Origin of the sequence: Nitrosomonas sp. Nm166 (assembly GCF_900112825.1) — a bacterium.
Taxonomy (GTDB): Bacteria; Pseudomonadota; Gammaproteobacteria; order Burkholderiales; family Nitrosomonadaceae; genus Nitrosomonas.
In genome coordinates, this window is sequence record NZ_FONE01000001.1 from 115344 (window position 1) to 158062 (window position 42719).

Sequence of the window (42719 nt, forward strand, 5' to 3'; positions counted from 1 at the left end):
CTTTCAGCGTCTCGATCGCGCGCTCGATCAGTTCGGAACGATTGTAGACGGGCTGAATCGTAACACCTTCCGGCAAACCGGATGAAATCTCGCTGATTTTTGTTTCCAGATTATGGATGGCATCCAGGGCATTCTGGCCATGCCGCGCCACCGCAATGCCCGAAACGACTTCGCCTTCCCCATCCAGTTCGGCAATGCCGCGACGTTCGTCGGGAATCAGCTCGACGCGAGCAACATCACGCAATAATACCGGCATGCCTACATGCGCCTTGACGACGAGATTTTCCAGGTCGTCAATGCCGCGCAGGTAGCCCCTGCCGCGCACCACGTATTCGGTCTCTGCCATTTCAATGACGCGCCCGCCGACATCGCGGTTGCTGGCAGTGATCACGTCGGATACCGTCTTGAGCGGTATGCCGTAGGCCTGCAGACGTCGCGGATCCACCGTGACCTGATAGGTTTTCACAAATCCGCCTACGCTGGCTATTTCCGAAATGCCATGCGCCGCGATGAGCTGATAACGCAAGAACCAGTCCTGAATAGTGCGCAACTCATCCAGTGTACGATCTTTGGCAGCGACAACATATTGGTAAACCCATCCCACACCACTGGCATCCGGGCCGAGCGCAGGCCTGACATTAGCCGGCAGCCGGTTCGCTGCAAAGCTGAGGTATTCCAGTACCCGTGAGCGCGCCCAATAAATATCCGTGCCATCTTCGAAGATGACATACACAAACGATACGCCAAAATTGGAAATACCGCGCACGACTTTGGATTTCGGCACGCTCATCATGGCGGTGGTGAGCGGATAGGTCACCTGGTCTTCGACCACCTGCGGTGCCTGGCCAGGATATTCCGTATAAATGATGACCTGCACATCGGACAAATCGGGAATTGCATCAACCGGCGTCTTCCATACCGCATAGATGCCCCAGGCCACGATGAAAAATGTCCCAAGCAGCACCAGAAAAACATGCCGTACTGACCATTCAATGATGTACTTGAGCATGTCAGTGTCCTCGGTGGCTGCGGTCGGCAGGACTGGCATCCGCTGGCTGGATATGCACAATCACGAACTCACCCGCAGATTCTTCGGTGATCTCGAAATTGATCTGCTGACCCGGTTTCAACGATTGCAGTAATGCCGGTTCCAGCAAACGAAAATCCATCACCATGGCAGGCCATTGCAGGCTGGCAATGGGACTATGAGCAAGCGTGACTGTGGCGTGCGCAAAATCGATGGCTTTAATGGTTCCCTCGCCACGATGCCTCATAGGGGAAGATTTTTCAGCCTGCAAACCCGGTTCAGTTTTCTGCTCATGGGCTGTTGAATCTTGGGTGCTTTGCTCAAAACTACTCAATGCGCTCTTAAAGTTGCTTTCCGCATCGATCAGAAAATTCGCTTTGACGACAACCGCTTCCCCCGCCTTCAGCCCGCCTAGCACTTCCGCATAGCCATCGGCATGCATACCCAGCTTGACCGTACGCGGCTCAAAGCGGCCTGCGCCAAGATCCACCAATACTACCCGGCGGATACCGGTATCCAGCACGGCGGAATCAGGTATGGTCAGCACTTTATCTTTGCTGGGAATCGATGCAAATTCCACCCGTGCATACATGGCAGGTTTCAGCAGACCATCTGGATTGGGAAGTACAATACGCACGATGGCGGTGCGCGTCTCCGGCGTTATGGTGGGATAAATGAAAGCGACTTCACCGTTGAAGATTTTGTCGGGATAGGCATCGACCCTGATTGTGGTTTTCTGGCCGGGTTGGATCAAGCCAAGATCCTGTTCAAATACATCAGCCAGCACCCATACACTGGACAAATCAGCGATCTGATAGAGCGTCTCTCCAGGCATAAAACGCTTTCCTTCAATGGAGGGCTTTTCCAGTACTACGCCTTTAGTCCTGGACCGAAAAATAAAGCTCTGGCTGACCTTGCCTTCCTGCCGCAGGCGCTGTAATTCAGTCTCCGATATGTCCCAGTTACGCAATCTCTGTAAAGCGCTTTCGGCTAGCCGCGCCATGCTCGCGCTTACCTCAAGGCCACCTTCGTTTCCGTGATGCAATTCCCCATGATGCACTCCTCTCCTAGCGATCAGGTACTCGTGCTGTGCTGTAATCAGTTCGGGACTGTACACTTCCATCAGGGCTTCGCCTTTTTTGACAGATTGGCCGGTTGAATTGACATATAACCGCTGTATCCACCCTTCAAATTTGGGAGTTACGGAATACAGTTGACGCTCATTGACCTGAACGGTTGCCACCGCTCTGACAGTGCGGATAAGCTCGCGTAACGTTGCAACTTCAGTTCGCACCCCCAGCTTCTGAATCTTTTCACTGCTGATCTTTACCACAGGGCTATCCGATGGCGGTTCTTCACCCTCATAAACTGGCAAGTAGTCCATTCCCATTGAATCTTTTTTCGGCACGGGGGAAGTATCCGGCAGACCCATTGGATTGCGGTAATAGAGAATTTTTTTATTCGAAGAGAGTGCTTCGGATAATTTATCTTTTGTAATTGCTGAAGATTGCATGCCCCACCAGTATCCTGCAGCAACAGCCGCTGCAATTACAGCAACTGCAACGATCAATTTGACGGTTGATTTCATTGAAACTCCATTAGTATGGGTATGAAACAGAAATTAGTGAGGCGCCTTGCCGGTAAGCAGATCGATTTCCGCCAGCGCTTTATTGTAATTAGCCATGGCTGTCACTAGACTGATTTCATAATTGAATACCGTCATCTGATTGTCGAGCAAGGTCAGAAAATCGATCTGGTTAACTCTGTAGGCACCCAGCGCTGATTCGACCGTAAGCCTGGCCTGCGGGAGTATAGTTGTTTGATATAACCGGGCTGACTTGTGGTTTTGCTCAGTAACGGCCACCTGTTGACGCAGTTGTGCGGCTAGTTCATTGCGCTGTGCCTGGTGCAGATTCAAGGCCTGTTCGCGCATTGCCTGAGATTCCATGATCCGCGGTTCGATTTTATTGCCACGCCATACGGGCAGGTTGATCGCTATAGTCATACTGACCATGTCGTCGCGGCGGGTACCGTCCAGCATGTTGTCGCGCTGACCATATGAAAAACGCACATCTAGATCCGGATAATAAGCGCGGCGAGCCAGATCGATGGATTTCTCACTACGTGTAATCAGACTTTGTAATGCCAGCAATTGCGGGCGCTGCGCAAAGGCGGCTTCACGTAAAGATTCCAGATTTAATAATTGTTCGTGGATGTGAGGTGGTGCAGGTATCAACGCAGCGGCACTGGCATGACGCCCCAAGGCGCGAATAAGCTCTGCTTCGATCACCGGCCGTTCGCGTGCAAGTCTGAGCAGTTCGTCCTGCATTCTGGATACCTGCGTTTGTGCCTTCAGTGCATCGGCCTGGCTTCCCAATCCCACTTTATAGTGCTCTTCGGCGAGATGGAGAAATCCTTCCAGGATCAGCTTGTTCTTCTCAACCAGCTTGGCCATTTCGAGAGTCAAACCCAGGTCGAAATAGGCAAACTTAAGATCACGTATCACCCGGTTCACGGTTTCCTGATAACCATGTTCAATCGCCTCCGCATCTTTGGTGGCGACGTCCTTGCGCAAACCGCGCTTGCCTGGAAAAGGCAGGCGCTGCGACAGGCCGATCATTTTCATGGTCATATCTTCACGATTAAATGGCGACGATGCCAATGGCGCGTTAATGACACCCGCCTCAAGTATGGGATCATCCAAAGCTTCTGCGGGTGATATTCTTTGCTGAGCTGCCTCACGTTCCTGGTGCGCCGCCTGGATTTCCGGATTATTTTGCAAAGCTTCAGTAATCAGAGTAGCCAGTGGTGTAAAACTCTCGGTATTTTCAGTGATAGTGTTTTTCTGGAATATCGCTGGATGAGAATAGTTTGAAACATCTGCTTGCGAATTGACTGGGTTCATGGCACCTGAAACCAACACCGCGATGAATCCACTTTTAGTCAGTGAGAATACTTTACCAGAGCCTTTTGAAAGTAAGGCGATCATTTTGCTTTCCCTAAAAATAGCATAATAATTAGTAAACTTCGATCTTATGAAAAATCGTAGTGAATGATTTGAGGGTGGGGAATGGGTATACCCATTCCCCGGCACAATGTGAAAATGCTTCCTATGTGCCCGTGTTGTGACGTTCGACTAGCTCATGACACCAGCATATTTGCGGCAAGCCTCGGCACAACGGCGGCAGGCTTCGGCACATCGATTGCAAGACTCCATGTCATGTGATTCGCATTCCTTTGCGCACCAGTCGCAGATTTCAGCGCATAGCTTGCAGATCTGCTGTGCGAATGGACTGTTACGAGAGATTGCGTCTGCGGCTAACCGACAAATTGCTGCGCAGTCGATACAACAGGCAGGACAATCATTGGGGCTGGCTTTGCCCACCATATCAGCGCAACAGTTGCCACATTCGGTTGCACAGTCGTTGCAGGCGGCGATGCAATCCTTGGCGTTCTGATCTAGATGATTACTCATGTTGTTTCTCCTTGGTTGAAAATCGGGCGATGGACGCGCCCGCAACGCCTTCCCTGTCAAAAGACTAAATACTGATGACAGGAAATCCTGCCGTCGATAAGTGCCTCAATATCCTAAATCTAGGGCTGAAGCTGTAAACACCTATCGAAGATCAAATCCTAGTCCGGTCTCAATATGCAGGCTCATTTACTAGGCCTGATATGAGTGATAACGTAGTCACCATTCGACTCAATAAATGTAAAAGTCACGGCATCACCCACCATGATTCCTTGCATAAGCGCACTATCCTTAAATTTGAAATCCATAGTCATAGCGGGCCATTTGAGAGAAGTAATTGGACCATGGGAAAGTTTTACTATGCCCTTGTCCAAATCAATTCCCTTCACGGTTGCTGTTCCCTCATGAGACACAGCGGCAGCACTGGCAGGCTGCATGACAATCAATCCAATCAATACCAACACAACACAAATATTTATAAAAACAAACGTCACCTTTCTATTCATGATCTATTTCCTTATTAAGTAGGTATAGCTGATCGAATGCTTCATTAATAAAACATTACTTAGCCTCGGCAGCCATTTTCCGATGGGATTCGGCCATCTCCATATTCTTTTCTGCAGCTTGCCCATAAAAATGGATTAAGGCCCGGCACATTGCATCCATATCTAGACCGCGTTTACCATAGTACTGTCGATGCGCCTCATATTCTTCGTACATTTTTTGGTGCTCTTGCAATTTTGCCTGCATTTCTTTAGCTGCATTTTCGTAATACTTAGCCAATGCTTCATGGTCAGCACGTGTTTTAGCAGTCTGAACAGCTTGCGCCATATCCATCGGATGAAGGCTCATTTGCGCACATGACACTAATAAACCCGAGATAATTAAAGCTACGATTTTAATTTTCATAATGTCTCCGTAATAAAAATATCCAATCTGCTATTAACAGCGGAGCATAGAATTTGCGCTTTTGCACACTTATTTCACTGATTAAGCGCTTCTAGGCCCAAACCAGACAGCTTTTCAACTTCTTGCATAATGAGCAGAGCTCGTAATTGCAAAACATTGCACGCACCTGCTAAGACGCGGAAAAGCTACTGGGTGTAATAGAGTTCTTGCCTGAGGTTACAGGCGGAATTTAAAAGGAGACAGTCAGCGGAGGACGTTGAGGTTGCGCGGGTATAAATGAAATGAAGCCTGAATTGAAAACAGCAATGTCGGAAAAAATGTTAGCAAGTAATGGTGGGAAGTAATCTGACATCAAGATATTACTATTTGCGCTACAGGAAGTATCGCCACACGGTTGAGGAGACATTGCTTGATCATCTGCCATTTTGTTATCTATCTGTTTGTGGCAATTATCGTGGTGATGATTCTCGCCGCTAATCATGGCTAAATCATAATTCATGTTTTCCACAGTACACACAGATAAAACAGCGGCCGTGACGCCCTGAACGGGTAGCCACAGCATAAAAAAGATCAATATCCACTTGCTCGTGTCCATTCTCATTTTTTTATTATAAACAATTTCTAGTCTTGTATTAGATAAAGTTTTCCCTTTCACTAACGAATAAATCACATTGCATCACAGCGATTATTTAATCTCTGCGGGTTCAATTCCTCGCCCCCTGGGACAAAAGCTGTTTGAAAATCAGCAGATTGAAGAGCGCAGTTAATACCCCGCTGCTTGCGGCGGGACGCTTTATTATATCGCAGAAGATATTATCCGCCCGAGTGGCCGAGAGTAACTTCAGGCAAAGTTATTCTGCTCACACTTTAAATGAACGAGTCTGCTGGGTGACAATAGGTTCTTGGGATCAGCGACACTTGTTCTGGTATTTTCTTTGCTGGACAGCGTCAATATTTACGCACAAGATGCTCAATTACCGGGTGTCGTTATTACACAGCACCGGCTGGAAAACCAGATGAGCCAGCGGGATTCCAGGCTGATACGATATTGCAAGGAGATCGCTTGTGTCGGAAACGTGAAACTAATCAGCCCGTGGTTTACCGGTGGTGACCACATAACGCGGATTTCTGCCTTTTTCAATATGCTCGATTTTAATGATGATGCGCCGTAGCCGTTAACAGGCAGATGGTAGGGCATTTAGCAGCGCCATCCTTCAAGACTGCGATACAAGATCAGGAGGCTATCGCATATCTCAGCCACAAGCGGATTAGGTTAGGGCGTACCAGGCAAAAAAAACGGGATCGCACCGCTTTAAAGCTTTTTTGCACAACGGAAGTAACGCAAAACTCTACCCTTCCCGATAAAGCTGTAAAGGCGTTGGGCTGCTAAATGTGGCGTTTAGGACCCAGTCGATGTGCCGGTACAACTGACTATCATCGAGCGAAAATCGTCCATGAATCCCATCTTCTCAGACATATCCGGGACACTCTTCCCACCCGTAATAAATTTATTATGATCCCGAAAATTTCGGTTGTCGAAAATGGTAAGGTCGGTTTTTGGCCCCGTCTGCAGACTACGTACCTTATTTTCCCAATCGAAGCCAAAAGGCCCCACCATCCGGCCGAGGCTAATCGGGCCCATCAACATCAGGCTGTCGCCTTCATAATTTTTCTTATCGTAGAGTTTTACCCAGCACCCTTTTTTTTCCGCATCTGTGGAAACCTCGACGGGAACCATCATCAATATCGGCATTGGGATGGTTATCTTGCCATCCTTGCTCCCCGTTTGAGGCGCGCTTTTATTATCATCTGAACGAGGGGGTTCGTTCATTATCGGCCTGTCGGACGTGTCTTGGCTATTGGCGCCAGTCGCCGTACCCAGTCCAAGCACGATGGTAGCTGCGACCAGAAAATTACGCGTGTTCATCGTCATATTATTCATATTTACCTCCAAGAATTGAAAATAGCAGTAAGGCCGTTACCATAAGGCTACTTGGCTACTTCTTGTATTGATCGATTCAAGGTTGGGCAGCCCAAGCAGCCTACCGTGTTAACTTTGTGAAAATCGATTTCGTCGAGGATAGCGCCCCGAAGATCCGCACCCTGCATCGTTGCATTGTCTAGCTTCACTCCCTTCATGTTTGCCCCGCGAAAATCGGCGTTTGTCATCACAGTACCTGAAAGGTCAGCTCTTTGAAGCTGGGCATCACGAAACCGAGTCATGGTAAGATTAGCGCCGCTTAAATCTGCGCCTTGAAGTTGTGCGCCGGTGAGATCCGCCCGCGTCAAGTCAGTGCTCTTAAGGCGGGCACCATGCAAATGCGCCTGATTGAGCTTAGCGTCAACCATGGTGGTATTTTTTAAATCGGCCTCATCCAGCATCGCGCCCTTGAGATCAGCCCTATTGAGGTTGGCAAGGTGCATGTTGGCATTCAGCAGTTTGGCCCCCTGCAGATTGGCCCCGCTTAGGTCCGACTGGAGAAAAACGGCCCTCGCGAGGTCAGCCCCTTGCAGGTTTGCGCCCTGCAGATTCATCTCTACGCAAAGCGTGCCTGACCGGATCGCGCAGCCGTTTATCTCTTTCGCCATCGCGCTATTCACGGCGAACAAAGCAACGAGCAAAATAATTTGTCTATTCATTGTTTTTGTTTTCCTAATGGTGACTAAAAAATAAGCATAAGAAACTTTCTGATGTTATTCAGTACGATATTTAACATTAGTTAGGAGCGGAATGGCGCCCCCATCCTCATAAATTGTATAGTCCCGCAATGTGCTGGTGTAATTATGAACAGCTACGGAAGGAGGAATTATGGGATCAGTACTGCATGGAAGCACCCGCACGACATAGGTAACCCGTCGAGCGATACAACCTAGCCAATAAAACCTGAAAGCATTGGCTGAACGCCACGGGGTTAACGTGAAGGGTGATTAAATGGAAGAAACGCGATTTTACCCATGATGTGCCGACATATGAGTCCGAAGGAGTCGCGCTCAACCGTCCTTGCGAAGGAAAAGAGGCTGTCATTGTCGCCTTCCGCCGATATACGCTTTTTGTTCTTGGATGATTGCCTGTATGCTTTGCAGCCGGCTATTGTCGGCCTGATGCGATCGAACCTGCATCGCTGCTTGCAACGGCATGGCATATCTCGTTTGCCGGAGATTGGAGGCGACAAACCTGCGAAGAAGAAATTTAAAAATATCCCATTGGTAACAAACTTATGGACATCGCGGAAGTTCAAACGAAGGAAGGTAAGCTATCTGTTCGCCGCCATTGACCGCACATCAAAGTACGTCCAAAAGCTGCATGAGCGCTCCGCAAAATTGATCGGCAGATTTCATAGGCAACCTGCTTAAAGCCGTCCCTTACAGAATTCATACTGTCCTGACCGACAACGGTATCCAGCTCGCCATTGCATCTGCGACAAATACGCCTTCATGCATATTTTTGATCGCGTCTGCGGTGAATGGTATCGAACATCGACTGACAAAGTAAAACATCCCCTTGGACCAATGGACAGGTAGAGCGCATGAGCAGAACCATTAAGGAGGCCACAGTCAAGTGCTAACCCTATAGTTCACATGATCAACTGAAAGCCCATATGCACAGTTTGCCTCAGGCTCATAACTTCGCACGCCGTCTCAAAACTCTCAATCGGCCTTAATGCCCTATGAATACATCTGCAAGATATGGACAAAAAAACCTGAACGCTTTAACGTTGATTCTTTCCAGCACACCGTGGGACTAAACACATAACGCTTGCGGAGCAGCCGTCTGGAGGCAAACTTGGCTGTGAGCTTTTGTACTTTTTTATCTCACTGATCGTGCAATTTACTAATATTTGTCAGGTTACTCAACAAAAAAGCACATCAGCAAGCTGATGTGCTTTTTCTTTTCTTAATTACTCCTTAAGAATGATATTACAGCAACGGAATAATCAATAATGCTACGATGTTAATAATTTTGATTAATGGATTAATCGCTGGGCCCGCGGTGTCCTTGTAAGGATCACCTACCGTATCGCCTGTCACCGAGGCCTTATGAGCTTCACTGCCCTTACCACCAAAATAACCATCCTCGATATGTTTCTTCGCATTATCCCAGGCACCACCGCCGGTTGTCATGGAAATGGCGACAAATAAACCGGTTACAATGGATCCCATCAGTACGCCACCTAATGCCTGCGGTCCAAGGATGATTCCCACTAACACAGGAATCAGCACAGGTAATAATGAAGGATTCATCATTTCCTTTATCGCTGCTTTGGTTAGCATATCCACTGCACGAGAATAATCGGGCTTGCCTGTGCCTTCCATAATGCCAGGGATTTCTTTGAACTGACGGCGCACCTCAATAACTACCGATCCTGCGGCACGTCCTACAGCTTCCATCGACATGGCACCAAACAAGTAAGGGATCATACCGCCAATGAAGAGACCAATAATGACCATGTGATTGGAAAGATCAAAAGTCAGTACATGCCCTGCATGATCCAATGCATGAGTATAGTCAGCAAACAGCACCAGTGCAGCCAAACCTGCGGAACCGATTGCGTAGCCTTTGGTGACAGCCTTAGTGGTATTGCCCACGGCGTCCAAAGGATCTGTAATGGCGCGCACTGAATCTGGCATTTCTGACATTTCAGCGATACCGCCGGCATTATCAGTAATCGGACCATAAGCGTCCAGAGCCACAATAATACCGGTCATGGACAGCATCGCAGTGGCGGCAATCGCAATACCGTACAAACCTGCTAATGCATAGGCCAATATGATACTGATACAAACAGCCAGCACAGGCGCGCCAGTTGCACGCATGGAAACCCCTAAGCCAGCAATAATATTGGTTGCGTGCCCGGTCGTCGAGGACTCAGCAATATGCTGAACGGGGGGATAATCTGTTGATGTATAGTACTCCGTAATGACTACCATCAGTCCTGTGAGCACCAAGCCAATCGTTGCGGCCAGGAATATGCGCATTACCAGCATTCCACCAGCGACTTCAGTACCATCAATCGTCAGAGACATATCGCCCATGAACCAGACAGTCACTGGGAGATAAGCAAATAGAGCAATACCACCGGCTACGGCCAGCCCGCGATAGAGCGCGTTCATAATGGTACCGCCCTCGCGCATCTTGACGTAATAGCAACCAATAATCGACGCGATGATGGAAACTGCACCTAACATGAGTGGATAAATCACCGCACTCATCGTATTCGTTGCAAATAATAGTGCGCCCAAGATCATGGTGGCAATAATCGTCACCGCATAGGTTTCAAACAGATCGGCGGCCATCCCCGCGCAGTCGCCTACATTATCACCGACATTATCAGCAATCACCGCAGGATTGCGTGGATCATCTTCTGGAATACCTGCTTCTACTTTTCCAACCAGGTCAGCCCCTACGTCCGCGCCTTTGGTAAAAATACCGCCGCCCAGACGGGCAAAAATAGAAATCAGCGATCCGCCGAATGCAAAGCCAATTAGAGGCTTAATCACATCGCTGACTGCCTGATTGGGATCTGCACCGTCAAATAACATGGCGCAATATCCGGCAACACCCAGCAAACCTAAGCCGACTACCAGCATTCCGGTAACAGCACCGCCACGGAAAGCAATGGCAAGCGCTTCATTCAATCCGACACTTGCAGCCTGCGCAGTGCGTACATTCGACTGAACTGAAACATTCATACCAAGAAAACCAGCCGCACCTGAAAGGATAGCACCCAAAGCAAAACCAATGGCTGTATCCAAACTAAGTGCTAGTGCAAGGGCAATAAATAAGACAAAGCCCACGACACCAATAGTCATGTACTGACGTTTCAGGTACGCCGATGCACCCTCCTGTATAGCAGTAGCAATTTCTTGCATACGCTGGTTGCCAGTCGATTGAACATAGATGCCCCTAATCCATATACCGCTGAATATCAGGGCTAAAATCGCACTACCTATCGCGATAATTAAACCATTAGCCATAAAGAACTCCAATTAAAGTCAGACCATACAAAATCATATGCAGAATCTTGGCCTATAAAATTCCACAAAATTAAACACTTGTTTAAAACCCGGGTACAATCAGGACGACGTATTTTATATGGGCACTTCTAAAAATCCAAATTTCGTTACATTGCCTTGTCATTTACAAAAAGATTTCCTAACCTGCTGCAGTACTACCATTTTTGTTTGTATCTTGCTTTGTTTAAAATTCTGACTTTTTAGAGGCATCCTTGTTACTTAAGGGCATCAAATTTAATAGAATTTGGGATTGCAATGGATTTAATCAGCATCATTCAATTTCATTACAACACCATAAGCTGCAATCCCTTACCTTTTAGATCTTGAATTCACTCAGCTTTTTCTCAACTGCAACATTTTCTAGCCGAACATAATCAGGCAAGCCATTTTTATACGGCGGATAATCTTCACCTTCAATCAGAGGCGCCAAATATTCACGGCAGGCCTGGCTGATGCCAAATCCATCTTCACTGACAAACTCAGCCGGCATCATTTTTTCAACATTAGCGACATTGGCGAGTTGCGCCATACCCACCGTCCAGCGATACGGTGTATTGGATTCTCGAACAATCGTCGGCATCACTGAGTTATGCCCTGCTATCGCATATTCCACCGCCGCCTTGCCCATCGCATACGCCTGCTCTACGTCGGTCTTGGAAGCAATATGACGCGCCGCACGCTGCAGATAATCGGCAACACCCCAGTGGTATTTCAGTCCCAGTCCCTCTTTGATGATATTCGCCACCACAGGTGCAGCGCCACCCAGTTGTGCATGGCCGAACGCATCGCGTAGTCCCTGATCGGAAAGGAAATTGCCGTCCTCTCCTTTAACGCCTTCTGATACCACGACCGAGCAATAACCGTATTCCTTGACGCAACGGTCCACTTTGGCGAGGAATTTTTCTTTGTTGAAGGTCACTTCCGGAAACAGGATAACAACCGGGATCTCGCAATCAGGACTCGAAGCCAGCCCACCCGCAGCAGCGATCCAGCCTGCATGCCGGCCCATTACTTCCAGTATGAAAACCTTGGTTGAGGTCTTGGCCATACTGGCCACATCAAAACTTGCTTCGCGTGTGGACACCGCAATATATTTCGCAACTGAACCAAAACCAGGGCAGCAGTCAGTAATGGGCAAGTCGTTATCGACCGTTTTAGGAACATGAATCGCTTGAATGGGATAATCCAGTGTATCCGCTAATTGCGAAACCTTAAGGCAGGTATCAGCAGAATCACCGCCGCCATTGTAAAAGAAATAGCCAATATTATGAGCTTTAAATACTTCGATCAGACGTTCATATTCACGGCGATTTTGCTCCAAACTCTTCAATTTGTAGCGACAGGAACCAAACGCACCGGATGGGGTGTAGCGCAGTGCAGCAATTGCTGCTGCTGAATCAGCATTGGTGTCAATCAGATCTTCAGTTAATGCACCGATGATCCCATTACGACCCGCATACACATTACCGATTTTATCGGCATGCTGGCGTGCTGTTTCTAAAACACCCGCAGCGGAAGCGTTAATAACAGCTGTAACGCCACCGGATTGGGCATAAAATGCATTTTTTGCCATTTTTTTCTCCTGATTGATCAAATCATAAGCCAAGCTAAGCTAGCTGATTTCCATTTATCTGAACGTACAAAAACCTAAGGCGCGATTCATCGCGATCTAAAGTTAGAATTCCGTTATATGAATCTAAAGACGAAGCTGGTTAAATTTATTTTAATGCTGCAAAAATCCGGTCGCGAATTTCTTCAACCGTACCTATTCCAGCTATTTTGGTATAGCGAGGCGCGTCTTCCCCGCCATTTGCCGACCATTTTGAATAATAGTCAATTAAAGGCTCAGTTTGCTCATGATAAACTTCTAACCGCTTTCTGACCGTTTCTTCCTTATCATCATCGCGCTGTATGAGCGGTTCACCGGTGACATCATCCCGGCCATGCATTTTGGGTGGGTTAAAATCCACATGATAAGTGCGTCCCGATGCTGGATGAACCCTACGGCCTGACATACGCATGATAATTTCATCATCCGCAACATCAATTTCAACCACAAAATCAATCGGTACGCCCGCTCCTTTCAACGCATCGGCTTGCGGAATCGTGCGCGGAAAACCGTCAAACAGGAAGCCGTTAGCACAATCGGGCTGCGCAATGCGTTCTTTAACTAAGTTAATGATAATGTCGTCAGAGACCAGCCCACCGGTATCCATTATTTTTTTTGCCATAACGCCCAACTCAGTGCCCGCTTTAACAGCACTTCGCAACATATCGCCGGTAGAAATTTGTGGAATAGCAAAATGTTCCTTAATATAATTGGCCTGAGTACCCTTCCCCGCACCAGGGCCTCCTAATAAAATGACTCGGATGGTTATTCTCCCTCTATTAGCAATTAAAATTTACTGAATGCAGCGACGAACCGATATCTGCCACTTCAACGACATCACGCGATTATATCTCAGACAAGCCAGATACTCGAGTTTTTTACTACAGTAATTTTGATGAATTAAATAAGCTTCCTCATAAGTTGCGTTAATACAATGCAGGTTATGCGATAATTATCAATTCTTAAGAGGAAAAATCATGGATGAAAACAGAAGCAAGGCGCTTGACGTTGCGCTAGCCCAAATCGAGAAACAGTTTGGTAAAGGTTCAATCATGCGGTTGGGCGCTAACGATGTCGCCTATGACATACAGGTTGTTTCTACCGGCTCGTTGGGACTTGATATCGCGCTGGGTGTAGGGGGGTTACCGCGTGGTCGGATCATCGAAATTTATGGGCCTGAATCTTCAGGAAAAACCACACTGACATTACAAGTCATCGCTGAAATGCAAAAATTGGGCGGAACAGCGGCCTTTATTGATGCGGAACATGCATTGGATCCACAATATGCACAAAAAATAGGCGTCAATGTTCAGGAGTTACTGATATCTCAACCGGATAATGGTGAACAGGCACTAGAAATCGCCGATATGCTGGTACGTTCCGGTTCGGTTGACATTATTGTGGTGGATTCCGTAGCTGCACTCACGCCACGCGCAGAAATCGAGGGCGATATGGGCGATCCACAAATGGGATTGCAAGCACGATTGATGTCGCAGGCGTTGCGCAAGCTGACCGCCAACATCAAACGCAGCAACACCATGGTCATTTTCATTAATCAAATTCGCATGAAAATTGGCGTGATGTTTGGCAACCCTGAAACAACAACGGGCGGTAACGCATTAAAATTTTATGCCTCAGTGCGTCTGGATATTCGCCGCACCGGATCGATTAAAAAAGGGGAAGAAACGATCGGCAATGAAACCCGGGTGAAAGTGGTTAAAAATAAAGTAGCCCCACCATTCAAGCAAGCAGACTTTGATATTCTTTACGGTGAGGGTATTTCGCGTGAAAGTGAAATCATCGAGCTTGGTGTATTGCATAAGCTCATCGATAAATCCGGCGCCTGGTATGCCTACAAAGGCCAAAAGATCGGCCAGGGCAAGGACAATGTGCGCGAATACCTGAAAGAGCATAGGGAGATTGCTCAGGAAATTGAACAAAAAATTCGCTCCATCGTAGGTATAGGTGCCGTCGATCAAATCCAGTCTGAAAAAGAAAATATCGAAAAAGAGCAATAAGCGTGGTAAATAGCCGATCATTTCTAGAAATGCGCGCCTTACGTTATTTGGCGCAACGCGAATATTCTCGGCTGGAATTGGAACAGAAGCTTTTCACTCATGCATGTTTATCTCCTCCGGAAGCTTTGTCGGACGTTCTGGATAAACTGGAACAAAAGGGTTTTTTATCTGCTGACCGAGTTGTTGAGCAGGTAATACGCACACGCAGACCTCGCTTTGGTAGCCAGCGTATTGTTTATGAGCTGAAAGAAAAAGGCATTGATGAACAGTTAATTCACGAAGCACTGCCGGCTTTGAAAGAAACCGAGTTGGAGGTAGCCTTTAAAATCTGGCAAAAGAAATTTGGTCAACCGCCCAGCACGAGAGAAGAGCGTGGCAAACAAATGCGGTTCATGATGAGCAGAGGTTTTTCCATGGAAATCATCCAACAGGTTTTATCACAAGCTGACGAGGAAAATAGATGACAAAACTGCCAAAACTGCTTGTGCAGACCATACTCATACTGGCAATCGTATTGACCGGTCATCATGTCAGCGCCGAGGAGGTCGTACCCATCAGCGAAATCAATACATCACCCGCCAATTTTGATGGCAAAGAAGTTAAGCTGAGAGGCGTTGCAAGGAGCCCTACGCGCCTACCGCTAATCAATCTAAAATCCTACATATTAGAGGATAAGAGCGGCGAAATTATGGTCTTGACCGAGGCGGATTTACCCAAGATGAATGAGGAAATCACTATCCGGGCCAGAGTTAAAAGTCTGGCAATTGTCAAAGGCGAGGCATTGGGTTTAACAGTCACTGAATTGGAACGATACGAGCAGCAACTAAGCATATGAAAAGCAGCGAAATAAGACAAAAATTTCTTGAATTCTTTGAATCGCATGGTCACACCATTGTTGCGTCCAGTCCTCTTGTGCCGGGCAACGATCCTACTTTATTGTTCACCAACGCCGGAATGGTGCAATTTAAAGACGTATTTCTGGGTCAGGACAAACGGCCCTACATGCGTGCAGTAAGCGCGCAGCGATGCGTGCGTGCCGGCGGCAAGCACAATGATCTGGAGAATGTCGGTTACACGGCACGACATCATACGTTCTTTGAAATGCTGGGAAATTTCAGCTTTGGCGACTACTTCAAACGCAATGCCATTTTGTTTGCCTGGGATTTTCTGACTAACACCCTGAAAATCCCGCGCGACAAATTATGGGTTACCGTCTATGCGGAAGATTACGAAGCGGCAGATATTTGGTTGAATGAAGTCGGTATCGAGGCAGCTCGAGTCGTACGGATCGCCACCATGGATAATTTCTGGCAAATGGGTGATACCGGTCCATGTGGCCCTTGTTCCGAGATTTTTTACGATCACGGGCCGGAAATCGAAGGCGGTCCGCCCGGTTCTGCTAATGCCGATGGTGACCGTTATATTGAAATCTGGAATCTGGTGTTTATGCAGTATAACCGGGATAGTACCGGTACCCTTCATCCCCTGCCCAGGCCATCTGTGGATACCGGCATGGGGTTGGAGCGGATTTCCGCAGTGATGCAGCAAGTCCACAGCAATTACGACATCGATCTATTCCAGAGCCTGATTCAGGTAGCTGCACGCGTGACCAACACCAAAGACTTAGCGGATAACTCCTTAAAAGTAATTGCCGATCATATTCGCGCCTGTTCCTTTCTGATTACCGATGGCGTCATTCCGAGCAGTGAAGGGCGTGGTTACGTGTTACGGCGCATCATCCGCCGTGCCATTCGTCATGGTTATCAGCTGGGGCAAAAACAACCTTTCTTTTATCGATTGGTAGAAGACTTATGCCAAGTGATGGGGCAAGCCTATCCAGAATTAGTCGAAGCCAAGGTCTGTGTCGCAGGCGTCTTGCTGCAAGAAGAAGAACGTTTTGCTGAGACACTGGAAAACGGCATGCAAATTCTGGAAGCCGCACTCAGTCAGAAAATCAAGGTACTGGATGGTGAAACCGCATTCCGGCTCTACGATACTTTTGGCTTTCCGATTGATTTGACCGCCGACATTGCCCGAGAGCACGGTATTACCATTGACCATGCCGGCTTTGAGCAAGCGATGGCGCGCCAGCGTGAGCAGGCACGTGCTGCCAATAAATTCACCATGCAGGAGGGTATTGAATACCGTGGCAACCCAACTACCTTCTATGGCTACGAAGCGCTGCAGCGTGAGGGGCAGGTATTAGCCATTTATAAACAGGGTAGTCCGGTTGATTTTATCGAAGCCGGTGATGAAGCGGTCATTGTTCTGGACCAAACCCCTTTTTATGCCGAATCAGGTGGACAGGTTGGTGATTGTGGCGAGTTACTGGCGGCTAATGGCACCTTTGCAGTCTCCGATACCCAAAAAATACAAGCCGATGTATTTGGTCATAAAGGCTTATTGCGCAGCGGCCGGCTAGTAATCAAGGATAATGTGCTGGCCAAAGTCAATCTGCTCACCCGCACCAGCACTGCGAATAATCATTCTGCGACGCATCTGTTGCATGCTGCGCTGCGTAAGGTGCTGGGCCATCATGTAGTGCAAAGAGGTTCGCTGGTGGATGCCAATCGCACGCGCTTTGACTTTTCCCATACTGGGCCGCTTACCACCGATGAGATCCGCGAAATCGAGCGTCTGGTCAACGAGCAAATCAGGCATAACTGGGCGGTTGAATCGTCAACCATGAAATATGATGATGCGATCAAGCGCGGTGCCATGGCGCTGTTTGGTGAAAAATATTCTGATATGGTGCGCGTCATCGGCATGGGTGAATTCTCCATGGAATTATGCGGCGGCACGCACGTATCGCAAATCGGGCAGATCGGTTTTTTCAAGATTGTAGCGGAATCAGGTGTGGCCGCAGGTATCCGACGGATCGAAGCGGTTACCGGGAAGGCCGCAGTGGAATATGTGCAACAACGCGAAGCGCAACTACAGGAAATCGCTCATACCTTAAAGACTAATCCGCAGGAAGTTACGCAAAAAATTGCCCAGATCATTGAAAATGTGCGGCAAACAGAAAAAGAACTGGCGCGTTTAAAAACCAAACTTACCACCTCTCAAGGTATTGACTTGGCGGCACAAGCGCAGCAAATCAACGGCATCAAGGTTTTGGCTGCCCATCTGGAAAATGCTGATGCAAAAACTTTGCGTGAAACGTTAGATCAGCTCAAAGACAAACTGAAAACCTGTACCATCGTATTAAGCGCGGTTGAGAATGGAAAAATAACGCTGATTGCCGGTGTCAGCGCTAATCTGACCAATCAGATCAAGGCTGGCGAACTGGTCAATTTTGTCGCCCAGCAAGTCGGCGGCAAAGGCGGCGGCCGGCCGGACATGGCGCAGGCAGGCGGCACACAACCGGAACATTTACCAGCAGCGCTTGCAAGCGTGACGACTTGGGTGGAAAAGAAAATAATTTCTTGATTAACAGATAGATTGATCTCATTATGATCATTTCTATCGCCACGCCTGCACCTATGCTACGGCTCCAGATACTTTCCGCATTGAGTGCCCTATCACATCAGGTTGTTTTACGAAATGAATGCCAGCATCATTCAACAGGTGGTGGTGTAAAAACCTCATTGACCTGACTAAAAGAGCCGCCCGGCGTTGGGCCGCCGCTGATCACATACAGGCGTCCATTGACGACGGCTGAACCAAGCCCGTGGCGTGCAGTCGGCATCGGAGCCATGGTGCGCCATTGATCGGTCGCCGGGTTATAGGCTTCGTTAGTGGCAAATGTACCTTCTCCCGATTCGCCACCGATCACATAAATCCAATCATTGATCACCCCAGCGGTTATACCGCTTCTGGGAGTTGGGAGATTTGCACGTGATCGCCATTGATTGGCTTGTGGATCGTATTCCTCAACGGTTCCCATATTACGCCGATAATCCAGTTCAGGCCGGCCGCCGATGGCATAGATCCGGTTTCCAGCCGCTACCACTGCCAGATGGTCTCGCGCGGTAGGCATGGCTGCGCCGGATGACCAGGTATTAGTTTGTGGGTCAAAGATTTCTACTGCACCAGAATTGTATTTGCCATCATAGCCACCTATCGCATACAAGCGGTTCTGATAAACAGCAACGCCAAGCGCGCCGCGGGCAGTCGGCATCGGTGCGAGCTCACGCCATTCCTTTGTGGCGGGATTGTACTGATACACAGTAGGAACCGCCTCCCAGACCGACATTAAAGATTTGGTGAATCCACCGATCACATACAATAGTCCATTTAGAGAAGCGATCCCTGCATGATGCCGACCTTCCGGCAAAGGTGTGGTAACTGACCAAGAATCAGAAGTAGTGTCGTACACTTCTACTTCATTACTGATGGCAAATTTCAGGACGTTTTGTAAATTCGGTTTATTAAATCCGCCTACCACATAAATTTTATTCTCAACCGCCGCTGCAACCACCTCTGTCCGTTGTGTAGGTGCTGAAGCCGCCGTTGCCCATGTGCCTTTGGAAGTATCAGCCAGAACCAGATTGATATGGATTGAAGTGAAAAAAAGAATGCCTGCGATCATACAAAGTCTTGAGATCAACATGGAAAAGTTCCTCCAGAAAGTGATTAATCTTAGCAGATCAACAACCCGATGAATTTCCCAGCATCGCTGAGAGTTCACCGCTCTTTTCTTTGAGCCAGAAATGATCCTTGTTTTTGAACAAACTGGAAAGCTGCCTTAAATCGGTTTACTATTTTGTGGCAGGAGCCTACTGACCCAAACTGTTACGCAAAATTCAGGATACTCCTAAATTTCTTAATCAATCAACCCTGACTGGTCAAATAAAATGAACATACTCATTACCGGGGCAACAGGATTCATTGGTCGGCATCTCGTACAACGCTTGAAACAAGATCATCATACGATCAAAGTGCTGAGTCGGGATGGTGTTCGCGCTAGCCAAAAGCTGGGCGTGCCAGCCTATAGCTGGAACTATGCCACAGAAGAAGTGCCTGCTGGAGCATTGGAGAATATTCAGATGATCATCCATTTGATGGGTGAAAATCTCGCTAATGGTCGCTGGACAAATCAGCGCAAACGCGAGATTTATGAATCGCGCATTATCAGTGCCCGTAAGCTTGTAGCAGCAGCACCTCCCAGTCTGGAATGTTTTCTCTGCGCTTCAGCGATTGGTATTTATCCAGGCCAGGGGGGTGATATTTATGATGAATCCTACGCAGTACCCGAGCATGGAAATTTCATGCAGGCCATCTGCCGCGACTGGGAAAAAGAAGCCGCCAACATCGAGAGCAGAGGGGTGCGCCGGGTAAGCATCCGTACCGGGATTGTGTTGGGGGATGGCGGTATGCTGGCAAAGCTTTTGCCAATATTCAAGCTGGGACTAGGCGGCCCAGTCGGTGATGGACGTCAATGGTTGCCGTGGATTCATATTCACGATCTAGTCTCAGTCTACACAACTGCCGCCTTGGATACCCGTTATCAGGGTCCGGTAAATGCAGTTTCACCCAACCCGATACGATACCGGGACTTTGCAACTGCTCTCGGTAAAGTGCTGCATCGACCAGCCTTCTTCACTGCGCCGGCTTTTATGCTGAAGCTGGCGTTAGGAGAAGCTGCTGCCTTGGCTTTGAACAGCTATCACATCGTACCGACAAAATTAATGCAAACGTATGGCTTTGAATTCAAATTTACCCACCTTCCAGCCGCGCTTGAGAATTTATTCGAGTAAGGCTGAATCCGCTCCCTTTAGCTTTGATTCTGCTGGCTTGCATTCCATTTGCTCTGGCTCCTGCAAATCCTCATCCCAGGTAACCGAATGATAATCAAAACCATTTCGAGTGGTCGGTTTAATAATATCAAAGAAAGGTGATATATCGAAATCGCGGGGTGTGAACAAGTTATGCTGACGGATATGATAGATTTCCGCATAGCAGTCAGCATGCATCGGATCACCTGACTTAACTCGGCGAATCTCAGGCAATACGGGATAAGGTATCGATTGGAATGCTTGTGCAATCAAGGTAGAACAGATTGCCCGAGTCGGATCTCCGCTACCAAGGGCTAGCAGGCGCCTGCGGAATCTGGTTGGAACAGGTATAGTAGGAAGAGGAAGAAGATAGCGCATGAGATCAAAAACATTTTTAAGATCATATTGTTGTCCGATGCGTGCAATCACAAAATCCACTACCCGCTTGCGATCTTCATCGTTTAAACCAACAGGACGGCAAATACGGGTGTGCATTTGCGCATAGTGCGCAAGCGCCACAGCGCGCACCCCCTCCTCCAAATCAGCCTCAACCAGCATCGGGTGGGGTTGCCAAGGCGGTGTGTGGGAAGAAAGCGCATTGCCAACGTACAATGCGGCGTGTGACCACGTTGATTGAGTAAGATATCGAATGGCAACACTGACACGAGTATTTCCTTCAACCAGGAGAACATCTGCGGGCTGCAAATTAGCTAAAAGCTGTTCTTGGCTGACCATTGCGATCTGCGTACTTTGTCGCACTGGTTTAGTCAAAAACCGTGCTAACCCGCGACCTACAAGCTCAGCGAGCTGACCCATGAATCCTCCGAAAACAATTCAATACAGAAATTATTCGCAAAAAGAAGCAGTTATTCTTCCACAGGTTTTTGTTCCAGGCTTTTAATTTTTTCAAAAAGTGCCTGCCTTTCGCTTTCTAATTCCTTATAGCGTGTATAAAGACGATCCAGGTCTGCAGTATATTTTTCCATGCGCTCCTCTTTCTCCTTTCTACGTCGGAGGAGGTCTTCATAGTTTGGGACGGGAATGCTTCTTCCCGTCAGATTGAACGGTACGTTTTCAGGCACTTGTATTATTTCATGTTTGCGCAATTCTTGCGTCATTAAAAATTCCTGATAAGTGGATTGTGATTCCTGTGCAACGCGTGCCATTAATTTTTCCAGATGACGGATTTCTGCCTCTCTAGTTTCAGCAGACTCAGCCCAAACAGCCAGTGAAGCAATACATGAGAGCAATAAAATTAAGTAACGCATGATGTGTATGAATTTAGTAATAGATAGTAACCATACGCACCTGTGAGCGCTTGTCAAGTACCGAAAATCCTTAAAGTCGCTCGAATACAGCCGCAATGCCCTGACCACCCCCGATACACATGGTTACCAAAGCATAACGCCCGCCACAGCGATGCAGTTCGTAAATAGCCTTGATCGTCAGAATGCTGCCGGTTGCACCAATCGGATGACCGAATGCGACAGCACCGCCATTAGGATTAGTCTTTTGTGGATCAAAATGTAATTCTTTTGCGACCGCACAAGCCTGGACGGCAAAGGCTTCGTTGGATTCAATGACATCAAGATCGCTTACTTTAAGATTTGCGCGCCGCAAAGCTTGCTGAACAGCGGGGATGGGCCCGATACCCATGAATTTTGGATCAACGCCAGCATGACCATAGGAAACCAGCCGGGCCATCGGCTCCAGGTTGCGCTTTTCCGCCGTACTGCTTTCCATGAGCACCAACGCAGCCGCACTATCATTAATACCGGAAGCATTGCCTGCTGTTACAGTGCCTTCTTTCTGAAAAACTGGACGTAATTTGGCCAGACTTTCCGCGCTGGTGTTTTCACGAGGATGCTCATCCGTATCAAAAATGATTGTCTCTTTTCCGGCGGTGATTTCAATCGGCAGTATCTGCTCCTTAAAATAGCCGTTTTTGATAGCATGTAACGCACGGCGATGGCTTTCTGCCGCAAATTCATCCTGTTCTTCACGGTTGATCTGCCATTTAGCTGCAATATTTTCAGCCGTAATCCCCATGTGCACACGATCAAACGGATCGGTCAAGGCACCGACCATCATATCCACGGTATCACCATTATTCATCCGCTGTCCCCACCGCAGCGCCGGCAGTAAATAACCACCCCGGCTCATGGATTCGGCACCGCCTGCCACAGCCACATCGGTGTCGTTGAGTGAAATAGCTTGACTGGCTGAAATGATCGCCTGCAAGCCGCTGCCGCATAAGCGATTGACTGTCAGTGCCGCGGTATGTTGGGGCAAGCCGCCATGAATACAAGCTACACGCGATATATACATATCACGGGCTTCTCCATGGATCACATTGCCAAGCACCAGGTGACCAACTTCATTGGGATCAATTCTGGCGCGTAATACCGCCTCATGCACTACTTTTGCCGCTAAATCAGCCGGAGCAATGGATTTAAGCGCCCCGCCGTAATCGCCAATAGCGGTGCGCACACCACTTAACACAACCACATTTCTCATACATTTCCTTTATTACAGAGCCAAGCTCTGTTCTCATTCTATTCAGATAGATATCCTGGTGAGTTATTTTGCTTCACAATGCCAAGACGTTGTTTGAGTGTCGGAGAATGATGCCCATGATCCAGAACCTTAGCGTAGTACATGGAATTTTTTAACACTTTTTTGACATAATCCCGCGTTTCATTAAAGGGAATTGTTTCAGCGTAAATAGCACCTTCCAGGGGAGTAGTATTGCCACGCCAGCGCTTGGCTCGTCCTGGTCCGGCGTTATAGGCGGCGGAAGCGAGGAGCGGTTGATTATCCAGCGTATTGAGTACGTGCTTGAGATAATAAGTGCCTAAGCGCAGATTGGTATTCACATCCGTCACGAGATGCTGGCGGAAATTCTTTATTCCCAATTGCTTGGCAACCCATTCAGCGGTATTAGGCATCAATTGCATCAAACCCACCGCCCCCGCGTGTGATTTGATGTCGGCAATGAAACGACTCTCTTGCCGGATCAGGCCGAACACCCACGCTTCGTCCAGTTCGTGCTGTTGCAGAACTTTTTTGAGCGTCTCTCGGTGCGGTGACAAAAAACGCAGACTAAAATCATGCTGGGATACGGTTTTGTTTGCCGTGTTAATTGCCCGGTCATACAAGCCATGACGACGGGCCACTTCTGCTGCAGCCAGCAGCTCTGCATCCTTAAAATTACGGATGGTCCAACTCCATTCGCGATACGCTTCGGTACGCAAATCCATACGGGAAAAAGCCAGTGCACGCTGTATGCCAGGCCTTTGCGCCATTGCAGATACTTCTTTCTGACTCACTCGATAAGTTTTATCAGCAATACTGAGCATCATTCCTAACTCTTCTCTGGCTAATTGACCATAAAAACTGTGCTCATCACTCAATGGAATCAAAATGTTATTTGCATCCAGGGTATTGCCTTGTGCTTTTAATGCACGTGCTTTCCAATAGCGCCAGGCATCGACTTGTTGCTCAGATGCGGACATTCTGTTGATAGTTCTCAAAACTTCATCCCAGTTTGCTGCCCGCAATGCCGCACGTACCTGCCAGGCGAGCACGGTATCCGAAGGAGGATAAGCTTGGGTGGTATTCTGCGCTTCCCTGAACCAGGCCAGTGCCCGGGAATCATGTCGCATGGCGGCGCGATGCCCCAATCTTCCCAGGAAATAGGAACGATCGGATGCAGTAAATTGGTCTTTTATTTTAAGCCAGCGGGTATAAGCCTGATCCGTGTCATTGCGTAACAGGCGCAGCAGTGCAAACAAGGCGATTTCACGGTCACTGCGCGTTCTGATTCTGCTTTTCAGCGTATCCAGATAGCGCAGCGGATTTTTGGCAGCGTTATTCAATTCAGCGTTGTTCAGCGCCTCATTGCTGGATAGGTAACGATTCACATGGGTAGCTACGCCGGTTTGCCCTTCTTCCAATGCCAACCGGATGCGGGTCCAGATATCCTCCAGAGAAATCTGCCCGCTATGAATTAAGGTTTGGAAAACAGGTGTGCAGCTATCCGGCAAATTGGTCGAAGTAAACCATAGGGCGCGTGCATCCGCCAGCGCCGTTTTATCTTTGAGATTAAGGTAGTGCTGATAGTAATAGCACATCAATTCAGTATCCTTGTTAACCACTAACGGATACTCGGCTTCAAAATGTTGCCATTGTTGATTTTTACCCAGCACCTTGAGCCAGTCGCTGCGTAGTCGATCCGCAACCAGCGTGCCTTCATGACGCAAAAGAAAATGGGTGATGGTTTCTATGCTAGTTGTTCGAAGCACCATGCGCAGCTGAAAATACTCCACATAGGGCCATAGCACATGGCGTTGTAGCCGTCTGGCGTAATCATCTAAAAGTTTGGCATTTCCTGTCTGGAATGCTTCGCGGGCAGCAATAAAATCACTGTCCTGATTTGCTGATAACGGTCCAACATAAGCTAAAAGGATTAATCCGAACAGGTAATTTCTCATCGCTATTAAAAATGAAACAGGCGTTTTTCAATTACACTGGGCTCTCACAGCAAAGCTGTGAGAGCCCAGTGGTGATACATTCCAGTACCGATAAATCAGTTAATTGACAATAGCAATCAGATGATGCCTTGTCCCAGCATGGCATCGGCTACCTTGACAAAACCGGCAATATTAGCGCCGTCCACATAGTTAACGCTGCCATCAGGCTTGGTACCGTATTTCAAACAGGATTTGTGAATTGCCTGCATAATTTCCTTTAAGCGCGCATCAACTTCTTCCCGCGTCCAAGACATCCGCATCGCATTCTGGCTCATTTCCAGACCTGATGTGGCGACACCGCCTGCGTTACTGGCTTTACCGGGCGCATAAAATACCTTGTTATGAAGGAAACATTCGACGGCTTCGGCAGTCGATGGCATATTTGCGCCTTCGGCAATACATATCACACCATTGTTAACCAGAGTCTGCGCATCGTCTCCGCTAATTTCGTTCTGTGTAGCACAAGGTAATGCCACCTCGACCGGCACATGCCAAGGTTTGACGCCCGGCAGGAAATTTACCTTGGCGCGTTTGGCATATTCATCCAGCCGTGCATACAAATGATTTTTTACTTCGATCAATATCGCCAGTTTCTCGGGAGTAAAACCATCTTCATCCACGATCGTGCCACTGGAATCAGATACGGTAATTACCTTGGCACCTTGCGCCATCGCTTTTTCTACGGCAAATTGCGCCACGTTGCCTGATCCGGAAACAGAAACACGCATGCCTTCCAGCGAACGTCCTGCATGCTGCAATACTTCCTGGGCAAAATATACCGTACCATAGCCGGTTGCTTCCGGGCGCATCAGCGAGCCGCCAAAACTCAATCCTTTACCGGTAAACACACAATCCGCGCGATTGGATAATTTTTTCATCATCCCTGCCATAAATCCAACTTCACGACCACCCACACCGATATCCCCCGCAGGAACATCCGTATCAGAACCGATATGACGAAATAATTCACTGATAAAAGCCTGGCAGAAACGCATGATTTCGCCTGGACTTTTTCCTTTTGGATCAAAGTCAGCTCCGCCTTTACCGCCCCCCATGGGCAGCGTCGTCAATGCGTTCTTGAATGTCTGTTCAAATGCCAGAAATTTAAGAATAGACAAGTTAACAGAAGGATGAAACCGGAGACCGCCTTTATAAGGACCAATTGAAGAACTGTGTTGTATCCGATAGCCACGATTGACTCTGACATCTCCATGATCATCGACCCAGGATACTCGAAATATAATCACCCGCTCCGGCTCGACCAGTCGATCCAGCAAGCCGTGATCCGCATAACGAGGATTTTCCGTAATGAAGGGCCACAAACTCTCCATGACCTCAGTTACTGCTTGCATGTATTCTGGTTGATTAGGATTTCGCTCAGCCACATGCGTACTGAACTCCTGAAGATTTTTATATTTCATTTCAATTTCCCCGGCTAATGAAAGGTTATTTTCAAATAACGGAATTCTGCCAAATTAATTCACAAGCTGCACTGTATTTTTGTTAAAAAATTGGGTTATTACAACAGTTTTTTATTACCGTGACCTTTATTCATCCGTGACTACGGACTGGCTGCAATATTGATCTCATCATTTCAAAGATGATGCTCACTCAATCTGTGGATAAAGTTGTTGATAGTTTGAGAAATAGGGAATAATGGGTTGCTATTTGCTATTTTTAGCTGAGATAGCTCACCATAGAATAACTCTAAATTGCAGAGAAGAAGACTCAAATCCTTTACAAAAGTCGTCAATCGTACAAAAACGCTATAGTACCCATCAGAATCTGACTCCTCTAGTGATGAAACCCTTTCCAAAATCGCTTCATCATAAGGAATTCAGATTCCTTTTACAGCTTTTCTTATGTCGAACTTACGTTATTTACAAATTGTGATCGTATAAGTCGGAAATGGGTTCTAATTTCATTGCTGATTTTGGATTAATTACCACTTTCCAAACAGCAATCATTAAACCTAGAATATCCGTAAGAAGTGCCGCACCTGCTGATGTTATGATTGTCTCAGGAAAAGAAGTGTGATTTACAAGTATATAGAAACATCCAATTCCAATTAAAGGAAGCATAATTCCTGCAATACACCCCATACACAAACGTAGCACAAACCATTGTGCATCTTGTTTTTTTCTCTGATCAAATGTTTCACGTACCTGTCGAAGACGTTCCTCAACTCTAATAAGATCTTTAGCGGAGATGGTGTTACTCATTCTTCGCCCTCTTTGTGCCTTGCATTTCTGTCAGCAATTCGCTTTCTGGCTTTTTCAAAAAGATAAATTGAGAAAAAACCGATAATGCCCCCGCCTATCGCGACCACCGCGGCCACCGTATAAGCTAAACGCTCCGTGAACACTTGCTCTTCAGTAGAGATCACTATAAAAAAGGCAATCATAATCATAGAGAAAACAATTATTACAATGCCAGTTGATAGAATTAAACGAAAGTTTTTACTCAGCTGAATATGTGAATATTCCTCAATCTCTGATTCAAGAATCTTAGATTCTAAGTCGATTCGCTTCTTTTTAGCTTCTAAATCCTCATTTCCTAAAGGAAGTACTTTTCGTAAAGCACTACCATGCTGCTTTATAGATTGCGCTAAAAAATGAACATCTTGCTTGAAGCTAGCATCATCAGAAAGATCAATTTTCTTAATATCACGCAATATATATGGCAATGATATCTTTGAGTCCTTGGTAGAGATAACAGGAATAACTAATTTTTTACTTTCAAGAGCAAGAGCTGATTCAAAATTAATAAACTCATTATCCTCACTGCGTTCACTAAGAACGACAAGCACAACGCGAGCAGATGAAATAGCTTTAGTAATATCATGTGTCAAATTAGAACCGAGTAAAAATGATTCTTCATTGAACCAAACTGATAGCCCTTCGTCTCGTAATTGATTTACAAGTCTTCGAACAAACGATATATCAGAGCGCGCATAGCTTATATATACATCAGAGGAGATACCTTCAGAGTATTCCGTTTCTAACACAGTATCACTCATAATTTCGATATTAATAAGTAGTAAAAAATTTACTTATCAGATTTAATTTCCGTAGCCAATCCAGTGTTTAAAAACGACTAAATGCTCTCCTACTACGTTTCTCAATTGCCAAACCTGAGCTGCTGCGGTATGCAGGAGCAAGGCACAAGCGGATGCTGGAGGTAGTCAGCTCCAGGCCTTCGTTAAGTCTAGATTTTGACAGGAATTCTCTCTAACGATTTACCTCCCCATTGGTCTAGAAAAACTGACCCCAATTTTCCTCTCCCCCTGCGCCACTGTAAGAGACCAAGACCAATGAGCCCCACGGCAAATAATGACCAACTGGCGGGCTCAGGCACTGGGGTCGCGATATTCCAGCCAATGTCCTCCAAGACACCAAGCGTGAGCCTATCAGGAGTGTGCATAACCCAGATCTCTTCTGAGCCGCCGGAAAGCATAAGAATGTCATTGAGTCCCAGCCCTAAGGGGAGGAAAAAACCCTCGCTGAAGTGACCAATACTTACTGCCGGCACGAATACACCGTCTGCTGCCGCAAGGCCTGGTCTCGTCCCATCCAACGCCGCAACGCCGTGTTCCCCCGACCAAAAGAGACCGAGGAAATCGGTGACCGCGGCGAGGCGCTCCGCATCTGTCATTGCTGTAATCGGGGTGCCAAACTCGTCCACGACGAATCGATCGTAGATCGATGGACCTCCGTGGATGAAACTTCCATCGCTGCTCAGCTCTGAGATGAAGCCGAGCCCATGCCCAATCTCGTGTAATGCGAGTGACAGGAAATCGAGTTGGTTGGCCCCCGGTGTACCATTGGTGCCGAAGAAATAATCTTTCTGACTATTGAAAGTAATGCTTATTTCTGCCCCGGTTGGGGTGAATGGATCGCCTACAGGAAAAGCATCTTCTCGTGCGAGATGATTAACAAGCGCACCAGGATACAAGGTGTCAGGAACAGAGTTGGGGAAATCACGACTCAATACAATCGGTCCTCCGAGTCCTCCAAAGGTATCCGGAATACCCACAGGAGGAGTATCGACGAATTGAGCGGCAACGGTGATGGTCTCGCCTGGAAAGCTCTGCGGGAGGAAGCGCCCCCAAATATCGCCAGCAGTGGTCAGTGTTTCCTGAGCTTGCTGACCAAAAGTTGGATCGAAGAAGCCCGTTCCCGGCTCGTCCTCGAAAACAAAATCAAAGTTGATCGGAGCCGCTTGGAGTGTAGAGAAGCCAAGAATAATGGGCAGAAGATGTGCTACGAAAGCGACTTTTGCTCGGATTAATTTGTAGGTACTCATACTCATGTTGTTATTTTCCTATATGCAGAGCGTCTAACACGTAATTATATAAAGACCATAAGCATCTAAAACTGAACAGTTCTACTATTAAAATAGTTCTTATTGAGTAAATAAAAAATAAGCGAATGGCTTATTTTTAACTAAGAAATTGCTTATTTTTTAAAACCGTTCAGCAAGATGATATAGCCAGGAAACAAAGCTACAGTGTGGCTGGGTTCGGGGCAGCATGTCGGCTTTGCCCCACTCAAGGCGAAAATAAAAGTTACTGTAATTACAAATAGTTATTAAGAAAATATGAAGATTTTAGTAATTTTAATTATGGAGCAACTGGTACGGCACTTGGTTTTTCGTTAAATGTTTTGCAGCGTTTTGCTGGATGGGCAAATCAAAAAGCAGATTTCAAGTAGAAAATCTTGGTAGCCCGTGGGAAAGTTATCCGTATGGCGACGATAATAATGATCAGGAACAGATTAAAAAGGGTACAAGCTATTATGAATGCATGGGTTATTTACACAAAGGCTCTGTTTCTTTTGATAGCAGCGCTTCTTTCTGGGTGTGGCAATAACTTATGTAGTGTTGAACCTATAAGTAAGAATAAGTCTCCAACTGGAAAGTACATTGCAAATGTATTTGAAAGAGACTGTGGTGCCACTACACCATATGTTAGAGTTGTAAGTCTCCAAGAGACTGATTCAGAATTTAATCCAGAAGAAGTTAAGAATTGGGTTTTTACAATTCAAGGACAATCAGATATTCATGTTTCTTGGATTACAAAGAATGAATTACAAATTTCTTTTTCATTCACTGGAGATACGCCTACCCAACGTTCTGCATGGAAAAATGTAACTATCAGATATCAATGATAATATCAGCAAAATCATATCTTGCAGCCACTCTACAAAACCATCATGAAAACAATCTCCAGAAGAAACATGATCAAATTAAGCTTACTGGGCAGTATCACGAGCACGCTTGGTTTCAACAATAGTTTCGCTAAGGCATTGGCGATGATGCCTACGCCCAGTGAAACGGAGGGGCCATTCTATCCGGTAAAGGATCAGCAAGATAAAGATGCTGATTTAACCCAGATTGAGGGACATAGCGGCATTGCCGAGGGACAGCACATTATTATTAGTGGACAAATTACGGATGTCGCCGGACATCCTGTCGAAGAAGCAATGCTGGATATCTGGCAGGCTGATGCAAATGGCCGTTACCGTCATCCGCTGGATGCCAACCCGGCGACATTGGATGCAAATTTCCAGGGTTGGGCAATCATCAGAAGTGATAACAATGGCATATTTCGCTTTAAAACGGTGATGCCAAGCGCTTATCCAGCGAGCAAGACCTGGATCAGGCCACCCCACATCCACTTCAAGATCTCCAAATCAGGTTATCGCCCATTGACGACGCAAATGTATTTTCCAGATCAAGAACTCAATGCAAAGGATTTACTATTCAGCAATAAATCCGTAGCAGAACAGTCAGTCATGATTGCCAAAAAAATAAGCCAGCAAGGAAATTTACCCATTTACGAGTACAATATCGTCCTCGATTTACTTCGTAAATAAATTATGACAACTAAACACTGTTCATTGCTTATCCTGGGCTCCGGCCCGGCTGGCTATACTGCCGCAGTTTATGCGGCGCGTGCTAATCTGAATCCGGTCATCATCACCGGTATGGCTCAAGGCGGCCAGTTGATGACAACCACCGATGTGGACAACTGGCCGGCTGATGCGATGGGCGTCCAAGGCCCGGAATTAATGGAGCGGTTTCAGAAGCACGCTGAGCGTTTTGATACCGAAATCATTTTTGATCATATCCACACTGCCAAACTGACTGAGAAGCCGATTACCTTGATCGGTGATCAAGGAACCTATACCTGTGATGCGCTGATTATCGCCACCGGCGCTTCCGCGCAGTATCTGGGTTTGCCTTCCGAAGAAGCTTTTATGGGTCGGGGTGTGTCAGGTTGTGCAACCTGTGATGGGTTCTTCTATAAAGGACAGGATGTCGCCGTGATTGGGGGTGGTAATACTGCAGTGGAAGAAGCACTGTATCTCTCGAATATTGCGCGCAGTGTCACAGTGGTGCATCGGCGCGATCGGTTTCGGTCAGAAAAAATTCTGATCGATAAACTGATGGAAAAAACCCGTACCGGCAATATTAAACTGGAATTGAATCACGTACTGGATGAAGTGCTGGGTGATCAATCGGGGGTTACCGGCATGCGCATCCGAAGTACGCAAGATAATTCCACTAAAGCAATAGATTTAAAAGGTGTTTTCATTGCCATTGGTCATAAGCCCAATACCGATATTTTTACCGGGCAGCTGGAGATGGAGAATGGTTATATTGTCACCCGCGGTGGTGGTCATGGTAATGCGACGGCTACCAATATACCGGGTGTGTTTGCCGCAGGCGATGTGCAGGATCACATCTATCGCCAGGCGGTAACTAGTGCTGGCACTGGCTGTATGGCGGCGCTGGATGCGGAAAAATATCTGGATGATCTGAAAATGCATGCATCACAGACCAAGCCGGAGTTAGTCAATAATGTGATTTGATGACTAAAAAAGATTCGGTCAACGATGAAGATGAAAAGGCGCTATTTCGTGCGGCAATGCATGATGTAACGCCACTTCCTGCCACAGATAAAACAATACAAAGCGGCTCATCCGTCGCTCCGGTTCCGCGCAAAAAATCCTACCAGGAACAGGCTGTAACGCAAGATAACTTTTCAGATCATATTGCCATAGAAATTGGAGCAGGCGATGCATGGTCTTATGCGCGACCCGGAATATCACATCAAACACTGCGGCGTTTGCGCCGTGGATACTGGAAAATCCGGGAAAATCTGGATCTACACGGATTAACACGCGACGAAGCCAGGCGAGAATTGAGCAGTTTTCTGGATGCATGTATCCAAAAAAAATATCGCTGTGTCCGGATTATTCACGGCAAAGGGCTAAGCTCAAAAAAACGTGCACCGGTTTTGAAAACCCAAGTCGGAAATTGGCTGATACAACGTGTTGATGTACTGGCTTTCTGTCAGGCCAGACCGGAAGATGGCGGCGGCGGTGCCGTCCTGGTTTTGCTCAAAGTCAGCGCTTCATCTGAGGAAAAATTTCTATAGCGAAGAATTGGCTTCCTGCGGAAAAGCCTTTTCATATTGGCGCTGGCATTGGATGCATCGTTGCGCTGACGGATAGGCAAGTAATCGCTCAAACCCGATCTCATTGCCGCAATCAATGCAATCGCCGAATTCCAGCTCACTCAGGTACTTCACCGACATCTCCAGTTCACGCATTTCGTTAATTTGCCGATCAACCAGTGCTGTATCGATGTCATCCGGTATATTATTCAAATACTCGGCCAAATCGGAGTCGCGGCTATCGCTGGCATGCGTCAGCTCACTGCGAACCTCATCCTGCAAGTCCAGATAGCGCTTGCGTAACGCAGCCTTAAGCTGTACCAATTCATCTTCAGTAAATTTTGCCATCCTACATCCTCTTTAGTAAAACTAATCTCATGCATAACATGAGATGAAATGCTCAATCTTTGATGAAGCCAAAAGCGTATCATCCACTAGATCCTGCCAAAATTATATTGTCTGTAACCGCTTTAAATCCTTGATTACTTCCGTAGAATTATGCGCTGCGTCTGCAGACAGATAGATGTGCGCAATTCTTCCGTTCGGATCAATTAGAAATGTATTACGCTTAGCGATCTTAGTAAAACCCAGATTAATCAGAGAATGATAACGCGCAGCTGTCTCCGCTGTGGTATCCGCCAAAAGCGGAAATTGCAGATGATATTTTTCAGCAAAATCAGCATGACTGGTTGTATCATCCACACTCACACCAATCACCTCAGCGCCCAGATCTGCCAATTCCTGAAGACCATCACGAAATGCACAGGCTTGCTTTGTGCAGCCAGGCGTATCATCTTTCGGATAAAAATACAGCGCCAGCCACTTGCCCTGAAAATCGGCCAAAGTGTAGGTTTTTCCATGCTGATCCGTCAATTTGAAGTCAGGTGCCGGCTGACCCACTTTGAGTGATGTTTTCTTTCTGGAAGAAAAACGAAAAAAAACTCCTAATAGGATTACCAGTAGGATGAATATTAACCAATCCATATGAATTGTCCTTATTTGTCAAATTTGTGCCGTACTGGCCAAGCCCATAACCGTAACAATGCTACTGCCAAAAACGCCAACAAGCTGGCAAAGCAAAATGCCGTTGCTGCACTGAACAAATGCCATATCACGCCAAACAATAATCCTGCTGGAATGGCGGCTATGCCACTGATCAGATGATACCAGCCAAAAGCAGTACCACGTTCATCAGGTAATGCATAATCACTGATCAGTGCCCGCTCGGCACCTTCGCTCATACCCATAAACAAGCCATAACCCATACTCACAATCCATAATCCTATGCTTGTTGTTACCTGGCTGAACGCCAGAAACGACACCGCAAGCGCTGACCAGCCAATCAAAATTAAAGCGCCACGTCCAAAGTGATCCGCTAGCTGTCCTCCTTGGGTGGAAGTAAGGGCTTTGGCAAAATTCAGCCCTGCCCATAACAATAGTAGCTCAACAACATCAATATTTAATTGATGACCAAATAATAAAATAAAAGTTTCGGAAGTGCGCGCAAACGTGAACAGCGCTAATACCAACAGGTAATGCCGCATCGACATAGATAGCCCTGACCAGCGCAAGGGTGGAAGTGTTCGCTGAAATTCTGATGGCTGAATACGATCGGCTTTTTCTTCTTTTACACCCGTACCCAAAATGATTACTGCAGCAAAACCAGGAACCGCCGACCACAAAATCACTTCGCTCAGACTCAAACCAGACCAAGCCAGTACAGCTGCCGCTGTCAATGCGCCGGCTACAGCTCCCGCATTATCCAATGCACGATGAAAACCGAACGCATAGCCACGAATATGCGATGGTGTTGCATCAGTAACCATCGCATCACGCGGTGCACTGCGCAAACCCTTACCCACACGATCAACGCTACGCAGCAGCAATACAGCAACCCAGGAACCTGCCAGTCCGAGAAGAGGGCGCGCCAGATTAGAAAGCGTATAACCCATTAGTGCCAAACCTTTACGTCGCCCGCTCATCACATCTGAGTGCCGACCTGCCCATAATTTCAGAAAACAAGCCAATGCATCCGCAACACCTTCAATCAATCCCAATGCGATTGGCCCGGCAGCCAGCACAGTCGCCAGCAATATGGGAATGAGTGGCACTACGATATCCGAAGCAAAATCATTGAAAAAACTTACCAATCCTAGAAGCACCACTGTTCTGGGTAATTTTCCTGAAGGTACAAAATGTGCTGGATCTGATTGATCAGGTTTATTCATGTTGTGATATTAGCGTAAAATGCCGGATATGCCCTGGTAGCTCAGTGGATAGAGCAACCCCCTCCTAAGGGGTAGGTCGCACGTTCGATTCGTGTTCAGGGCGCCAATAAATCATGAACTTAACTCCCACTTTCTATCCACTGAATGTCTATTTCGTCATAAATTCAGCACAGTTTATGTAACTCATCTTCGCTTTATTTGGCACTGCGTTTTTCAAAGTTTAACAAGTGATCTTTGAAAACTTCTAATATTGATCAAAGAGTAGATCGATTGGAGAGAATCAGTGAGACGAGAAAGTAGTTTTTGGATCTTAACAACAGCAGGGTTAAATTACTCCAAACCAGGGGTAATTTAACTGATAAGTTACTATCCACTAAAACTTGCAAAATCTGTTGTTCCATTCACACCTACCAGTAACACTGCCGCGTCATTAAAGAAGGTATGAAAGCCGTCCTGAATGCCCCCATCCTCCCAGCCATGGCTTAATCCAACAACACGATCGCCTTCATTGCCATTAACTTTCAAGGTATTGGTGGTATCCGACAGGTTGAGCACATCTGCTGCCGTTAACATCAAGGTATTGTCACCGGTGCCAACAAGCGAATGGTTTCGATACCGCTGATTTTGCCGGCCATATCGGTCAGATTAAGATTCAAACCGCTGCCGCCCAGGGCCAGGACATCGTTGCCGATGCCGCCATTCACCGACTCGAAATCAAGATCGGATACCCGAATATAGTCATTGCCTGCTTCACCCAGAAACTCATCCGCCCCGCCGCGGCCGATCATTCGATCATTGCCGTCACCCGCCTCGAAGCGTTCCGCTTCTGATGTGCCGTGAGGGTATCATCCCCGGGCGTACCCCGTATCACACCACCATCAGTAAAGCTGCTTCTGCCAAATACTACGTAACTGGAACCGGATCTCTCGCCGTTCGGGTCAGCAAAGTCAGCACCGACAATCAAATCATCAAGACCATGCCGTTGACGTCTCCTGCATTGCTGACCGATCTGCCCGAAAAATCAAGCCTTGCCTCTCCATCCAATCGAAATCCATTGCTGCCATTAAGGCTGGATAAGTCTACTGCGGCATCAAAACCGGAAGCCTTGCCAAACACCGCATAGCTGGAGCCGGAGTCTCTGCCGTTCGGATCAGCCCCAATGGCGCCAACAATTACATCGTCAAAACCATCACCGTTGACACCCCCTGCAGTGCTGACTGATCCGCCCGAAGAATCACCCCCTCCACCCATACGAAAACCGTTGCTGCCACCAAGGCTGGATAAATCCAGCGTGGCATCAAAACCGAAAGCCTTGCCAAACACCACATAGCTGGAGTTAGCTCCTGGAGCACCGATAATCACATCATCAAAACCATCGCCGTTGACGTCCCCTGCACTGCTGACCGATCTGCCCGAACGACCCCCTTCTCCATCAAGTCGAAAACCGTTTGTGCCATCGAGGCTAGATAAGTTAATCACTGTTGTAGTCATGATCGAAAACTCCTTCAAAAAAGATTTATTAAAAAACCTACTTGAAAGAAAACCATATTGCGTTATTTTAAAAATAGCGAGATGAATGCTACCTCAGAAAAATCCTACTGACAACCTGAGCAGTTTTGTCATGCATTTAAAAAATCTTTGTGGAAGCTCTTCTTTTAGAAACCAACTTGCAAGCAAATAATCTATTAGACTCTGACTGCAGCTTCAATTGCATACCAATGTATGAATTCTTAAATAAGAGAATAAACCATAAAAATATGTGAATTTAATGTAAATAATTTGTGAACTTTCTGTTAATATTCCCTACTAATAGCAGTATTAAAAAAATAGCAGTATCTTAATAACGTATCATTTTAGAAGGGAATTTTTTCATGCAAGCAGTGCAAGTATTCATTATCTCAGCAGTAATTATCGCTGGGGCTTTCTTTGGTGTCTTATCTTTCTTTGATTTGCCGCAATCCACATCAGATTGGATCGTTTCAGATATTGTTCTCGGAATTATTCTTTATCTGAGCTATTTAGTCTTGGCGGCATCTGGTTCATCCAAAACTAAAACACGCTATTTCTTGAAAAAAAGTACTGTATAAATTTCAAGTTTCCCCTTCTGTAACTCACACGCTGCAGTAGGTTACAGAGGCCAAGTCATGATGCAACATGGCTTGGCCATTTAGCTTTATTAGCAACAGTCAATTTAGAAATTCCTTATTATTAATTCCGAACGATCTGCGAATCGGTGATTGCCTCACGGTATATTTAATGGCTACCGTTTCCATTGTTAAATCAGCAAATGCTTTTCGCATTTCAGGAATATCATTTACTGAAGTTCAAGAGTGGCGCATGCCAATCCTTGGTCATGGGTTGAGGCGTACCTGACGAGATCGTCGAACAGGCCCTTGATGTCGTCCTCGCTGTCGGTACCGATGGCAGAACCTTCTATATCCTTGAACACGCAGGCCAATGTTTCGTTCAGGTTCGGGTCATGGCGCGCTTTCTTGCGAACACTGGCAAACAGGTCAGAAGGCAGGATATAGAAACCCTTTTCCTTCACCGTCTCCAAGCGACCGAACTCGGCATCGGCATCGCTGAGCGTGGCGTAGTCGAAATCCGGGCAGCCTGCCTTGCGCTCCTACTCGTTGAGATAGCTGGTCAAGTTCTCCGAGACGAAGCGATAGAACAGCATGCCGAGCACATAGCTCTTGAAGTCCCATCCATCCACGCTGTCGCGCAGATCGTTGGCGATGCGCCAGATGGTCTTGTGGAGCTCGGCGCGCTCGGTTTCTTTGTTGTTATTCACGATGCCAAGCCTCCTGTCGCAGCTGTTGCCACGGCGTCAGCGGTTTTATTGTCAGTTGCCACCTCAAGATTCCAATGTGCCTTGAGCACGCCCACCAGTCGCTCCTGGCGGCCGGTCAAGTGCGAAGACGTCCATGTTTCTTCAGACCTGACTTCTTGGGTGAGTACGAACGGCGACACAGCGCCCTTTCCCTTAAAGTAGACGTTTTTCTTGGTGGCGAAGTCGTAATTGCTGGCGGCCGGATTCTTGCGGACATGCAGGGGAACCAGATTGGCCAACCGGTGAGTCCAGTCATCGCGCTCATCCTCGTCGGGGAACCACTTGACCCAATCGGAGTTCGCAGGAGGGGTGTAAATAGCGGAGTAAAAATGTACCACTGAAGCGCACTAAATTTCGCGTGAATAGCGGAATAAAAGTGTACCAGTCTGAAGCCTGTAAGCTGATGCGATTAGCATCAAATGAAAGGCAATGAGGATGTATTCAGTGGAACTATATATAAAGATTCGGCGTGCGGTGATGGTAGAAGGCAAAAGCGAACGCGAAGTTGCGCGTTATTTTGGAGTTCACCGCAAGACTGTGAAAAAGATGTGCCAATACGCTGTACCGCCAGGTTATCGGCGCAAGAGCGAACCCATATCTCCTAAGCTTGCTGCATTCACCGGCATCATTGATGCCATTCTGGAAGCTGACAAGCAAGTTCATGCCAAACAACGCCATACTGCGGTGCGGATATTAGAGCGGTTACGCGATGAGCATGGCTTTACCGGCGGCTATACCATCGTGCGCAACTATGTCTACAAGGCTGCGATCCGGCAGAAGGAAATGTTCATGCCGTTGGTACACCCGCCTGGTCATGCCCAGGTAGATTTTGGTGAAGCCGATGGTTATATTGGCGGCAAACTGGTTCGATTCCATTATTTCTGCCTTGACTTGCCGCACTCGGATGGTTGCTTTGTCAAAGCTTATCCAACTGAAGATACTGAATCCTTTCTGGATGGGCATGTTGCTGCATTCGCGTTTCTAGGTGGAGTGCCGCAATCGATCTTGTATGACAACACCAGGATTGCTGTGGCCAAGATACTGGGCGATGGCAAGCGCCAACGTACCAAGGCGTTTAGCGAGTTGCAGAGTCACTACCTGTTTGAAGATAAGTTTGGCCGACCGGCCAAGGGCAACGACAAGGGTAATGTCGAAGGCATGGTGGGCTACAGTCGTCGCCACTTCATGGTACCGTTGCCAGTTGCCAACGACTTTGATGCCCTGAATGCCAAACTGCTGGACGGTTGCATTAAGCGCCAACAGGCTAGGCTGCGGGGTCAAACAGAAACCATTGCTGAGCGTATGAAACGCGATACGGCTGCGCTGATGGCATTGCCAGTGGTTGCTTTTGATGCCTGCCACAAGATTTCCACTCGTGTATCTTCACTATCGCTCGTGCGTTACCGGACCAACGATTACTCGGTGCCTACCCAATACGGTCACCGGGAAGTATTGGTCAAAGGTTATGTGGATCACGTCGACATTTGCCTGGGCATAGATACGATTGCACGTCATGTGCGCAGCTATGGCCGTGAAGAATTCATTTACAATCCACTGCACTACCTGGCATTACTGGAACAGAAGCCACGTGCACTCGGCCAGGCAGCGCCCTTGCAAGGTTGGGTACTGCCCGAAGTATTCGATCACTTGCGTCGTGTGCTGGAAGTACGCATGGAACGACGAGGTCGCAAGGAATATATCCAGGTTTTGCGGTTGCTGGAGAATTTCAGCCAGGCGCAAGTCGAGCAGGCGATCAAACAAGCAATGGGTTTGGGTGTAGTGAGCTTTGATGCTATCAAGCATCTGATCCTATGTGCGATCGAACGACGCCCCGCCAAGCTAGACCTGGCGCTTTACCCGTATCTACCCAATGCCAGGGTGAAATCTACCGAACCACGGGCGTACTTAAGCCTGCTGCAAAGACCTAAGACAAATCAGCAACCTGCTTTGGAAGGCGCCCTATGACTGATTCATCCATACCCACCACGGTTGCGCCACAAATCTTACTGGTCAATCATTTTAAGACATTAAAGTTGCCGACCTTTGCACGTGAATATGAGAAAGTCGGAATCGAATGCGCACGAGAAGGCATTGATTATGCGCGATACGTATTACGACTGTGCGAACTGGAAAGCATTGATCGTGAGCGACGCAATACTGAACGGCGCATACGCCTGGCAAGATTCCCGGTGACTAAAAGCCTGGATACTTTCGATTTTACTGCAATACCTGGCTTGAACAAATCGTTGGTACTGGAATTGATGCGCTGTGAATGGATCAACAAGCGTGAGAACATCATTGCGCTGGGACCTTCAGGCGTTGGCAAGACGCATATCGCATTGGCTCTAGGGTTGGCTGCCTGTCAGAAAGGCATGAGTGTTTCCTTTACGACGGCAGCAGCACTGGTACATGAATTAATGGAAGCGCGTGATGAAAAGCGCTTGCGTACCTTACAAAAGCAGTTGGCCAACGTCAAATTACTCATCATTGATGAATTAGGCTATGTACCCTTTACCGCAGTTGGCGCAGAGCTCTTGTTCGAAGTGTTTAGCCGACGATACGAACATGCTGCCACCCTAGTGACATCGAATTTACCATTTGATGAATGGACAAGTGTGCTGGGATCGGAACGATTGACCGGTGCGTTACTGGATCGCTTGACCCATCATGTTCACATTCTGGAAATGAATGGAATTCGTATCGACTGGCCACAAGCAAGAAACGGCAGAAACAGACTGTACAAACCAAGCCTATAGAAAAGGAGGATGCTAAACCCATATAAATGATATTGGGGTGAGACTGCGCTTTACCGACAACCCCAAAATATAGAAAAACCAGAAGCGAAAAACCAGAGGTCAATTCCCTCTTTTTTATTAACCTAACTGGTACACTTTTCGCGCGCTATCCGGTACATTTTTACTCCGTCATTGACAACTACTCCAGAGCAAGATCTCTATTACTCACTTAAATGCAACAAATGGGGACAGAACATTCGTTTGGAGCAAGAACGCATTCGGTGGGATAAAGCATGGAAGGCAATACAGATGTCTCTTGAGCGCAAACAGTGACTCATGAATTAGCGCCATTCTGGATATATTGCTTATAAGTCGCATTTGTTTCGAATATTGCGAATATTCGACTATTTCGTTTATACTTTCATAGTGCTATTTGAAGCCTAAGGAGATTACTATGACTACATTATCCCCTGCTCATTCTTTGCCGACAGCCGAAGAAGTTGCTCTCGCCCGCGAAAGTGGCCGAGCATTGTCTGCCTACTTGCAGACCCGAGCAGAAACCCAACAGATCGAAATTATCGACGATAAAGGTGTCACTCATCCAGTTCGCGTGCCAGTGTCAGCGCTCCGACTGCTCGTGGATGTTCTAACCGAAATAGGTGAAGGCAATGCGGTCAGCATCATCCCGATTCACGCTGAACTCACCACTCAGGAAGCGGCAGATGTACTCAACGTTTCGCGCCCATTCCTTGTGCAGTTACTGGAGCGCGGAGAAATCCCATTCCATAAGATCGGCACACACCGTCGCGTCCGCTACCAGGATGTAATTGCCTACAAAGAGCGAATCGATGTAGAGCGCAGCAAAGCCCTTGATGCACTGGCCGAGCAAGCCCAAGCGCTCAAGATGGGGTACGAATGAATGAGTTCGCACTTCACCGTCATTTACGATGCATGCGTGCTCTACCCGGCACCGTTACGCGACCTCCTGATGCGACTGGCCTTGACGGATTTATACCGGGCGCGTTGGACCGATATGATCCATGATGAGTGGATACGTAACGTTCTCAAGCAGCGGCCAGATCTGAAACCAGAAGATCTGAGCCATACCCGCTCATTAATGAATGCCCATGTGCGGGACAGCCTCGTCACTAACTTCGAACATCTGATCCCATCCATAGAGCTGCCTGATAGGGATGATCGTCATGTGGTGGCCGCCGCCATTCACAGCGGTGCCAACCTGATCGTGACTTTCAACCTGAAGGATTTTCCGACGGAGCAACTCAAGCACTACAACCTCGTAGCCCAGCATCCAGATGACTTCATCTTTGACCTACTCGATCTGCACCCAGCCAGGATCTGTGAGGCAGCAGCCAACCACCGGCGATCGCTGAAGAATCCACCCAAGACGGTGGACGAATATCTGGACACGCTGCTAAAGCAGGGACTGACACAAACCGTTAATCTGCTGAGGGAGTGGAAAGTTGCGCTTTGACGAACTGCGGTTCAATTCCTAATTTCGGAATCGAATAGATACCACGCGTGTCTACCAATGTGATGTTTGTATCCTCTTTTTTTGATACGATTGTTGCTGCTGCAGTCATGGTTATCAGCATCTCTCCCCAACGATTCGCATAACCCTGAACGCGTTGATATAGCGTTGTTTGGTGCGGGTTTCCGTCCCACCACTAACACCAAAGACCAACCCTTCATCCGGTTGGTTTTTTCGCCTACTCTCGTGTGTCTGTGAGGGTTCATGAGGATTCTTGTGGACTTCAAAGTTTCAAGAAATCCCACAAATTCGCTCATTTTTTCTCTCTTCACGCCATTATTCTCTCCACCCTCCGCCCGTCATGCAAGTGCGAAGTCCACAAGTTTGTATTTTTTTGACGATAAAAAATCAATGGATTATGCGCGGACTCATCAAGCGGTTTATTTTCAGCATTGGTAGGCGGAGGAAACAACCTGCTGATTCGGAGAAAAGAGAATGGTGTTAGTACAATGGAACATCAGTGCTGTCAAATCCTTTATCGAGACCTTTGCAAAATCACATAAACTCTATGTCTCGACGCCATTTTCTGATTTATTTGTAAGCGACTGGGTAATTTTTAGCCATTTTTGCACAAATGAACCCGGAATAATCACTCCAAACCGACCATTTCCGG

At 47.3% G+C, this 42719-nt stretch carries 47 protein-coding genes, 1 tRNA gene and 2 pseudogenes (1 of these 50 only partly in view); 19 read left to right on the forward strand and 31 right to left on the reverse strand.

Annotated features, from left to right (window positions below):
• The 7 genes from BM021_RS00520 to BM021_RS00550 form a co-directional block, all read right to left on the reverse strand.
• Nucleotides 1-1009, reverse strand: the beginning of a protein-coding gene (locus tag BM021_RS00520) for an efflux RND transporter permease subunit (RefSeq protein WP_090717443.1). Its footprint begins 2132 nt before the window's first position; the window shows 1009 of its 3141 coding nt (coding positions 1-1009); its start codon is at nt 1007-1009; the stop codon falls past the left edge of the window.
• Nucleotide 1010: 1 nt separating this feature from the next.
• Nucleotides 1011-2615: an efflux RND transporter periplasmic adaptor subunit gene (locus BM021_RS00525; protein WP_090717446.1), complete on the reverse strand. Its 1605-nt coding sequence runs from the start codon at nt 2613-2615 to the stop codon at nt 1011-1013.
• 33 nt (nt 2616-2648) lie between these two features.
• Nucleotides 2649-4016 carry a TolC family protein gene (locus BM021_RS00530; RefSeq protein ID WP_256207696.1) on the reverse strand — a complete coding sequence of 456 codons (1368 nt, stop codon included), beginning with the start codon at nt 4014-4016 and terminating at the stop codon, nt 2649-2651.
• Nucleotides 4017-4163: 147 nt separating this feature from the next.
• On the reverse strand, nt 4164-4502 hold the full coding sequence (locus BM021_RS16490) for a four-helix bundle copper-binding protein (RefSeq protein WP_090717449.1): 339 nt from the start codon (nt 4500-4502) through the stop codon (nt 4164-4166).
• Between the two features lie 182 nt (nt 4503-4684).
• Nucleotides 4685-5005: a copper-binding protein gene (locus tag BM021_RS00540; RefSeq protein WP_090717451.1), complete on the reverse strand. Its 321-nt coding sequence runs from the start codon at nt 5003-5005 to the stop codon at nt 4685-4687.
• Nucleotides 5006-5060: 55 nt separating this feature from the next.
• The gene (locus tag BM021_RS00545) at nt 5061-5408 is read right to left on the reverse strand and encodes a hypothetical protein (protein ID WP_090717454.1); all 348 of its coding nucleotides are present in this window, start codon (nt 5406-5408) and stop codon (nt 5061-5063) included.
• Nucleotides 5409-5637: 229 nt separating this feature from the next.
• Complete coding sequence (locus BM021_RS00550; protein WP_256207698.1) at nt 5638-6063, reverse strand: hypothetical protein; 426 nt, start codon at nt 6061-6063, stop codon at nt 5638-5640.
• Between the two features lie 247 nt (nt 6064-6310).
• On the opposite strand from BM021_RS00550, the gene BM021_RS00555 reads away from it, so the two are divergent.
• Nucleotides 6311-6580: a hypothetical protein gene (locus tag BM021_RS00555; protein ID WP_090717456.1), complete on the forward strand. Its 270-nt coding sequence runs from the start codon at nt 6311-6313 to the stop codon at nt 6578-6580.
• Between the two features lie 227 nt (nt 6581-6807).
• Here the strand turns inward: BM021_RS00555 and BM021_RS00565 are convergent, their stop codons facing one another.
• Nucleotides 6808-7350 carry a beta/gamma crystallin domain-containing protein gene (locus BM021_RS00565; RefSeq protein WP_090717462.1) on the reverse strand — a complete coding sequence of 181 codons (543 nt, stop codon included), beginning with the start codon at nt 7348-7350 and terminating at the stop codon, nt 6808-6810.
• A gap of 47 nt (nt 7351-7397) precedes the next feature.
• Nucleotides 7398-8048 (reverse strand): pentapeptide repeat-containing protein, encoded by a 651-nt coding sequence (locus BM021_RS00570; protein ID WP_090717465.1) that lies wholly within the window; start codon nt 8046-8048, stop codon nt 7398-7400.
• A 223-nt stretch (nt 8049-8271) separates the two neighbouring features.
• Between BM021_RS00570 and BM021_RS00575 the strand changes: the two are divergent.
• Nucleotides 8272-9162: pseudogene (locus tag BM021_RS00575) on the forward strand (integrase core domain-containing protein).
• A 164-nt stretch (nt 9163-9326) separates the two neighbouring features.
• Here the strand turns inward: BM021_RS00575 and BM021_RS00580 are convergent.
• The 3 genes from BM021_RS00580 to adk all read right to left on the reverse strand — a co-directional run bounded on the left by BM021_RS00580 (nt 9327) and on the right by adk (nt 13795).
• Entirely contained in the window at nt 9327-11384 is a 2058-nt protein-coding gene (locus BM021_RS00580; RefSeq protein ID WP_090717468.1) for a sodium-translocating pyrophosphatase, read from the reverse strand.
• A 355-nt stretch (nt 11385-11739) separates the two neighbouring features.
• Nucleotides 11740-12996 (reverse strand): 6-phosphofructokinase, encoded by a 1257-nt coding sequence (locus BM021_RS00585; protein ID WP_090717471.1) that lies wholly within the window; start codon nt 12994-12996, stop codon nt 11740-11742.
• A 145-nt stretch (nt 12997-13141) separates the two neighbouring features.
• Entirely contained in the window at nt 13142-13795 is a 654-nt protein-coding gene (gene adk, locus BM021_RS00590) for an adenylate kinase (protein WP_090717474.1), read from the reverse strand.
• Nucleotides 13796-14009: 214 nt separating this feature from the next.
• Here adk and recA point away from each other — a divergent pair, with 214 nt between their 5' ends.
• From recA to alaS, 4 genes are read left to right on the forward strand one after another with little or no spacing between them, the layout of a single operon-like run.
• Nucleotides 14010-15050 carry a recombinase RecA gene (gene recA, locus BM021_RS00595; RefSeq protein WP_090717475.1) on the forward strand — a complete coding sequence of 347 codons (1041 nt, stop codon included), beginning with the start codon at nt 14010-14012 and terminating at the stop codon, nt 15048-15050.
• 2 nt (nt 15051-15052) lie between these two features.
• Complete coding sequence (gene recX, locus BM021_RS00600) at nt 15053-15514, forward strand: recombination regulator RecX (RefSeq protein WP_256207699.1); 462 nt, start codon at nt 15053-15055, stop codon at nt 15512-15514.
• Nucleotides 15511-15885 (forward strand): hypothetical protein, encoded by a 375-nt coding sequence (locus BM021_RS00605; RefSeq protein WP_256207700.1) that lies wholly within the window; start codon nt 15511-15513, stop codon nt 15883-15885. Before recX ends, BM021_RS00605 begins: the two co-directional genes overlap by 4 nt.
• Nucleotides 15882-18479, forward strand: a complete 2598-nt coding sequence (gene alaS, locus BM021_RS00610) for an alanine--tRNA ligase (protein WP_090717481.1) — start codon at nt 15882-15884, stop codon at nt 18477-18479. The genes BM021_RS00605 and alaS overlap by 4 nt, the downstream gene beginning before the upstream one ends.
• A gap of 127 nt (nt 18480-18606) precedes the next feature.
• Here alaS and BM021_RS00615 read toward each other — a convergent pair whose 3' ends face one another.
• On the reverse strand, nt 18607-19602 hold the full coding sequence (locus BM021_RS00615; RefSeq protein ID WP_256207701.1) for a Kelch repeat-containing protein: 996 nt from the start codon (nt 19600-19602) through the stop codon (nt 18607-18609).
• A 244-nt stretch (nt 19603-19846) separates the two neighbouring features.
• Between BM021_RS00615 and BM021_RS00620 the strand changes: the two genes are divergently transcribed.
• Entirely contained in the window at nt 19847-20749 is a 903-nt protein-coding gene (locus BM021_RS00620) for a TIGR01777 family oxidoreductase (RefSeq protein WP_090717487.1), read from the forward strand.
• On the opposite strand, the gene BM021_RS00625 is transcribed toward BM021_RS00620, so the two are convergent.
• From BM021_RS00625 to BM021_RS00660, 8 genes are all read right to left on the reverse strand, one after another.
• Nucleotides 20738-21583 carry a YiiX/YebB-like N1pC/P60 family cysteine hydrolase gene (locus BM021_RS00625; protein ID WP_090717490.1) on the reverse strand — a complete coding sequence of 282 codons (846 nt, stop codon included), beginning with the start codon at nt 21581-21583 and terminating at the stop codon, nt 20738-20740. The two genes, BM021_RS00620 and BM021_RS00625, sit on opposite strands and share 12 nt — an antisense overlap.
• A gap of 50 nt (nt 21584-21633) precedes the next feature.
• Nucleotides 21634-22035: a hypothetical protein gene (locus BM021_RS00630; protein ID WP_090717493.1), complete on the reverse strand. Its 402-nt coding sequence runs from the start codon at nt 22033-22035 to the stop codon at nt 21634-21636.
• A gap of 70 nt (nt 22036-22105) precedes the next feature.
• A complete protein-coding gene (locus BM021_RS00635; RefSeq protein ID WP_090717495.1) occupies nt 22106-23284 on the reverse strand; it encodes an acetyl-CoA C-acyltransferase family protein in 1179 nt (392 codons plus the stop codon).
• A gap of 38 nt (nt 23285-23322) precedes the next feature.
• Entirely contained in the window at nt 23323-25260 is a 1938-nt protein-coding gene (locus BM021_RS00640) for a lytic transglycosylase domain-containing protein (RefSeq protein WP_090717498.1), read from the reverse strand.
• A 116-nt stretch (nt 25261-25376) separates the two neighbouring features.
• Nucleotides 25377-26720, reverse strand: a complete 1344-nt coding sequence (gene gdhA / locus BM021_RS00645; RefSeq protein ID WP_090717500.1) for an NADP-specific glutamate dehydrogenase — start codon at nt 26718-26720, stop codon at nt 25377-25379.
• Between the two features lie 459 nt (nt 26721-27179).
• Nucleotides 27180-27521, reverse strand: coding sequence for a hypothetical protein (locus BM021_RS00650; RefSeq protein ID WP_090717504.1), 342 nt, complete (start codon nt 27519-27521; stop codon nt 27180-27182).
• The gene (locus tag BM021_RS00655) at nt 27518-28306 is read right to left on the reverse strand and encodes a toll/interleukin-1 receptor domain-containing protein (protein WP_177186261.1); all 789 of its coding nucleotides are present in this window, start codon (nt 28304-28306) and stop codon (nt 27518-27520) included. The genes BM021_RS00650 and BM021_RS00655 overlap by 4 nt, the downstream gene beginning before the upstream one ends.
• Before the next feature lie 200 nt (nt 28307-28506).
• Nucleotides 28507-29610 carry a PEP-CTERM sorting domain-containing protein gene (locus tag BM021_RS00660; RefSeq protein ID WP_090717509.1) on the reverse strand — a complete coding sequence of 368 codons (1104 nt, stop codon included), beginning with the start codon at nt 29608-29610 and terminating at the stop codon, nt 28507-28509.
• A 296-nt stretch (nt 29611-29906) separates the two neighbouring features.
• On the opposite strand from BM021_RS00660, the pseudogene BM021_RS16495 reads away from it, so the two are divergent.
• The 5 genes and pseudogenes from BM021_RS16495 to BM021_RS00685 form a co-directional block, all read left to right on the forward strand.
• Nucleotides 29907-30011: pseudogene (locus tag BM021_RS16495) on the forward strand (polymorphic toxin type 44 domain-containing protein); the annotation flags it as partial.
• Nucleotides 30012-30044: 33 nt separating this feature from the next.
• Nucleotides 30045-30467: a hypothetical protein gene (locus BM021_RS00670; RefSeq protein WP_177186262.1), complete on the forward strand. Its 423-nt coding sequence runs from the start codon at nt 30045-30047 to the stop codon at nt 30465-30467.
• Between the two features lie 69 nt (nt 30468-30536).
• Nucleotides 30537-31175 (forward strand): dioxygenase family protein, encoded by a 639-nt coding sequence (locus BM021_RS00675; RefSeq protein WP_256207702.1) that lies wholly within the window; start codon nt 30537-30539, stop codon nt 31173-31175.
• Nucleotides 31176-31178: 3 nt separating this feature from the next.
• A complete protein-coding gene (gene trxB, locus BM021_RS00680; RefSeq protein WP_090717517.1) occupies nt 31179-32174 on the forward strand; it encodes a thioredoxin-disulfide reductase in 996 nt (331 codons plus the stop codon).
• Nucleotides 32174-32743 carry a Smr/MutS family protein gene (locus tag BM021_RS00685; protein ID WP_090717520.1) on the forward strand — a complete coding sequence of 190 codons (570 nt, stop codon included), beginning with the start codon at nt 32174-32176 and terminating at the stop codon, nt 32741-32743. Before trxB ends, BM021_RS00685 begins: the two co-directional genes overlap by 1 nt.
• Here the strand turns inward: BM021_RS00685 and BM021_RS00690 are convergent.
• From BM021_RS00690 to BM021_RS00700, 3 genes are all read right to left on the reverse strand, one after another.
• A complete protein-coding gene (locus BM021_RS00690) occupies nt 32738-33109 on the reverse strand; it encodes a TraR/DksA family transcriptional regulator (RefSeq protein ID WP_090717523.1) in 372 nt (123 codons plus the stop codon). The two genes, BM021_RS00685 and BM021_RS00690, sit on opposite strands and share 6 nt — an antisense overlap.
• 102 nt (nt 33110-33211) lie before the next feature.
• The gene (locus tag BM021_RS00695; RefSeq protein ID WP_090717525.1) at nt 33212-33745 is read right to left on the reverse strand and encodes a peroxiredoxin; all 534 of its coding nucleotides are present in this window, start codon (nt 33743-33745) and stop codon (nt 33212-33214) included.
• Between the two features lie 11 nt (nt 33746-33756).
• On the reverse strand, nt 33757-34989 hold the full coding sequence (locus BM021_RS00700; protein WP_090717527.1) for an MFS transporter: 1233 nt from the start codon (nt 34987-34989) through the stop codon (nt 33757-33759).
• A 30-nt stretch (nt 34990-35019) separates the two neighbouring features.
• Here BM021_RS00700 and BM021_RS00705 point away from each other — a divergent pair.
• Nucleotides 35020-35095 (forward strand) — tRNA-Arg (locus tag BM021_RS00705).
• Between the two features lie 260 nt (nt 35096-35355).
• Here the strand turns inward: BM021_RS00705 and BM021_RS16500 are convergent.
• The 4 genes from BM021_RS16500 to BM021_RS16515 are packed head-to-tail and all read right to left on the reverse strand — an operon-like array spanning nt 35356 to nt 36480.
• Nucleotides 35356-35565, reverse strand: coding sequence for a hypothetical protein (locus BM021_RS16500; protein WP_371115944.1), 210 nt, complete (start codon nt 35563-35565; stop codon nt 35356-35358).
• A complete protein-coding gene (locus BM021_RS16505) occupies nt 35562-35777 on the reverse strand; it encodes a hypothetical protein (protein ID WP_371115946.1) in 216 nt (71 codons plus the stop codon). The genes BM021_RS16500 and BM021_RS16505 overlap by 4 nt, the downstream gene beginning before the upstream one ends.
• Nucleotides 35774-35953 carry a hypothetical protein gene (locus BM021_RS16510; protein WP_371115947.1) on the reverse strand — a complete coding sequence of 60 codons (180 nt, stop codon included), beginning with the start codon at nt 35951-35953 and terminating at the stop codon, nt 35774-35776. Before BM021_RS16510 ends, BM021_RS16505 begins: the two co-directional genes overlap by 4 nt.
• Complete coding sequence (locus BM021_RS16515) at nt 35950-36480, reverse strand: integrin alpha (protein ID WP_371115949.1); 531 nt, start codon at nt 36478-36480, stop codon at nt 35950-35952. The genes BM021_RS16510 and BM021_RS16515 overlap by 4 nt, the downstream gene beginning before the upstream one ends.
• 380 nt (nt 36481-36860) lie before the next feature.
• Between BM021_RS16515 and BM021_RS00715 the strand changes: the two genes are divergently transcribed.
• Entirely contained in the window at nt 36861-37076 is a 216-nt protein-coding gene (locus BM021_RS00715) for a C4-dicarboxylate ABC transporter (RefSeq protein ID WP_090717530.1), read from the forward strand.
• Nucleotides 37077-37303: 227 nt separating this feature from the next.
• Here BM021_RS00715 and BM021_RS15665 read toward each other — a convergent pair whose 3' ends face one another.
• The 3 genes from BM021_RS15665 to BM021_RS00725 form a co-directional block, all read right to left on the reverse strand.
• Nucleotides 37304-37537 carry a hypothetical protein gene (locus BM021_RS15665; protein WP_218147782.1) on the reverse strand — a complete coding sequence of 78 codons (234 nt, stop codon included), beginning with the start codon at nt 37535-37537 and terminating at the stop codon, nt 37304-37306.
• Between the two features lie 78 nt (nt 37538-37615).
• On the reverse strand, nt 37616-37783 hold the full coding sequence (locus tag BM021_RS15670; RefSeq protein WP_218147783.1) for a type I restriction-modification system subunit M N-terminal domain-containing protein: 168 nt from the start codon (nt 37781-37783) through the stop codon (nt 37616-37618).
• Nucleotides 37780-38160, reverse strand: coding sequence for an HNH endonuclease family protein (locus BM021_RS00725; protein WP_090717533.1), 381 nt, complete (start codon nt 38158-38160; stop codon nt 37780-37782). Before BM021_RS00725 ends, BM021_RS15670 begins: the two co-directional genes overlap by 4 nt.
• A gap of 97 nt (nt 38161-38257) precedes the next feature.
• Between BM021_RS00725 and istA the strand changes: the two genes are divergently transcribed.
• From istA to BM021_RS00750, 5 genes are all read left to right on the forward strand, one after another.
• Nucleotides 38258-39787, forward strand: coding sequence for an IS21 family transposase (gene istA / locus BM021_RS00730; protein ID WP_090717537.1), 1530 nt, complete (start codon nt 38258-38260; stop codon nt 39785-39787).
• Nucleotides 39784-40578, forward strand: a complete 795-nt coding sequence (gene istB / locus BM021_RS00735) for an IS21-like element helper ATPase IstB (protein WP_305728872.1) — start codon at nt 39784-39786, stop codon at nt 40576-40578. The genes istA and istB overlap by 4 nt, the downstream gene beginning before the upstream one ends.
• Nucleotides 40579-40749: 171 nt before the next feature.
• A complete protein-coding gene (locus tag BM021_RS16520; protein ID WP_218147784.1) occupies nt 40750-40890 on the forward strand; it encodes a Wadjet anti-phage system protein JetD domain-containing protein in 141 nt (46 codons plus the stop codon).
• 121 nt (nt 40891-41011) lie between these two features.
• Nucleotides 41012-41476, forward strand: a complete 465-nt coding sequence (locus BM021_RS00745) for a helix-turn-helix domain-containing protein (protein WP_090717543.1) — start codon at nt 41012-41014, stop codon at nt 41474-41476.
• Nucleotides 41477-42049 carry a PIN domain-containing protein gene (locus BM021_RS00750; RefSeq protein ID WP_090717546.1) on the forward strand — a complete coding sequence of 191 codons (573 nt, stop codon included), beginning with the start codon at nt 41477-41479 and terminating at the stop codon, nt 42047-42049.
• Nucleotides 42050-42719: the final 670 nt, after the last annotated feature.

Excerpts from the sequence above, each read along its gene's own strand:
- BM021_RS00585 (WP_090717471.1), bottom strand. The coding sequence starts at position 12,996 with ATGGCAAAAAATGCATTTTATGCCCAATCCGGTGGCGTTACAGCTGTT.
- BM021_RS16505 (WP_371115946.1), bottom strand. The coding sequence starts at position 35,777 with ATGATCGGCCGCGGCGGGGCGGATGAGTTTCTGGGTGAAGCAGGCAAT.
- BM021_RS00695 (WP_090717525.1), bottom strand. The coding sequence starts at position 33,745 with ATGGATTGGTTAATATTCATCCTACTGGTAATCCTATTAGGAGTTTTT.
- BM021_RS00525 (WP_090717446.1), bottom strand. The coding sequence starts at position 2,615 with ATGAAATCAACCGTCAAATTGATCGTTGCAGTTGCTGTAATTGCAGCG.
- alaS (WP_090717481.1), top strand. The coding sequence starts at position 15,882 with ATGAAAAGCAGCGAAATAAGACAAAAATTTCTTGAATTCTTTGAATCG.
- BM021_RS00650 (WP_090717504.1), bottom strand. The coding sequence starts at position 27,521 with ATGAGTAACACCATCTCCGCTAAAGATCTTATTAGAGTTGAGGAACGT.
- gdhA (WP_090717500.1), bottom strand. The coding sequence starts at position 26,720 with ATGAAATATAAAAATCTTCAGGAGTTCAGTACGCATGTGGCTGAGCGA.
- BM021_RS00580 (WP_090717468.1), bottom strand. The coding sequence starts at position 11,384 with ATGGCTAATGGTTTAATTATCGCGATAGGTAGTGCGATTTTAGCCCTG.
- BM021_RS00660 (WP_090717509.1), bottom strand. The coding sequence starts at position 29,610 with ATGAGTATGAGTACCTACAAATTAATCCGAGCAAAAGTCGCTTTCGTA.
- BM021_RS16515 (WP_371115949.1), bottom strand. The coding sequence starts at position 36,480 with ATGACTACAACAGTGATTAACTTATCTAGCCTCGATGGCACAAACGGT.
- BM021_RS00530 (WP_256207696.1), bottom strand. The coding sequence starts at position 4,016 with ATGATCGCCTTACTTTCAAAAGGCTCTGGTAAAGTATTCTCACTGACT.
- BM021_RS00565 (WP_090717462.1), bottom strand. The coding sequence starts at position 7,350 with ATGAATAATATGACGATGAACACGCGTAATTTTCTGGTCGCAGCTACC.
- BM021_RS00615 (WP_256207701.1), bottom strand. The coding sequence starts at position 19,602 with ATGTTGATCTCAAGACTTTGTATGATCGCAGGCATTCTTTTTTTCACT.
- BM021_RS00625 (WP_090717490.1), bottom strand. The coding sequence starts at position 21,583 with ATGGGTCAGCTCGCTGAGCTTGTAGGTCGCGGGTTAGCACGGTTTTTG.
- BM021_RS00640 (WP_090717498.1), bottom strand. The coding sequence starts at position 25,260 with ATGAGAAATTACCTGTTCGGATTAATCCTTTTAGCTTATGTTGGACCG.
- BM021_RS00630 (WP_090717493.1), bottom strand. The coding sequence starts at position 22,035 with ATGCGTTACTTAATTTTATTGCTCTCATGTATTGCTTCACTGGCTGTT.
- recA (WP_090717475.1), top strand. The coding sequence starts at position 14,010 with ATGGATGAAAACAGAAGCAAGGCGCTTGACGTTGCGCTAGCCCAAATC.
- BM021_RS00570 (WP_090717465.1), bottom strand. The coding sequence starts at position 8,048 with ATGAATAGACAAATTATTTTGCTCGTTGCTTTGTTCGCCGTGAATAGC.
- BM021_RS00715 (WP_090717530.1), top strand. The coding sequence starts at position 36,861 with ATGCAAGCAGTGCAAGTATTCATTATCTCAGCAGTAATTATCGCTGGG.
- BM021_RS00750 (WP_090717546.1), top strand. The coding sequence starts at position 41,477 with ATGAGTTCGCACTTCACCGTCATTTACGATGCATGCGTGCTCTACCCG.
- BM021_RS00745 (WP_090717543.1), top strand. The coding sequence starts at position 41,012 with ATGACTACATTATCCCCTGCTCATTCTTTGCCGACAGCCGAAGAAGTT.
- BM021_RS00670 (WP_177186262.1), top strand. The coding sequence starts at position 30,045 with ATGGCGACGATAATAATGATCAGGAACAGATTAAAAAGGGTACAAGCT.
- BM021_RS00675 (WP_256207702.1), top strand. The coding sequence starts at position 30,537 with ATGATCAAATTAAGCTTACTGGGCAGTATCACGAGCACGCTTGGTTTC.
- BM021_RS00700 (WP_090717527.1), bottom strand. The coding sequence starts at position 34,989 with ATGAATAAACCTGATCAATCAGATCCAGCACATTTTGTACCTTCAGGA.
- BM021_RS00540 (WP_090717451.1), bottom strand. The coding sequence starts at position 5,005 with ATGAATAGAAAGGTGACGTTTGTTTTTATAAATATTTGTGTTGTGTTG.
- istB (WP_305728872.1), top strand. The coding sequence starts at position 39,784 with ATGACTGATTCATCCATACCCACCACGGTTGCGCCACAAATCTTACTG.
- BM021_RS00620 (WP_090717487.1), top strand. The coding sequence starts at position 19,847 with ATGAACATACTCATTACCGGGGCAACAGGATTCATTGGTCGGCATCTC.
- BM021_RS00635 (WP_090717495.1), bottom strand. The coding sequence starts at position 23,284 with ATGAGAAATGTGGTTGTGTTAAGTGGTGTGCGCACCGCTATTGGCGAT.
- istA (WP_090717537.1), top strand. The coding sequence starts at position 38,258 with ATGTATTCAGTGGAACTATATATAAAGATTCGGCGTGCGGTGATGGTA.
- BM021_RS00690 (WP_090717523.1), bottom strand. The coding sequence starts at position 33,109 with ATGGCAAAATTTACTGAAGATGAATTGGTACAGCTTAAGGCTGCGTTA.
- BM021_RS00685 (WP_090717520.1), top strand. The coding sequence starts at position 32,174 with ATGACTAAAAAAGATTCGGTCAACGATGAAGATGAAAAGGCGCTATTT.
- BM021_RS16490 (WP_090717449.1), bottom strand. The coding sequence starts at position 4,502 with ATGAGTAATCATCTAGATCAGAACGCCAAGGATTGCATCGCCGCCTGC.
- BM021_RS00545 (WP_090717454.1), bottom strand. The coding sequence starts at position 5,408 with ATGAAAATTAAAATCGTAGCTTTAATTATCTCGGGTTTATTAGTGTCA.
- trxB (WP_090717517.1), top strand. The coding sequence starts at position 31,179 with ATGACAACTAAACACTGTTCATTGCTTATCCTGGGCTCCGGCCCGGCT.
- BM021_RS00605 (WP_256207700.1), top strand. The coding sequence starts at position 15,511 with ATGACAAAACTGCCAAAACTGCTTGTGCAGACCATACTCATACTGGCA.